Raw genomic sequence first — 57,671 nt, forward strand, 5'->3', positions numbered from 1 at the left:
AGTTTGCGTGATACGTTATTTATGTTTATCCCACATTCAGACAATAAGGGAACGAAATACACGATACAGCTTACGGATAAGAACGGCGTCAGCCATGGTCCGTTTACCCTTTCTCCTCCTTCAGCATTGCCTGCCAGCGATAAGGCAAATTCCGCTGATAGCACTCATCCCGATGTTGTGTATTCTGATAATGCATACAGTGTGAAGCTTCCGTGGGATTTGATCGAACCCGGTATGATTATTTCAATTTCGGATGAAAATGGTCTGAACGGTCAGCTCACTGAGATTGATGTGGGCGCAGAAAATGAAGTGATGATCCAGAATATTCGTCTGGGAATGTTGACTGAACCGGCGAAGCTCAATGAACTGGAAGGCAACAGCAAATTAGCAGCAGATTATTTCCAGAAAATCCCCGTGTCACGCATGATTGTTGGTAATTACTCTCCGCTTCATCTGACCAAGGTAGTGCTGTCAAGCGGTAAGGTTTATGACTATCAAAGCGATACTACCGGAGATGTGTATAGCGGAGATATGCGTGAGGACATTGCCAAGAACCTGATTTCTATGGGTATTGATAATGCTAACTTTGGCATTAATGACTCTGCGGGTTCAACACAATGGCAGCCTGCGTGGTTTAATATTTATGCTGTTCATAATGCCTGTGGTTTTTACAAGAATGGCGTAGTTCAGCATGGGATGAGCGGCGGTAACGGTATGGCCACATTGACCCAGACAACGGGCAATGAATTAAGCCATGAACTGGGGCATGCTTACGGTTTAGGTCATTATCCTGGCGGTGGCATGTGGTCGACACATAACCAAAATTCTGGCTGGGGCTGGGACAGCTTTAACAACCGTTTTATCGCCAACTTTTTCTGGAATAAAAATGGGAATGTGGTTTCTCAAGGGTATACCACACCGCCATTTGCAGGTATCTATCGCTTCAACAATGATGCGATGGCGGGTGGGGTAGCCAGTTCACCGTATTCTGCTTATACCCTGTACACCGGATATTCTCAAAAACGTATTCAGTCAGGAATGGAAAAGACTGGTATCATTTCTGAGGCTTCATCATCAGGTTATCTAATCTGGAATGAAGGTAAGAAAGAAATGGTTGAACGCAATGATTCTTCCCGCAGTAAGCCGGTGAAATTTGGCGTGCCTGTGACCACGTTGGTTGGCTATTATGACCCGGCAAAAGACGTAAAAGGTTATATTTATCCTCCAATGACCGGCAGCTATGGTTATGTTTATCAACCTCAGGATGTTAAAGGCGGCCAGTGCTGGGCGGAAGTGACATTTGCTGATAGCCACAAACAACGTTACCCGCTGGCAGGTTCAAGACATAACGCCTCGCGGATGAATAAATTCCATTTCAATGTTGAAACCGCCAGCAACCCGGTATCCGTTTCAGTTAACTGTCCGCAAGAAGATATCAATGCGCTCTATGAACCCTGGAGAAATGAATACTTCGGTGTGACTAAAATTAAGAACTGGAGTGCAGATAAAAATGGCGTTGCAGGAGATGTTTACCGCGACGTCGATGGTCGTTACTTTAAACTGAAACATGCTGGTTACTGGTATTATCCTTCCGGCACTCAAAGTAATGGTGACTGGCAATACCTGACCAATGAAAAGACATTGAAAGAGCTTTTCATGGCGCAAACTGGCGCTAAAAGTTATGACAGTATGGGGGGCGAATTACTGGATCAGCGTACTATCGAACCTGCGACTATTGAGCCTGCACCCGCTGTCGTCATCGGGAAAGCAGATGGCTTCACTCAGGTGTTGGAACAGACGTTGTTGTTTGAAAACAATGCTCAACTGAAACCTCACAGCTATGCCACCGTTGAAGCCTTCGAAAAGGATGTTCGCACCTCTTACGGCAAAAGCGACATTAAAATCTGGAGCTCAAAAGGTAAAGACAGTGGTGTGCCGGGAGATTTATATCTCTATGAAAACCCGCATACGAAAACCCGCGACTACTTTGTTCTCAAGCAAAATAATTACTGGTATTTCCCGACTAACCAGCAGTCTACCGAAGTTTGGGGATATATTGGTTCAGCGACGCAATACGTTCATAATGACGTTTCGCCGTTATTTGCACATACCAATAAAAAACTTTCAACAGAGGATTTGCTGAAGAAATATTTCTCTCGCTCAGCTATTTTGAGCTGGTCTCAGAGGAATAGCACCACGAAGGATCGGGAGATTTTCGTCTATCAGAATCCTTATAATAAAGATAAGGAGTATTTCCTTCAGCGTACCCATAATTCAGGGCATTATTTCCCAACCGATAAGCAATCCAATGAGGACTGGTATTATATTGGTGACGAAAAAACGCTCGTAGCAATGCAGCAGCTCTCGCAAGCGGGTCTGGAACAGCAGTTATTATCATGGTATGGCAAGACCCAATTCAAAAAATGGCAAAGTAATGCCACCAATAATACGGTCGGCGATTTATATAAAAACCCGAATAAGGGAACTCAGGATTACTTCATGCTGAAAACGCCAACTTATTGGTACTTCCCGACTAATGGCACGTCAAATGATCAGTGGGAATATTTAGGTAGTTATTAATATTATCCCCATAATGAAAAAACCCGCTCCGGCGGGTTTTTTTTCATATCAGGGAGTTTAATCCTGACGCAACACCTGATGACCGTGGGCGATCAGCGCGTCAGTGACTTTACGCATCATGCGGCTTTCCGGCGCAAAACGGTGCCAGTAAAGCATACGGCGCTGGAACAGACCCGGTGTCAGGTCGATCAGCTCGCCGCTTTCCAGTTCTTTTTCGATTTGCAGATGCGGGATCATACAGCAGGTGGTGCCCTGACGGGCCAGTTGCACAAAGGCTTCCGACGAGTTAACGATGTGGCACGGCACGCTGCCCGGCGACAAGTCGAAGTTCTGTTGAAGGAAGGCCTGATGCATATCGTCCAGATGGTCGAAAGCCACTGCAGGCGCTTTCAGCAAAGCGGAGCGGGTGACGCCGTTCGGGAAATAACGGTCAGCAAACGGTTTGGATCCGACGAACAGATAGTCCAGCGCACCCAGCTGATCCACCAGACAGCTCGGCAGCGGCTGTGGCTGAATACTCACCGCACCGACCACTTCACCGCGACGCAGACGTTCCTGAGTACGGGTTTCATCTTCGACCTGTAAATTAAGACGGATAGGCGAATCGACCAGCACCGATTTCAGCGCCGGTAACAGCCAGGTTGCCAGACTGTCGGCGTTGACCGCCAGAGACAGCAGCAGCGGCGTATCATTGCTTTCATTGTTGCTGTCACTTCCCAGCCACTCTTCTTCCAGCAATTCCACCTGATGCAGTAAAGCCAGTAATTTCTGGCCTTGCTCGGTCGGACGGGGCGGCACGGTACGCACCAGCAAAGGCTGGCCGAACAAATTTTCCAGTTGTTTAATGCGCTGAGAGACCGCCGATTGAGTGATGCAAAGCTTCTGTGCGGCGCGCTCAAAACCGCGCTCGCGGATCACCGCGTCCAGTGCCTGCAGCGTTCTATAGTCCGGGCGTTTCATCGGAATTCTGTCCCTTAGATTTAATTTTATCCGAACACTATGCCACAGATTGTCAGGATTTGTGGTGAGGAAAATCGTTGTGTTTAAAGCGTAATTGCACTTAATAAGTGTGATCTGGCTGCGGCGATGTTTATCCAAATTGTCGGCACATGCTTTATAATCACCGGCACTATTCGTTCCATCGAAGCATTCACGCCACTTTCGTGTTATCAGACAGAGAAGCCATTATGACGCAGGAAGAATTGAAAAAAGCAGTTGGCTGGGCCGCACTGGATTACGTTACGCCGGGCACCATTGTCGGTGTCGGCACCGGATCCACCGCCGCACATTTCATTGACGCACTGGGTTCCATCAAAGGCCAGATTGAAGGCGCTGTTTCCAGCTCCGACGCCTCCACCGCAAAATTAAAAAGCTTAGGCATCCACGTTTTCGACAGCAATGAAGTGGACTCTCTGGATGTGTATGTTGATGGTGCTGATGAAATCAATGGCGCAATGCAGATGATCAAAGGTGGCGGCGCAGCGCTGACCCGCGAAAAAATCATTGCGGCGATTGCCAAAAAATTCATCTGTATTGTGGATGCTTCCAAGCAGGTTGATGTGCTGGGTAAATTCCCGCTGCCGGTGGAAGTGATCCCCATGGCCCGCTCTTATGTTGCGCGCGAACTGGTGAAGCTCGGCGGTCTGCCGGAATACCGTCAGAATGTCCTGACCGACAACGGCAACGTGATCCTGGACGTGCATAACCTGAGCATTCTGGATGCCATCGCGCTGGAAAATAAGATCAACGGGATCGCCGGTGTTGTGACCGTAGGCCTGTTTGCTAACCGTGGCGCTGACGTGGCGCTGGTCGGTACTTCTGAAGGCGTTAAAACTGTTAAGCTGAAATAAGCCAGCGATAAGCAGAAGATCTGGCTGCTCAGAGAAAAGCAGCCAGACACACTCCTGTCATAACGCAATGTTATGAAGATGATAATTTTCTGGCTGAATCATCTTTTCTTCAAAAGCCTTAATTTGGTGACTTATGTCACATTCCTCACATTCTCCTCCTGAACGTCTGGCTCCGTAAAATCTAACCAGCATGAAATGCTGAAAACCCTCTGACGAGGTGAGCCTTCTGCTGCCTGTCAGGCAATCGTTTGTATTGATGATGGCGGATTTTTTGTTATGTTGACTGTGAGCAGTCACCTAGCAGTTCGATTTCAGCCAGAAAAATATAGGGTCGGGAAATGGCAAAAGTATCACTTGAGAAAGACAAGATTAAATTTTTGTTAGTGGAAGGCGTCCACCAAAGTGCGGTTGATACACTCCGTGCCGCGGGTTACACCAATATTGAATTTCACAAAGGTGCTTTAGATACGGAGTCGCTGAAAGAATCGATCCGTGATGCGCACTTTGTTGGACTCCGATCGCGTACTCAGCTGACTGAAGAAGTGTTCCAGGCAGCCGAAAAACTGGTGGCTGTTGGGTGTTTCTGTATCGGGACCAATCAGGTTGACCTGAAAGCGGCGACCCGTCGTGGTATTCCGGTCTTCAACGCACCGTTCTCGAATACCCGCTCGGTTGCCGAAATGGTGCTGGGCGAAATGCTGCTGATGATGCGTGGTATTCCTGAAGCCAATGCCAAAGCGCACCGCGGCATCTGGAACAAACTGGCTGTCGGTTCGTTCGAAGCGCGCGGTAAACGTCTGGGTATCATCGGTTATGGCCACATTGGTACACAACTGGGGATTCTGGCGGAAAGCCTGGGGATGCGCGTTTTCTATTATGACATCGAAAGCAAACTGCCTCTGGGCAATGCGCAGCCGATTGCCTCACTGGAAGAATTGCTTAATACCAGCGACGTCGTCACGCTGCATGTACCGGAAACAGCCGGTACCAAAGACATGATTTCTGAAGTGCAGCTGGCGCAGATGAAGCCGGGCGCACTGCTGATCAATGCCTCACGCGGAACGGTGATCGACATTCCAGCGCTGTGCAACGCGCTGCGCAACAAACATCTCTCCGGTGCGGCTATTGACGTCTTCCCGGAAGAACCGGCGACGAATAGCGACCCGTTCAATTCTCCGCTGTGTGAATTCGACAACGTACTGCTGACGCCACACATCGGCGGTTCGACGATGGAAGCGCAGGAAGGTATCGGTCTGGAAGTCGCAGGCAAACTGGCGAAGTACTCTGACAACGGTTCAACGCTGTCAGCGGTTAATTTCCCTGAAGCCTCTCTGCCGGCACATACCGAAAAAGCCAGCCGTCTGCTGCATATCCACGAAAATCGTCCTGGCGTGCTGACCAGCATCAACCAGATTTTCGCGGAACAAGGTATCAATATTGCTGCACAGTACCTGCAAACCAGCCCTGAAATTGGTTATGTGGTGATTGATGCAGAAACGGATATCAATACGCTGACGACTGCGCTGCAACTGATGAAAGCCATTCCGGGCACCATCCGCGCACGCCTGCTTTACTGATCAAATCAGTCGTAAATAACAAAGCCGCCGAAAGGCGGTTTTTTGCTTTCTGGTTTCAGAGAGATTTTATGGTTTCAGAGAAATAAAGAAGGGATGTCAGGTAAATAAAGAATGTCGGGAGGGGATATCACCGGGATGACTCAGGCATTCAGAAATAAAAAGCATTCAGAAGTAAAAGGAGAGGGCGACCAGACCACAAAGGATCAACGATGACAGGGTGATTTCAAACTGGTAGCGGCGCAGTATCATCTGTCAGTACCTCAGGATAAAAACCGGAGAAAAAAACACCCGGCGAACCGGGTGTTAACTTAACAGTCTTGATAAGAGTGGGCAGTGATGCTCACAAAGACTTCTTCGTTACGTCTTATGCTGCTGGCGTTGCTTTTGCAGCCGGAGCAGCTTTCTTAGCATGTTTTACGTGTTTTTTAGCAGCCTGGGCTTTCTGAGCAACCGGAGCGGCTTTCTTAGCGTGTTTCACGTGTTTTTTAGCAGCCTGGGCTTTCTGAGCAACCGGAGCGGCTTTCTTAGCGTGTTTTACGTGTTTTTTAGCAGCCTGGGCTTTCTGAGCTACCGGAGCAGCTTTCTTGGCATGTTTCACGTGTTTTTTAGCAGCCTGAGCTTTCTGAGCTACTGGTGCTTTTTTAGCTGCTTTTTTGTGTTTCTTGGCAGCCTGAGCTTTCTGCACAGGTTTTTTATGTGCTTTATGCTTAGTTGCATGAGCCGGAGCAGCGGTAGTTGCTGTTGCAGACGGTGCCGGAGTTGCAGTAGTTTCAGCAGCGAAAGCCACTGAAGACAGGCCCATTGCAGCGGCTACAACCAGAGCTAATACTTTTTTCATGTGTAATTCCTTTAGAATTTTTGGTTTATGTGTCCACCCCACTGCGGGGCCGGTGAGAGAATAATAGGCGTGACAAACCGCGCTGTCCGTGAGTGATTGGTATCGGCGTGTAACGGTATGTATAAAAGAAGGGATGCGTTTAATTTCAGCAGGTTAGGTTTATATCGACTTGCGGTGCTGCGTTAAATTAAGTGTCTTAGTTACAACATACTTATGGTTTCTTTACTGCTACTGGCGTATCTGCACGTTTTAGCGATGTATTACTGTCTGGCATTACCATGTCCATACTGTGCCGGGGGTAATCACTTCCGGTAACGGCACATCCCAGTGTTCTGCCGGCAAAGCATCAACGTGCTGGCAATCGTGCGCCAGACCTATCGGATACGGCACGCCTTCCTGCCAGTGTTTCAGGGTACGGTCATAAAAGCCGCCGCCCATCCCTAAACGTTGCCCGGTGCTGTCGAAGGCGACCAGCGGCGTCAGGATGATATCCAGTTGTGATAAAGGAATCACCTGCGTGACGTCCAGTTGTGGCTCAAGAATTTTCAGGCGATTGCGGATCAGCGCAGTCTCGGGCGTGTAACGCAGAAAAAGCAGATTACCTGCTGAGAAAGGGTGAAGCACCGGCAGGCAAAGTTGTTTGCCTTCGCGCCACAAACGGTCGATCAGGGGGGCCGTATTCAGCTCACCGTCAAATGAGAGAAAGACGGAAATGGTTTTTGAAGATTGGATTCTGGAATGGGTTGCGACGCGTTCTGCGGCCTGAAGGGCAAAATGTTTTTGCTGCTCAGTGGTCAGATTATTCCTGCGTAGACGTATTTCGGTGCGGAGGGTGTTACGTGCTGAAGCGTACAGAGGTGTATAGGACATAGATACAAACACCAGAAAGGGATGTACCGAAAAGAAAGGGGAATCTCCGAGATGCCGTCGCAGGCTGTAACCCTTGAACCCATGGTTCAAGGTGAACGTGCTGTCGCAATCTTTAGGCTTCTCGGACGGACCGAGCATGCGCACCGATTGCGGATCATCACATTCTGTTGGTACTAATTATCGGCTCAGGGGACTGGCCCGCTGGCGAACATCTCAGAGAAATTTTTTACCGTTTCTGACGACCTGTGACCAGTCAGTCAGCAACGTGTGTTATTCGAAAGGCGCCCCTTCACGTTCAGAGATCCGGCCTTGTTCGAGCAAAGCTTGCTCGATGGTTTGTTGTAGCATCCGAATGCGTTGTTCCATATTGGATGCATAGTCGCGCGTTTTCAACCTTTCCTGAGCAAGTTCGTGACATACGTTTAATGCCGCGATGAAAACCAGTTGCTCTGTATTGGTGACTCTAGTGCGAACTTTCAGATCTTGCAACCGCTGATTAAGATCATCAGCTGCCAGATTCAGTGCTTCCTGTTGTTCTGGCGGACAATTCACTCGTAATGAGCGACCAAAAATTTGAATATCTACCGGTTGTGCAGACATGCCACCTTCCTGCTGATTTATTCGTCCGCCCCAACGTGACCACTACGACCTGGCGCAGGATGTTGGAAGCGGGCGCCACTATAACTATCTCAATACCAGGTTACAACCCCATGACCGGCTGATTGCTGCCCGATTGTTCAGGGCGTGCCATTCATGCCTTATACCAACCGATCGCGGGCTGCTAATCTGGTACTACGACAGACCTTGGTGGTAGCATAACACGAACTTAACCTGCCAACGATGGCGAATGCGCATGTCTATTGAGAATACTTACCCTACTTACGATTCGTTGGATCAAAACCTGAAACAACAATCGGTTGCTTTGACCGCAGCAGAAATGCACGGTTTGATCAGTGGCTTGCTGTGCGGTGGTAATCGCGACGGCAGCTGGCTGACGATGGTGCATGATCTGACTAACGAAGGCATGGCCTTCCCGCATACGCTGGCAGATTTGCTGCAACAACTGCGCAAAGTGACGTCAGACACCCTCGAAGATGACAGCTTTGAATTCAAAATGCTGATGCCTGACGATGACAAACACGTGTTTGAACGTGCCGATGCGCTGGCCGGATGGGTTAACCATTTCCTGCTCGGTCTGGGCATGATGCAGCCAAAACTGGCTAAAGTGAAAGGCGAAGTGGGCGAAGCTATCGATGATTTGCGTAGCATCGCGCAACTTGGTTACGACGAAGATGAAGATCAGGAACAACTGGCGCAATCTTTAGAAGAAGTCGTCGAATACGTTCGCGTTGCGGCGATTCTTTGCTTTGGTGAATTTGGTCACAGCCGCCCGACGGCAGCGGAAAACCACCGTACGTTGCATTAACCGAACATTGCACACATTAAAACGATTTCAGGAGAAGGTGATGACTCAGCAAGAGTACGAGAATCGTCGTCAGGCGCTGTTAGCGAAGATGGCACCGGGAAGCGCTGCGATAATTTTTTCTGCGCCGGAAGCAACACGCAGTGCCGACAGTGAATATCCGTATCGTCAGAGCAGTGATTTCTGGTACTTCACGGGTTTCAATGAACCTGAAGCGGTGCTGATCCTGGTAAAAAGTGATGAAAATCATAACCACAGCGTACTGTTCAACCGTGTGCGTGATCTCACCGCTGAAATCTGGTTTGGCCGTCGTTTAGGTCAGGATGCCGCGCCTGCCAAACTTGGCGTGACCAAAGCGCTGCCTTTTGATGACATCAACGACCAGCTTCATTTGCTGCTCAACGGCCTGGATGTGTTGTATCACGCGCAAGGCGATTACGCCTATGCCGATGAAATCGTTAACCGTGCTATGGAAAAACTGCGCAAAGGCTTCCGCCAGAATTTCTCTGCGCCGGCGACGGTCATTGACTGGCGTCCCTGGGTTCATGACATGCGCCTGTTCAAATCGGCTGAAGAAATCGCCATCATGCGCCGCGCCGGCCAAATTACCGCGCTGGCTCATACCCGTGCGATGGAAAAATGCCGTCCGGGCATGTTTGAATACCAGCTTGAAGGCGAAATTCATCACGAATTTAATCGTCATGGCGCGCGTTATCCGTCCTATAACACCATTGTGGGCGGCGGCGAAAACGGCTGCATCCTGCATTACACCGAAAACGAATGTGAACTGCGTAACGGCGATTTAGTGCTGATCGACGCCGGTTGCGAATATCAGGGTTATGCCGGTGATATTACCCGTACGTTCCCGGTGAACGGCAAATTCAGCAAAGCACAGCGCGAAATCTACGACATTGTGCTGGCGTCAGAATACAAAGCGCTGGAAGTCTTCGGGCCGGGCAGCAGCATTCAGGTCGCGACCGAAGCCGCAGTCCGCGTGATGGTTGAAGGTCTGGTCAGACTGGGCGTGATGAAGGGCGACGTTGAAACCCTTTACGCTGAACAAGCGTACAAACAGTTCTTCATGCACGGTTTATCGCACTGGCTGGGGCTGGACGTTCATGACGTTGGCCATTATGGCTCGGCAGATCGCAGCCGTACGCTGGAACCGGGCATGGTACTGACCGTTGAACCAGGCCTGTATATCGCGCCTGACGCGGACGTTCCCGAAGCTTACCGCGGCATCGGTATCCGTATCGAAGACGACATTCTGATCACCGCCACCGGCATTGAAATTCTGACCGGGGATGTGGTGAAAGAAGCTGATGATATTGAAGCCTTAATGGCGGCGGCACAGAGATAATATGAGCATAGTTATTGTTGGTGGCGGAATGACCGGTGCCTCGCTGGCGCTGGCGATTTCCTCGCTGACGCAGGGCAGTTTGCCGGTGCATCTGGTGGAAGCCTCTGCGCCGGAACATCACGGACATCCGGGTTTTGATGCCCGCTCGATTGCGCTGGCGCAGGGAACCTGCCAGCAGTTAGCCCGCGTCGGCATCTGGCCGGCCCTGAAAGCTATCGCCACGCCAATTCGTGATATCCACGTCAGTGATCGCGGTCATGCGGCTTTTGTGAATCTCAATGCCGCACATTACGGCGTTGAAGCGCTCGGGCAGGTGGTTGAATTGCATGAAGTTGGCAAGCGGTTGTTTGCCATGCTGAAAAATGCCCCCGGCGTCACGCTGCATTGCCCGGCTAAAGTCACGGATGTCACGCGTTCGCAGGATTCTGCCTGCGTCACGCTCGATACCGGTGAAACACTGACCGCTCAGCTGCTTGTCGCCGCTGACGGTTCACATTCTTCGCTGGCGAAAGCCTGCAACATTGGCTGGCAGCGTGAAGACTATGCTCAGATCGCCGTCATTGCCAACGTGGCAACCAGCGAGCCGCACAACAATCGCGCTTTTGAGCGCTTCACAAAACACGGTCCGCTGGCACTGCTGCCCATGTCCGATGGCCGCAGTTCGCTGGTCTGGTGTCATCCGCGCGAAGCGAAAGAAGAGATTGATCACTGGACTGAGGCGCAGTTCCTCAGCGAGCTGCAAAAAGCTTTCGGCTGGCGACTGGGCACCATCCAGCAGGCGGGTAAACGGTTCAGTTATCCGCTGCAACTACAGCAAGCCAACAGCCATATCAGCCATCGTCTGGCGCTGGTCGGTAACGCGGCGCAAACGCTGCATCCGATTGCCGGACAAGGTTTTAACCTCGGGCTACGTGACGTCATGACGCTGGCTGAGACGCTGGCTAACGCGGCTGCGAAAGGCAGCGATGTCGGCAGTTACCCTGTACTGAGTGAATATCAGCAGCGTCGTCAGCCCGATCAGCAGGCCACCGTCGGCGTGACCGATGGCCTGATCCACCTTTTTGCCAACCGCTGGCTGCCGCTAATGGTCGGACGTAATCTCGGTTTACTGGCGATGGAAGGCATTACGCCATTACGCGATGCTTTTACTCGCAGAACGCTGGGCTGGGTCGATCGTTAATCCCTACAGGAAAAATTATGCAATCTTTTGATGTGGTTATCGCCGGTGGCGGAATGGTCGGTCTGGCGCTGGCATGTGGTTTACAAGGCAGCGGCCTGCGCGTGGCGGTGCTGGAAAACCAGCAGCCGGATCTCGATTCACCGTTACCGGAACAGCCGGGTTTGCGGGTTTCTGCAATTAATGCTGCCAGTGAACGTCTGCTGAAATATATCGGCGTCTGGGACAACATCATTGCTCAGCGCGCCAATGCCTATCAGGGGATGGAAGTCTGGGATCGCGACAGCTTCGGTAAAATCGCGTTCCGTGGCGAAGAATACGGTTTCAGCCATCTCGGTCACATCATTGAAAATCAGGTGATCCACCGCGCATTGTGGCAGCGTGCGGAAAAATCCTCCGACATCACTTTGCTCGCGCCGGCAACATTGAAAAATGTGGCGTGGGGCGAAAACGAGGCGTTTATCACCCTCAACGATGATCGCCAGCTCACCGCACGGTTAGTGGTCGGTGCGGACGGCGCACAGTCGTGGCTGCGTCAGCATGCCGACATTCCGCTGACATTCTGGGATTATCGGCACCATGCACTGGTGGCGACCATCCGCACTGAAGAGCCGCACCAGTCTGTTGCACGCCAGGTATTCCACGGCGAAGGCATTCTGGCATTTCTGCCGCTGGCCGATGCTCATTTATCTTCTATTGTCTGGTCAGTTTCGCCGGATGAAGCACAGCGCCTGAGCGCGCTGGAGCCTGAGGAGTTCAACAAAATCCTCGCCAGCACCTTTGACCTGCGCCTGGGTATTTGTACCGTTGAAAGCGAGCGCCTGACCTTCCCGCTGACCGGCCGTTATGCCCGCAGCTTTGCCGGACAACGTCTGGCGCTGGTGGGCGATGCGGCGCACACCGTGCATCCGCTGGCCGGTCAGGGCGTCAACTTAGGCTTCATGGATGCCGCTGAACTGGCATCTGAAATCAGGCGGTTGCAAAAAGAAGGCAAAGATTTCGGTCAGCATATGTATCTGCGTCGTTACGAGCGCCGTCGCAAACACAGCGCCGCGCTGATGCTGGCGGGTATGCAGGGCTTCCGCGAACTGTTTGCCGGTGACAATCCTGCCAAAAAACTGTTGCGCGATATTGGTCTTACGCTGGCGGATTCTCTGCCGGGCGTGAAACCTAAACTGGTGCGTCAGGCAATGGGGCTGAATGATTTACCGGCGTGGTTACAGGACGATTCACTTCGATTGAAATAATCTAATTTCAGCTCAGTTTTTCCATTACATTTTCTAATCCGGGGCCGGATTTCTCATTCTGCAAATGGTGAGAAATCCGGCCTTGTCGTTATATAACATCGATACTTTTGATGTTTATTTGTAGATTTTGCGTCACAAACCCCAGTTTACCAGTCAAAAACTCTGCACAATGCCCTTGTGAAATCACTGACATTTATCCCGCTCTGCATATTTTAACTTATGGTTAGCAGGGAGATTCAGTGGTAAGTTCGAGCGAGGGTATCGTTTGCGCGGTGTGCTGTTTATGCACTTAATTAAATGAGGAATAAGATGGTTAAGCAGACTCAGCTTTATGAACAACATGTTGCGTGCGGCGCGCGTATGGTCGATTTCCACGGCTGGATGATGCCTTTGCATTACGGCTCCCAGCTGGATGAACACCACATCGTGCGTCAGGATGCCGGTATGTTTGACGTCTCTCACATGACCATTGTCGATCTGCACGGTGCACGTACCCGTGAATTCCTCCGTTACCTTCTGGCGAACGATGTCGCCAAACTCACCGTTCCCGGCAAAGCGTTGTACACCGGCATGCTCAATGCTTCAGGCGGCGTGATCGACGACCTGATTGTTTACTTCCTCAACGAAAATTATTTCCGTCTGGTGGTTAACTCCGCAACCCGCGAGAAAGATCTGGCATGGATTTCGCAGCATGCAGAACCCTACGCTGTTGAACTGACGGTGCGTGATGATCTGGCGCTGGTTGCTGTGCAGGGCCCGCAGGCGAAAGAAAAAGCACAAACCCTGTTCACCGATGAACAAAAACAAGCGGTCGCGGGCATGAAGCCGTTCTTCGGTGTTCAGGCGGGTGACCTGTTTATCGCGACAACCGGCTACACCGGCGAAGCGGGTTATGAAATTGCGCTGCCGCAAGAGCAGGTCGCGGATTTCTGGCAGAAATTGCTGGCCGCAGGCGTGAAACCTGCCGGTCTGGGCGCGCGCGACACGCTGCGTCTGGAAGCAGGCATGAATCTCTACGGTCAGGAAATGGACGAGGGCGTTTCACCGCTGGCGGCCAACATGGGCTGGACCATCGCCTGGCTACCGGAAGACCGTAACTTTATTGGCCGTGACGCACTGGAAAGACAGCGCGAGCAGGGCACCGAACAGCTGGTCGGCCTGGTGATGACTGAGAAAGGCGTATTGCGTAACGAACTGCCGGTGCGATTCACCGACAGCGCGGGCAACACGCTGGAAGGCGTGATCACCAGCGGCTCATTCTCTCCGACGCTGGGCTACAGTATTGCTCTGGCACGCGTTCCGGCGGGCATTGGCGAAAACGCTATTGTGCAAATCCGAAACCGCGAAATGCCGGTAAAAGTCACTAAGCCAGGTTTTGTCCGTAATGGCAAACCGCTGGTGCAGTAAAGAATTCGTAATAAAAATTATCCAGTTAACGCTGAATTAAGCACTTTTTTGGAGAAAGTAACATGAGCAATGTTCCAGCAGATTTGAAATACGCCTCTTCCCACGAGTGGGTACGTTCAGAAGGCAACGGCGTTTACACCGTAGGCATCACCGAACACGCGCAGGAATTACTGGGCGACATGGTCTTCGTTGATCTGCCAGAAGTTGGCCGCGAAGTGGCTGCCGGTGAAGACTGCGCCGTGGCTGAATCCGTCAAAGCGGCGTCAGATATTTATTCTCCTATCAGCGGCGAAATCGTTGCAGTTAACGGCGAACTGGAAGGTTCTCCGGAGCTGGTCAACAGCGAGCCCTACGGCACCGGTTTCCTGTTCCAGATTAAAGCGTCAGACGAAAGCGAACTGGCTAAGCTGCTTGATGCAGAAGCCTATTCAGCTTCCATCGACGAATAATTACACATAGCTTGACCCGCCCCGCAACCCGTTTGCGGGGCAGATCCCGACCCGTAGCTTTTGTCAGTATCCCAAGACACCTCCAGCAGATTTCAGGAATGCGTAGCAAATGACTCAGACTCTCAGCCAACTCGAACACAGCGAAGCCTTTATTGGCCGCCATATCGGTCCGTCTTCTCAGCAGCAGCAGCAAATGCTGGAAACGGTCGGTGCGGACTCCTTAAACGCGCTGATCCAGCAGATCGTTCCGGTCGATATCCAGTTGCCGGGGCCACCGGCTGTCGGCGATGCCGTGACTGAACATCAGGCGCTGGCTGAGCTGAAAGCCATTGCCAGCCAGAACCAGCGCTATAAATCCTACATCGGTATGGGTTACAGCGCGGTGCTGACGCCGCCGGTTATCCTGCGCAATATGCTGGAAAATCCGGGCTGGTACACCGCGTATACACCGTATCAGCCGGAAGTCTCACAAGGTCGTCTTGAAGCATTGCTGAACTTCCAGCAACTGACGTTAGATCTGACCGGTCTGGATCTGGCTTCTGCTTCTTTGCTCGACGAAGCGACTGCCGCCGCCGAAGCGATGGCGCTGGCAAAACGCGCCAGTAAACTGAAAGACGCTAACCGTTTCTTCGTGGCTGATGATGTGCACCCGCAAACGCTGGACGTGGTTCGCACCCGTGCGGAAACTTTCGGTTTTGACATCATCGTTGATAAAGCCGAGAAAGTGCTCGAGCTGGAAGGCGTGTTCGGCGTGCTGTTGCAGCAGGTTGGCACCACCGGTGAAGTTCACGATTACACCGCACTGCTGGGCGAACTGAAATCCCGCAAAATTATTACCAGCGTAGCCGCTGATATCATGGCGCTGGTGTTGCTGGCCGCACCGGGCAAGCAGGGCGCAGACGTAGTCTTCGGTTCTGCACAACGCTTTGGTGTGCCGATGGGCTACGGCGGTCCGCACGCGGCATTTTTCGCCTGCGTAGATGAATTCAAACGTTCCATGCCCGGCCGTATCATCGGGGTTTCCCGGGATGCCGCAGGCAAAACTGCACTGCGTATGGCGATGCAGACACGCGAGCAACATATCCGCCGCGAAAAAGCCAACTCCAATATTTGTACCTCGCAGGTTTTACTGGCGAATATTGCCAGCCTGTATGCGGTATTCCACGGCCCTGAAGGCCTGAAACGCATTGCGTCACGTATTCATCGTCTTACCGATATTCTGGCCGCTGGCCTGAAACAGGGCGGTCTGACGCTGCGTCATAACACCTGGTTCGATACACTGACTGTTGAAGTCAAAGACAAAGCCGCCGTGCTGGAACGCGCGCTGAGCTTCGGCCTGAACCTGCGTACTGACATTCACGGCGCAGTCGGTATCACCCTTGATGAAGCTACGTCCCGCGAAGACGTTCAGATTCTGTTTGCAGCCCTGCTGGGTGACGATAACGGTCTGGATATCGACAAACTGGACAAAGCCGCATCGACCGACAGCAACTCCATTCCTGCGGCGATGCTGCGTGTGGATCCGATCCTGACCCATCCGGTATTTAACCAGTACCACAGCGAAACCGAGATGATGCGTTACATGCACCGTCTGGAGAAAAAGGATCTGGCGCTGAATCAGGCGATGATCCCGCTGGGTTCCTGCACCATGAAACTGAATGCTGCGGCAGAAATGATCCCGATTACCTGGCCGGAATTCGCTGAACTTCATCCGTTCTGCCCGACAGAACAGGCTGGCGGTTATCAGCAAATGATTGGTCAGCTGTCACAATGGCTGGTTCAGCTCACCGGTTACGACGCAGTTTGTATGCAGCCGAACTCCGGCGCGCAGGGTGAATATGCGGGTCTGCTGGCCATCCGTCGTTACCATGAAAGCCGTAACGAGAGCGGTCGTCATATCTGCCTGATCCCAAGTTCAGCGCACGGTACTAACCCGGCTTCCGCGCAAATGGCGAGCATGACCGTGGTAGTGGTGGCGTGTGACAAACAGGGCAACATCGATCTGAGTGACCTGCGTGAGAAAGCAGCGAAAGCGGGTGATGAGCTGTCTTGTATCATGGTGACGTATCCGTCAACGCACGGTGTTTACGAAGAAACCATCCGTGAGGTGTGCCAGATTGTGCATCAGTACGGCGGTCAGGTTTACCTCGACGGCGCGAACATGAACGCACAGGTCGGCATTACGACGCCGGGTTACATCGGCGCGGACGTCTCGCACCTTAACCTGCATAAAACCTTCTGTATTCCGCACGGCGGCGGCGGTCCTGGCATGGGGCCGATTGGCGTGAAATCACATCTGGCTCCGTTCGTTCCGGGTCACAGTGTGGTACAGATTGACGGCGTACTGACGCAAAACGGCGCGGTTTCTGCGGCTCCGTTTGGCAGTGCTTCCATTCTGCCAATCAGCTGGATGTACATCCGCATGATGGGCGCGGAAGGCCTGAAACAAGCCAGCCAGGTCGCTATCCTGAATGCCAACTACATCGCCACCCGTCTGAAAGACGCCTATCCGGTGCTCTATACCGGCCGTGATGGTCGTGTTGCGCACGAATGTATTCTGGATATTCGTCCGCTGAAAGACACCACCGGTATCAGCGAAATGGATATCGCCAAACGTCTGATCGACTATGGATTCCACGCCCCGACCATGTCCTTCCCGGTTGCCGGTACGCTGATGGTTGAGCCAACCGAATCCGAAAGCAAAGTGGAACTGGATCGCTTTATCGATGCGCTGCTGGCCATCCGCAGTGAAATCGACCGCGTGGAAAAAGGCGAATGGCCGCTGGAAGATAACCCGCTGGTGAATGCACCGCACGTGCAGAACGAGCTGGTCAGCGACTGGAACCACCCGTATACCCGTGAAGTCGCGGTATTCCCGGCCGGTTACGACAACAAATACTGGCCGACCGTGAAACGTCTGGATGACGTGTACGGGGACAGGAATTTGTTCTGTTCATGTGTGCCGATGTCAGATTACGAGTAAGACTCTTTTTAGCTGAAGCCGCAGCTAGTGGCGGCTTTTTGCTAACGTCAAAATCAAGGTCGTGGGCGCCGGCCCACACCGGGTTAAGGGGCGTAAACGCGCCCCTTAACAATCCTGCGTTTTTTCACTCCGCGCTGTCGCATTCACGATGGACATGCACCGCTAAAATAGTGAGTGGCGTAAATTCAGGTGCTTCGCACTGCCTTCTCTCGGTGTTACTCGGCCTAGGGCCTCGCCCTTCGGGCCGTCACTTCGTGACGTTGTCTTGCAGAGCTCGACCCAAGCCATAGGTCTTGAAGCCGCTCCGTTCAGCTGAATTTTGAGCACGCCAATTACCTTCTCTAAAAGATAAACCCCTTGTGTTTTTGAATTTAAGATCCCGCGGGCGATTCAGAAAGCTTGCTGACTGAGAGGTTGCAGACCCCAGGCTGCAATCCCGAAAGGAAGGGACCGCGCAGCGGCAAGATTTCCAGCCTGTCACCATGATTTCTGAAACATAGTGTCTAGCGGCAGCGCGCAGTGAAAAAACGGGGGAGTCCAGAGGGCGCGCGTTTACGCGTCCTTTGGGCCAGTGTGGGTGGCAACCCACGAACTTGACCTTGCAGTTGAATATTCCTCTTCTACACTTTCCTCACTTTCCCCCACTGGAGTATTCAATGAAAATCGCTCTCGTCACCGGCGCCAGCCGTGGCATCGGCCGTGCAACGGCTCTTCTTCTTGCGCAGCAGGGGTACGCCGTCGGTGTGAATTATGTGAATAATGAAACCGCAGCGCACTCCGTCATCGATGAAATCCATCAGGCCGGAGGCAAAGCTATTGCACTCAAAGCTGATATCGCTGATGAAGCGCAGGTTGTCGCGATGTTCAAACAGCTGAGCGCCGAACTCGGCCCGATCACCGCGCTGGTGAATAATGCCGGGATTTTGTTCCAGCAGACCACCATTGAAAATATCTCCGCTGAACGCATCAATAAAGTGCTGTCTACCAACGTGACCGGATATTTCCTGTGCTGCCGCGAGGCGGTGAAAATCATGTCGCATCGTCATGGCGGAAAGGGCGGGGCGATTGTGAATGTGTCCTCGGCGGCGTCCCGTCTGGGCGCGCCGGGTGAGTATGTGGATTACGCGGCATCGAAAGGTGCGGTGGATACCCTGACTACCGGTCTGGCGCTGGAAGTGGCCCCGTACGGTATCCGCGTAAACTGTGTGCGTCCCGGCCTGATCTATACCGAAATGCATGCCAGCGGTGGTGAGCCGGGGCGTGTCGATCGCGTGAAAGCTAATCTGCCGATGCAGCGCGGCGGTCAGCCGGAAGAAGTGGCACAGGCAATCTCCTGGCTGCTGTCGAATTCCGCCTCTTACACCACCGGCAGTTTTCTCGAACTGGCTGGCGGCAGGTAATCAGAGTAAATCATTAATAACGGGGAACGCTCCCCGTTCACTCCCCCAAACGGTCAAATCCACACAACCGGTCACTAACGGTCATTAAATTGCACGAGGAATTGTGACCGTTTGCAAATCTGTTGCTGTCTTGTTGCAACGCAAATAACGATTTAATGCCGCTCCCGCCACAGATCCAAACTTTAACATTTCAACTTTTCTCACCTTTTCGTGACAACTATCACAGGACGATTGTGGCAAAAAATGCGCACAGTCGCCTTTGAGGCACTGCGCATTCCATGAACATCCGGCTGCGTATCCTATTTGACATCGGGAAAGAGGAATCACCACATGCTGCCAGTAGAGCGACATCGTTATATCACCGAAATTCTCAGCCAGCGCGGACGCATTCTGGTACAGGAAGTGGCGCAGTTATGCCGTATCTCGCTGGAAACGGCGCGGAGGGATCTGGCGCTGCTGGAAAAGCGCGGCGTGCTGTTACGCAGCCATGGCGGCGCGGTGTTTCTGGAGCATTCGGCGGGCGAAAAAACCTATGTGCCTTCGCAGATTGAACAGGGTGAGTCCTTTCGTGACCGCAGTAATCAGTCGCCGGACAGCAAAACGCGCATCGCCAAACGGGCATTGCAGCTGATTAATCCCGGTGATTGCCTGCTGCTCGACAGCAGTTCCAGCAGCTGGTTTCTGGCGCGTCAGTTGCCCGATATTCAGCTGGTGGTGCTGACTAACTCCGTACACATCATCCAGACGCTGGCGGTGAAAGCTAACGTGCGGGTGATCGGACTGGGCGGCGAATACTCGGCGAAATACGAAGATTTCGTCGGCGTGCTGGCCGAGCAGATGCTGAAAGAGTTCGTCATCAACAAACTGTTTTTCTCCTGTCACGGCATCAGCCACGAAGGCGGCATCCGTGAGAGTAACGAGCATCATGCGCGGCTGAAACAGCAAATGCTGCTTTCCTCCGAGCATAAAATTTTGCTGGCTGACTCCAGCAAATTCGGCCGCCGCTCCTTTGCGCGGATCTGCCACTACCGGGAAATCGACACACTGATAACAGACCATCTGGAGGATGAAGAATTCCGCCAGGAACTGGCCTGGAGCAACGTTAACGTGATTGAAGTTTCTCCGTCACCCCTACAGAAAAAAACTAAAAACAGCCGCAACGGCCCGTTAGCTGCGGCACATAACTGACCTCCCAGGAGAGTAAACATGATCAAGAAATCCGTTCTTGCCTGCCTGTTCGCCACAGCCATGTTGTCCCTGTCTGCGCATGCCGCTGACAAAATTCGCATGGGCGTGGTGGTGAAAGTGGGCGGTAACGCCTGGTTCAACGCGATGGAAGCCGGGATCAAAAGCGAAGCGGCCAAACGCGGGATCGACGCGTGGCAGGTCGGGCCGACCAGTGCGGATCCGGCGTTGCAGGTGCGTGCGATTGAAGATCTGATCGCCCAGAAAGTGGATGTGATCGGCGTGGTGCCGAACGATGCCCGCGTGCTGGAGCCGGTGCTGAAACGCGCTCACGACGCCGGGATCAAAGTCATCGTGCATGAATCGCCGGATCAGAAATATGCCGACTGGGATTTCGAAATGGTCGATGCCACGCAGCACGGCATTAATCACATGATCGCGCTGGCGCAGTGCATGAAGGAAAAGGGGGATTACGCGGTGTACGTCGGCAGTCTGACCGTCCCGTTGCATCAGAAATGGGCCGATGCCGCCATCAATTATCAGAAAGAACACTATCCGGATATGCATCTGGTCGGCGACAAATTCGGTGTCGGCGAATCGCTGGATGACAGCATCCGTACCACTAACGACCTGATGTCCAAAGACGGCAACCTGAAAGGCATTCTGGCGATCGGTTCACAAGGTCCGATAGGTGCAGGCCGCGCGGTGCTTAACCGTGGCAAAACTGACGACATCTGCGTGTTCGGGCCGTTCAGTCCGGGTCAGGGCGCCAGTCTGGTGAAAGCCGGCGCCATCAAAGGCGGCTTTATCTGGAACCCGATGGTTGCCGGTGAAGTCTTTGTGCGCATCGCCGAGAAGCTGGAAAAAGGCGAAAAAATCACTGACGGCATGACCATTGAAGGCATGGGCAAAGTGAAAGTCGACGAGGCAACGCGCACCATTTTGGGCAACGAAACTGAAAGCCTGGATAAAGCGAACCTGCCGAAACTGGTCAAAATGGGACTGTAATCATGGCAATCTCCGAGATCATTCAAACAGATAACGCGCCGCTGATTGATGTGCAAAACCTGTCAGTGACGTTTGGCGGGCAGCGTGCGCTCAACGACATTTCCCTGCGGCTGATGCAGGGCGAAGTTCACTGCCTGGCGGGCACCAACGGCTGCGGAAAAAGTACGTTGATCAAAGTGATCTCGGGGGTTTATCAGCCGGACAACGGTTGCCAGATCACGCTCAGCTCGCCGTCGCAGGGCAGCCAGACCTTCAGCAAACTGTCACCGGATCAGGCGCGGCAGTTTGGCGTACAGGTGATTTATCAGGACTTATCGCTGTTCCCGAACCTCAGCGTGTTCGAGAACATCGCCTTCGACCACAACTTACAGGGGCTGATGGGCTGGTATCGTCCGTCGCGCCTGCGGGAAACCGCGCAGCGCATTCTGACTGAACTGAATTACACGCTGGATCTCGACAGCAAAGTCTCGGCGCTGCCGATTGCCCAGCGCCAGCAGGTGGCGATTTGTCGGGCGCTGGTGGCCGATGCGCGTTTGGTAATTATGGATGAACCGACCGCCTCACTGACCCGCACCGAAGTGAATCAGTTGCTGCGCACCGTGCATTACCTGAAAAGTAAAGGCATCAGCGTGGTGTTCGTCAGTCATCGCCTCGATGAAGTGCTGGAGATTTCCGACAGCGTCACGGTGATCCGCGACGGTAAAAAAGTGGGTACCTTTCCGGCCTCTGAAGTCAGCAGCGAACGTCTGACCGAACTGATGACCGGCCTTAAACTCGATTACCGCCTGAAAGCCGCCAACATGAATGACCAACGCATCATGCTGGAAACCGACAAACTCAGCCGCGCTGGCCAGTATCACGACGTCAGTTTCAAACTGCATGCCGGAGAGGTGCTCGGTTTATGCGGTCTGCTCGGCAGTGGCCGTACCGAACTGGCACTCAGCCTGTTCGGCATGACCAAACCTGACAGCGGCAAAATTTATCTCGACAGCAAACCGGTGCGTTTTCGCAGCCACGAAGACGCGATCAAATCCGGCGTCGGTTATGTCTCGGAAGATCGCCTGACGCTCGGGCTGATCCAGCAGCAGTCGGTTGGCGACAATACCGTGCTGGCAATCATGGATCAGCTTCGCAGCCGTTTTCACCTGATCGATGAATATCGCAAAAACAAGATAATCCAGCAGTGGATCGAAAAACTCGGCGTCAAAGTCGCCAGTCCTGATCAGGCGATCTCCACACTTTCCGGCGGCAATCAGCAAAAGATCGTCCTCGCGAAATGGGTACTGACGCAGCCGAAAATCCTGATCCTCGATTCCCCCACGGTTGGCGTCGATGTTGGCGCGAAAGCCAGCATTTATCAGTTGATCCACCAGCTGGCGGAAGAGGGGATTTCCATCCTGCTGATTTCCGACGAAGTGCCTGAAGTCTATTTCAACTGCGACCGCGTGCTGCATTTCAGTGAAGGCACGGTGGTTGGCGAATATCTGCCGGGCGCGATCACCCAGCAACAACTTGCGGAGGCGGTCAATGCTTAAGCTCAGCCGGTTACGCCCGTCCAGTAACGAAGGCTATTTAGCCTGGGTATTGCTGGTGGTGATCGTCACCTTTTCCTTGCTCACCAACCAGTTTCTGACTTTACAGAACCTGCTGGATCTGACCGAAAGCTATGCCGTCAGCGGCATCTTTGCCCTCGGCCTGTTCGTGGTGCTGGTCACCGGCGGAATCGATATTTCGTTCGCTGCCGTGGCTTCTGTCGTGCAGTACATCATCGCGACACTGGCGATCCACTACGGTCTGAGCAGTCCGGCCGGCAGCATTATACTGGCGGTCGCCATCGGTACCGTGCTCGGGATGATCAATGCCCTTCTGATCTACTGCCTGCGTATTGTGTCGATCATCGTCACCATCAGTATGCAGTCACTGCTGTTTGGAATGCTGATGTGGCTGACCAACGGCACCAGTCTGTACGACCTGCCGGACTGGCTGACGACGCCGATCCGCGTGCTGCCGTTCAGCGTCGGCGAACAGCATTATCAGATTGGTTTGCCGGTGGTGGTGATGCTGGCAGTCGCCGGACTGAGCTGGATCCTGCTCAACAAAACCCATCTCGGACGCCAGTTGTTCGCCGTCGGCGGCGATCAGGAATCTGCGCGTCGTATCGGGATCCGCGTCGGTTTACTGCATCTCTTTGCTTACGGTTATCTCGGTGCGATGGCGGCGATTGGCGGACTGGTGCAGGTGTATCGCGTGGGTGAAGTGGTACCGAATGCGCTGGTCGGCGGCGAGCTGGATGTGCTGGCGGCAGCGGTACTCGGCGGTGCCAGCCTCAACGGCGGTAAAGGCAGCGTGGTCGGCACACTGATGGGCGTGTTCCTGATTGGCGTGCTGAAAAACGGCCTCAATCTGATCGGCGTATCCAGCTACTTCATGAACATCGTCATCGGCGTGGTGATCGTCGCGGCCATCACCGTCACCCATTATAAGAAACGCAAAGAAACCGAAGTCGGCTTCGCCTGAGGAAAACCGCTATGTTCGCAAAAAGCAGAAATGTGAGTCTTAAAGCGAAGCCCGATGCGGGGCCTCGCCTGAAAATCGGCAACCTGAAGATCGCTTCCCTGAAGATAGACAACACGACACTCGGATTATCGCTGTTATTGCTGGTGGTGATCATCGGCTTCAGCCTGGCGATGCCGGGGCGCTTCTTCAGTGACGCCACCTTTATGAGCGTCGCCTTCCAGCTGCCGGAGCTGGGTTTACTGACGCTGGCGATGTTTATCCCAATCCTCAGCGGCGGCCTGAACCTGTGCATTATCGCCACCGCTAACCTGACCAGTTTACTGATGGCGTGGGTGTTTCTCACCTGGTTGCCGCCGGATGCCAGCATGGCGATGCAGGCGGTGTGGCTGACGCTGGCGCTGGTCGGCGCAATGATTCTGGCGCTGGTGATTGGCATGCTGACCGGCGCGCTGGTGGCGTACGTCGGCGCGCATCCGATTCTGGTGACGCTGGCGACCATGACCATGGTGAACGGCGTCGGCATCTACCTTTCACGTGGAGCGGCGATCAGCGGTATGCCCGATATCGTGCGCTTTATCGGCGCGGAAACCCTGCTCGGCGTGCCGGTTCCCTTAATCATCTTTCTGCTGACCGCCGCCTTAATCGCGGTGTTTTTAGAACGCACCCGCCTCGGTAAATACATCTACATGAGCGGCAGCAATATCAACGCCACCCATTTCAGCGGCGTGAATACCCACCGCGTGCTGATCGCCATCTACGTGATTTCCAGCATGTTATGCGTGATAGCCGGACTCATCATGATGGCGCGTTTTAATTCGGCGCGCATGGGCTACGGCGACTCGTATCTGCTGCTGACGGTGCTGGCCATCATTCTCGGCGGCACCGATCCCAACGGTGGCTTCGGCAAAGTTGCAGGCGTCGTGCTCTCGCTGATTGTTCTGCAGGTGATTTCCACCGGCCTGAATCTGATGAACGTCAGCCCGCATTTCAGCCTGGCGATGTGGGGCGCGGTACTGATTGTGGTGCTGGCGCTGAAATTCTTCCGCAGCCGTTATCTGCAAAAAAGGGCGGGGCGAATGAGTGCTGCCAAAGCGCGGGCGGCTCAACCTTAAACACTCTTTTTAACATTGCCTCTGACTTAGGAAAACATCATGGATTACAAAATTTCTCCGTCGCTGATGTGCATGAGCCTGATCGACATTAAACAGCAACTCGAGGTGCTGAACCGCCGCGCCGACATGCTGCACATCGACATCATGGACGGCCATTACGTTAAAAACATCACGCTGTCACCGTTCTTTATCGAGCAGATCCGACCGCATACGCCCCTGGTTCTGGACGTGCATATGATGGTGGAAAACCCGGCTGACTTTATCGAGCCGATAGCCCTTGCCGGTGCCGATTTTATCTGCCCGCATGCCGAAACCATCAACCGCGACGCGTTCCGCATCATCAGTCAGATCCGCTCGCTGGGTAAAAAAGTCGGTGTGGTGCTCAACCCTGCGACGCCGGTGGAGTACATCCAGCATTACATTCATCTGCTGGATAAAATCACCGTGATGACTGTGGATCCGGGCTATGCCGGACAGCCGTTCATCCCTGAAATGCTGGAGAAAATCGCCCAGCTGCGCGATCTCAAACAGCAAAAGGGTTACCGCTACCTGATCGAAATCGACGGTTCCTGCAACCTGCGGACTTATCAGGATCTGATGGGCGCGGGCGCGGAAGTGCTGATCGTCGGCAGTTCCGGCCTGTTCACGCTGGACAACGATCTGGATGTTGCCTGGGACAAAATGCTCGATCAGATGCGTCAGGCGCGTCACGCAGCCTGAGGGCAGGAGAGCCGTATGCCGCACTTTCTTGGAGTGGATGTCGGGGGCACCAATACCCGTTTAATGCTGATGGACAGCCAGCAAAATTTTCGCGGCTACCACAAAACCCCGACCCAAAGCTGGGCGGGGCAGACTGACCCGTTACAGGGGCTGGAAAACCTGATCATGGCGTATTTGCAGGAACAGGATCCGCATCATCAGGTGGCGCAGGTGATGCTCGGGCTGCCGGGCGTACTGTCCCGCGACCGGCAAACCGTGTTATCGCTGCCGTTCATTCCCGCGCTGGATAATCAGCCGGTGGCGACGCTGCTTTCGCAACGTTTACACCTGCCGGTGGCGATGGATAAAGACGTTAACCATCTGATGTGGTGGGATTTAATGCAGCACGGCGCGCAGCCGGATGTTGCCGTCGGGCTGTATCTCGGCACCGGGCTGGGCAACAGTTTATGGATCAACGGTGATTTTTATCACGGCGCGCACGGCGGTGCGGGGGAACTCGGTCACATTCCGCTGGCAGGCAATCCGCTGCTCTGTCCGTGCGGCAAAACTGGCTGCGTCGAGACGCTGACTTCCGGTAACTGGCTGACCGGCTGGGCGCGGCAGCACGCGCCGCATACGCCGTTCGCCGAACTGTTTGTGCGTCATGCCGGACATGTGGATTTAACCGAATTTGTGGCACGACTGGCGCGAACTGTCGCCAGCGAAATGAACATTCTGGATCCCGGATATTTAGTGCTGGGCGGTGGCGTGCTGGCGATGGAAAACTTCCCGCTGGCCGAACTGGAACAGCAGCTACGCAGCCATCTGCGCAGCCCTTATCCGGCGAACGGACTGACGATTCATTTCAGCGCCGTCACCGATGAGACCGGTTGCCGTGGCGCATGTTTAGCCGCACAGCGCGTTTTTCCGTCGCAGCCAGCCCTGGCCGCCGGAACATTTTCCTTCAGGAGAGAGGCATGAACAAAGGCAAGGTATGCGTATTTGGTTCTTTCAACCTCGATATCGTCGCGGGCATGGCGCGTTTTCCCAAACCGGGAGAATCCCTGATTGCCCGCAACAGCATGATGGGCGCGGGCGGTAAGGGCGCCAACCAGGCGGTCGCCGCGCTGCGAGCCGGTGCACGGGTTCATTACATCGGTAAAGTTGGCCGCGATGATTTCGGCATGTTTGCCCGCCGCCATCTCGACAGCGCCGGTTTCGATGCCGTCACCCTGTTTTCCACCAGCGAATGCCCGACCGGCAACGCGCTGATTTATGTCGCCGGAGCCGATGCCGAAAACATGATCGCCGTTGATCCGGGCGCAAACCTGACGGTCACCGACGAAGAAGTCGAACAGTGCCGTCCGGCCGTCGCTGCCGCTGATATCCTGCTGACGCAGCTGGAAAACAATCTGCCAGCGATTGAAAAATTGATCGGCATCGCGAAGGACAACGGCACCTATATCATCCTCAACCCCGCGCCGTTCCAGCCGGTGTCCGATCATCTGCTGGCGCAGGTGGATTTACTGACGCCGAACGCCACAGAATGCACGCTGCTGACCGGCATTGAAGTTCGCGATATTCCCTCTGCCGGACGCGCTGCCCACGCGCTGCACGCCAAAGGAATACAGGCGCTGATCATCACGTTAGGCACGCAGGGCGCGCTGCTTTCAGTGAACGGCGAAACGCAGATTATCCAGGCCTGTCCGGCCACTCCTGTCGACACCACCGGCGCAGGTGATGCCTTCAATGGCGCGCTGGCCTCCCAACTCGCCGCCGGTGCCACACTTCCCGAAGCCGCACAATTCGCATCCGCTTATGCTTCTGTATGTGTGGAACGCGCAGGCGCAGCGGCATCCATGCCGACGTATGAAGAAGCGCGGGAAAGAATGGGAGTTGTGGTGGTCTGAAGCGGGTTTGCCTTTTGCTCCTGCAAAAGCTGCGGGTTTTCTTTACTCCTCCCCCTTGCGAAGGGGGAGGTTGGGAGGGGGCCGACCGGCGTTATTCCTGCGAGACATCTTCCAGATTCCAAAGTAACTCCCTGTAAATCCATACAGCCCATTTCATTCGAAAAATGGCAGGAATATAGTCGCTTCGCTGCGGAAGAACCGTAGTCAGAATTAGCGTTCTGGATCAGATTTACTCGATTGCACTGTGGCATAATGCCGCAGGTTTTGAGTCACCTGTAAATTATGGTGGTTCAGGCAGGGGCTTCTCAGAAGCGCCGGTTTTCGAGTCCGGTAACGCTAACTCTGTCTGAGCCACCACCCGAGGTTAGCGTCTCGTGTGGGGCAAAACTTACTTTACTCGAGACTTTAAAATGACCGATTCAATTACCGAAACCACTCATTCTGAAAATTCCCTCACCGTTTTCCGCGCCCTGATTGCCGATTTGGAACTGAGCCATTTCACCGATCCCCAGCTTTACGATCTGGGTGCTGTCGCGTCTGAATCCGCCGAAGGGCTTTGCCAGGGTTTGCTGTGCCTGAGTGAAGGGCTGGAAAATAGCGAACTGTTGCCGCCGGAAGGTATTTCGCAGGTGAGTGCCTATCTGAAAGCCTCCGCGCATCTGCTTCCGGCGCTGTTTGAATTGTCAGAGAAGGCGGGGATTGCACTGGTGAGAGCGAAAATACGGGTTTAATCTTTTGCACCTTGCCCTGCGAAGGCTGCGGATTTGTCTTTTGCTCCTTCCCCTCTCACGAGGGGAAGGCTGGGAGGCCGGGTGTTGGTTTAGTGCAAACTTTAAAATAAATATAAAATATACTCCACGTGTTTTTATATGTTTTTTGTATGATTGAAGCTAATTCGTTTGTATTTATAAGATTCATTTTAATGTAAAAATGATTAATGTTTGCGTGGTTTTTATTTTAATATGTGGTAATGAGGGACCAAACTCCCATTGGGATGATCCTAAAGATCAGACATGGACAAGATCAGGGATTGATTATGCCAAAAGAACGGGTTTTTAGGAAAATATATATTTTCATCGTGTTGGTTGTAGCTTTCCTGGGATATTTAATTAAGGTGGTATTAGATTTTTCACCTTATGAAAAAACGATTATACGAAAGGAAAGTATAGGCGATTTTAATACCCTGTATGTGACTGAAGGTAGTGCGGGAGCAACGACCAAAAATACGTATAAATATTATCTTTATCCATCTGTAAAAACGGAGAAAGAGTTTCTGGCGGATGTCAGAGATTATCCTTCTGTTCTTTTTACTTCAGATTCAAATGTCCAAATGCAATTGAAGGGCAGATATCTCTATTTTACAGTTAAAGGAACTATTTATAGTTTTACCAACCAATCTGATTCTGTCTTTATACCTCAACTCAACCCCATTTTAGTGGGGTTGTATCCGCATGTTACCGTTCAATCTGACACCCGACCTTTATTTTGTTCAGTAACATTGCTCATATTTCATTCAAATAACCATCACATTCCCGCCATGTGGCTGACATAAATGCAGGACAGGATAGGCACCTTATTTCGCTGACCGGTACCCTGTAATGCGCCGCACGTTGTTCCCTTATCTGATTTTGCTGCCGACGCTGATTTTTCTGCTTTTATTCACCTATTACCCCTTATTTCAGTCAGCGTCTGATAGCCTGTTTGACAGTCGTCTGTCGTCGGATGCGCCGCCGTTTGTTGGTCTGCAAAACTATCTGCGCCTGATCCAGGATTCGGTTTTCTGGCGCGCACTGCTCAATAATCTGGCGTACATCCTGATGACCGTGGTGCCTGGCATTGTGCTGGCGCTGTTGCTGGCGGTGGCGCTGTGGGAAAACACCTCGCTGAACCGCTGGCTGCGTACCGCGTTTTTCTTCCCGATGATTATCCCGCTGGTCAGTGCTGCCACCTTGTGGTTGTTCATTTTCATGCCCGGTATGGGGCTGCTGGATTACTACCTCGCGAAAGTGTTCGGACCGATGAATAACAATTACCTCGGCATGAGCAACAGCGCGCTGATCGCGCTGAGCGTGATCGGTGTGTGGAAATTCGCCGGTTATTACATGCTGTTTTTCCTCGCCGGATTGCAGTCGATCCCCGCCTCGGCACGAGAAGCGGCGCTGATGGAAGGGGCATCGCGCCCGCAGGTTTTCTTCTATATCACGTTGCCGCTGCTGCGCCCGACCATCAGTTTTGTGGTCACTATTGCGCTGATTTATTCGATTACCCAGATCGACCACGTCGCTGTGATGACGCAGGGCGGGCCGAATAATGCCACCACCGTGTTGCTGTATTACATCCAGAGTCTGGCGAATGACACTCACGATTTAGGCAAGGCGTCGGCGGCGACCTTCCTGACGCTGGTACTGCTGTTTGGTTTTTCGATACTGAATTTACGCGTGCTGGAAAGAGGGGCTCACTATGAGCGTTGAAACGTCTGAAACGCCGGTGATGACCGGTAAAAAAATGCGGGCGGGCCTGCGTTCGCCCTCAATGCTGTTGCGTGGTGCGCGCCATTCGACACTGCCGGTTTTACTGCTGTGCGCAGCGTTTTTGTGGATGGCGCCTTTTCTGTGGATGCTGTCGTCTGCGTTCAGTGAAAGCAGTTTTTCTCCGGATATGGCCTCGCTGTTACCGCGTTTTCCGCTGACGTTGCAAAACTTTCGTGATGCGTGGGACAGCGCCGACTGGCTGCGGCTATATGCCAACACGCTCTTCTTCTCCTTCGGCACCTTTATGGTTCAGCTGGTGACGATCACCACTGCCGGTTACGTGTTCGCTTATCACGAATTTCGCGGCAAACAGACGCTGTTCTACCTGCTGCTGATCCAGCTGATGATCATGCCGGTGATTATGATGGTGCCGAACATGATGATCCTCAAACAGTTCGGGCTGCTCAATACATTGACCGGCGTGATGATGCCGTATTTCGCCTCAGCATTTGGCGTGTTCCTGATGCGCCAGGCATTCCTCAGTATTCCCCGTGAAATCGAAGAAGCCGCGCTGATGGAAGGTTGCCGCTGGTGGCAGGTGGTGTTCCGCGTGCTGATCCCGATGTCGTGGCCCGCCATTCTTGCCTTTGCCACCGTCAGCATTACCTATCACTGGAATGAATATCTGTGGCCGCTGATGGTGCTCAATGATCCGGACAAACAGGTGCTGACCGTCGGGCTGGTGTCCTTCGCGATGGGCGCGGAATCGGGTGGACAGTGGGGCTTAATTACTGCTGGCACGCTGATGGTGTGCCTGCCGCTGATGCTGGCGTTCATTATTTTTCAGAAACAGTTCCTGAAAAGCTTCGGCTTCTCGGGCATTAAATAAAGGGATCATCTATGTTTTTAGCTCAGATTTCTGACATGCACTTTCGCAGCCACGGCCGCAAACTGTATGACTTTATCGATGTGAACGGCTGTAACGCCGAAGTCGTCAGCCAGCTGAATGCGCTGGAAGAACAACCGGATGCGGTGGTGATCACCGGTGATATCGTCAACTGCGGTCTGCCGCAGGAATACGACGTGGCGCGCCGCACGCTGGGCAACCTGCGCTATCCGCTGTTTATCATTCCCGGCAACCACGACGACAAAGCGCAGTTTCTGGAAGCGCTGCATCCGCTTTGTCCGCAGCTTGGTACCGACCCGCAAAATATGCGTTACGCCATAGACGATTTCCCGATGCGTTTGCTGTTTGTCGATTCAAGCCTGGCCGGTGAGTCGAAAGGGTTCCTGACGCTGGAAACGCTGGCGTGGCTCGAAGGTCAGCTGGAGCAGGGCGGCGATAAACCGACGGCGGTGTTTATGCACCATCCGCCAGTGAAAGTCGGTTCGGCGCAGATGGACGCGATTTCCTGCGAAAACGGCGACCAGTTGCTGGCGCTGATCGACCGATTCCCGTCGCTGGTTCGCGTGTTCTGCGGTCACACGCACCGCCTGATTTTCACCCAGTACAAACAGGCGATCATCACCACCATCCCCGGCACGGTGCATCAGGTGCCGTATTACCATCATAATCCTGCGCCATTTTATAACCTCGAACCGGCGGCCTGCGTCATGCACCGTCTGGTGGATAACACCGGACTGGTCAGCTATCTGCATCCGCTATCGCAGTATCCGGGGCCGTATCTGTATGACGCGCAAATCAGTTGCCCGGTGGATGAGCAATGATGTCTGGCATTCGTCTGGAAAATATTACCAAACAGTTTGAAGGCAGCACGGCGGTGAATCAGCTGTCGCTGGATATCGCCGACGGTGAGTTTTTGGTGCTGGTCGGGCCGTCGGGTTGCGGCAAAAGTACCTTGCTGCGTTTACTGGCCGGGCTGGAAGAAGTCAGTGACGGTCGCATTATGCTCGACGGCAATGACATTTCCGGATTGTCGCCGCGTGAACGTAATTTCTCGATGATCTTCCAGAACTACGCGCTGTTCCCGCACATGACCGTCGAGCAAAACATTACATTCGGTATGCGCATGCGCAATGAACCGAAAGATCAGCACAAGGCGCGCGTAGATCGCGTGGCCGGATTATTGCAGCTGGAACACTTGCTCAAACGCAAACCGGGCAACTTATCCGGCGGGCAGCGTCAGCGTGTGGCGATGGCGCGTGCGATTGTGCGGGATCCGAGGCTGTTTCTGATGGATGAACCGCTGTCGAATCTCGATGCACGGCTGCGCACGGAAGTGCGTGACGGCATCATGCAACTGCATCAGCAGCTGAAAACCAGCACCGTTTACGTCACCCACGATCAGATGGAAGCCATGACGATGGCCGACAGGATCGCGGTACTCGATAAAGGCCATCTGCAACAAATCGGCGCACCGGAAACGCTTTACGCGCATCCGGCAAACCTGTTTGTTGCCGGGTTTATCGGCACACCGTCGATGAATCTTTTTCTGCTGCCGTGCACCGCTGGCGTACTAACAGTCGAAAACCAGCCAGTGCGCCTGCCCCAGACTGAACATGCGCAGGCGCAGAATGAGGTGTATCTGGGCATCAGACCCGAGCACATCAGCGACCGGCCGGTGGAGGGCGAGAGCCTGCAATTGCAGGCGACGCTGACCTGTCGCGAGTTGCTCGGCGCGGAATATCTTTGCCATGCCGACACCCCGCTCGGGAAAATTCGTTACGTTCGTAAAAACCAGCTGCGGGAAAACAGCGGGGACATTCCACAACCCGGCGACCGCATCACGTTGTATTTCTCTTTGCACGACCTTCATCTTTTTTCAGGCCAAAACCAGCAGAATCTGCACCGGGAGAATCACCATCATGCGTAAAGTTCATGCGCTGGCGCTCGCCATCGGCTTCATGGCCGCAGGCACAGCGTCCGCCAAAGAAAATATTGATTTTATGTTCCCTGCGCCGGTTGACGGCAAGCTGACCATGGAAATGACCCGCGTTATCAAAGAGTTTAACCAGTCACAAAATGATGTCGAAGTGCGCGGCATTTTTACCGGCAGCTACGACACCACCAAAGTCAAAGCCGAAGCGGCGGCGAAATCTGGTCAGCCACCGGCGCTGGTGATTATGTCAGCTAACTTCACGGCGGATCTGGCGATCAAAAATGAAATTCTGCCGATGGATGAACTGTTCAAATTTGGCGACCAGAAAGCCACGCCATTCCTGACGCAAAACTTCTGGCCTGCCATGCGCCAGAACGCGCAGGTGAATGGTGTGACGTACGCCATTCCATTCCATAACTCGACGCCAATTCTGTATTACAACAAGACGATGTTCGCCAAAGCGGGCATTACCGCGCCGCCGAAAGACTGGGATGAATTGCTGGAAGATTCGAAAAAGCTGACAGATTCGGCAAAAGGGCAGTGGGGCATCATGTTGCCATCAACTAACGATGACTACGGCGGCTGGATTTTATCAGCGCTGGTGCGCGCTAACGGCGGTCAGTATTACAACGCCGATTATCCGGGAGAAGTGTATTACGACAAACCTTCCACCCTGGGCGCGCTGCACTTCTGGCAAAATCTGGTGTACCGCGACAAAGTAATGCCGCCGGGTGTGCTGAACTCCAAACAGATCAGCGCCGCGTTTTTCTCCGGTAAACTCGGCATGGCGATGCTCAGCACCGGCGCGCTGGGCTTTATGCGTGAAAACACCAAAGATTTCGAGCTGGGCGTGGCGATGATGCCCGCCAAAATGCGTAACGCAGTAACCATCGGCGGGGCGAGTCTGGTGAGCTTCAAAGGCATTTCCGACGAGCAGAAAAAAGCGGCTTATACCTTCCTGCAATATCTGGTCAGCCCGAAAGTGAACGGCGCATGGAGCCGCTTTACCGGTTATTTCTCACCGCGTATGGCGTCTTATGACACACCGGAAATGAAAGAGTATCTGGAGAAAGATCCGCGAGCGGCAATTGCGCTGGAACAGCTGAAATACGCCTATCCGTGGTATGCGACGTATGAAACCGTGGCCGTACGTCAGGCGATGGAAAACCAGCTGGCAGCGCTGGTCAATGATGAAAAGGTCACGCCGGAAGCGGCGGCGGCACAGGCACAGAAAGACGCTGACACCCTTCTGAAACCTTATGTGGAATCAACGGCACTGACTGTTCCGAAGTAGGTGTTTTGTAGCGCCTCCCCTTCGCAGGGGGAGACGCTACAACCAGCCGGTTTTCTTCCTTTTCACAGGAAGGAGCAAAAAAATTACTTCAGCCAGCCCTGCTGATGCGCGTTATCCAGATGACTGCGGATGTGCAGCCACAGTTCAGGATGGATATCGGCGATAAAGGCATTACGTGCCAGAACCTGCTCCAGACGGATATTGTTTTCCACCCAGCTCTGACCCTGATTATTCAGGTTCATGACCATCGGCATCACGCGGTCGATCACCAGCGCAAAGCGCGCTTCCGGGGTTTCGCCCGTTTCGTATTCATTCCACAAATCCAGGAATTGTGTGCTTAGCGGGGCAGGCAGCAGGCCAAACAGGCGTTTTGCTGCAATGATTTCCTGATCGTGAACCGCCGCGCGGGCAGCGAGATCGTAAACCAGCACATCACCGGCATCGATTTCGACGATGTCGTGGATCAGTGCCATACGGATGACTTTATTAATATCAACGCCTTCCGGCGCAAAAGGAGCCAGAGACATTGCCGCCACGGCGAAATGCCAGCTGTGTTCCGCAGAGTTTTCCTGACGCTCAGTGCCTAACACTTTGGTGCGACGTTGCACGCTTTTCAGCTTGTCGATTTCCATCAGAAACTGAAAAACTTCGGTCATTGCCCCAAAATTCAGCGGGGTAGTTGCTGCAGACATACTAAAACCTTAGTCATATTGACGGCATGGTAAACGGCGTTATTTTCATTTTTCCGCTACACCTTAGTCGCTTGATATAAAAAAATCATGTTTTTGGGTGCGGAAAATCCCGCTGCAGTCTGAATGTAACATTGGTAAATTATAAACAAAGCGAATGAATTGAAGAGGTTCACAGTCGCGGATGCGTGAAATGATGATCCGGCTAAGAGACTGTTACATCAGATAATACTCATTTTAAGCTTACAGATGTACACTGGAATTGTTCTCAGTTAAGCTAATTCCGTCGGAACGTTTTATAAACAATGATTTTTACTTTTTTGTCTTGAGGATCCTCAACGTATGGGTAAGTCGTCTCCATCACCACAGGGATATCCGTGGGCTGAAGAAATTGCCAACAGTCTGAGTCACGGCGTTGGTCTGGTTTTTGGAATTGTCGCGCTGGTGCTGTTGCTGGTTCAGGCAGTTGGCGATAACGCCAGCGCCATGGCGATCACCAGTTACAGTTTGTACGGCGGCAGCATGATTTTGCTGTATCTGGCTTCCACGCTATATCACGCGATACCGCATCAGAAAGCCAAATACTGGCTGAAAAAATTTGACCACTGCGCGATTTATTTGCTGATCGCCGGGACCTACACGCCGTTTCTGCTGGTCGGGCTTAACTCCCCGCTGGCAAAAGGATTAATGGCAGTGATCTGGGGGCTGGCGCTGTTCGGCGTGATTTTTAAACTGGCGTTTGCGCACCGGTTTGAGGTGCTTTCGCTGGTCACCTATCTGACCATGGGCTGGCTGTCGTTAATTGTCATCTACCAGCTGGCGACTAAACTTTCGCTGGGTGGCGTGGCATTACTGGCGCTGGGCGGCGTGGTTTACACGCTGGGCGTTATTTTCTACGCTTCGAAACGCTTTCGCTTCGGTCATGCCATCTGGCACGGGTTTGTACTCGGCGGCAGCGCCTGCCACTTTTTAGCCATCTATTTTTACGTCTGATTTGTTCAGTGAAAGTCAGAAAAAGAAAAGCGGAGCCTGATGCTCCGCTTTTTTGTGCCTGCTATTTGCCCGTATTGTCTGACCACCATTGCACCAGCGAAGGCACAGGCCGCAAGTCGTAATGCGCTTCGCCCAGCAGATGGTTGAGGATTTTCGCTGAGCGCCACGCGGTCAGCGTCAGTTGCCCTTCGGCGCTGCCGTGGCTGTGAATACCGGCATTCACCGCGTAAATGCGGTTCTGCTCAGGGCCGTCCCAGCGCAGGTTGAAATTAGGCTGAAGTGGCAGATGTTGTTCGCGATCGTAAGGAATGCGGTCAAGCAACGGCTCGAGATAATCCGGTAAACCGGGGCGATAGCCGGTCGCCAGAATCACGATATCGGCACTGAAATGCTCCTCGCATTTTTCCAGTCCGTGTTTTGCCTGCAAACTGAAATCGCCCGCAGCGTTACGTACGATATGATCGAGCGCGCGGTGTGGCAGTAAACGCACGTTACGCGGCTGATGCAGCACATCGAAACGGTGGTAAAGCTGCTTATAAATATCTTCCAGCGTGTGATAACTGATGCCATCGGAAGGTAGTTTTTGCGTGGCGATTTCCTGCTCACGTACATCTTCCGGCAGCGTATAAAAGTAATTCACATACTCCGGCGTGAAATATTCATTGGTGAAAATAGATTCATCCAGCGGCTGAAAATTCGGACGTCGTGATATCCAGCTCAGTTCTGCAAATTCGCCCCAGTGGCCGCTTAATGCGTTGAGAATAATGTCCGCGCCGCTTTGTCCGCCACCGACCACCGCCACGCGTTTCCCGGTGAAATCCGGTTCGCGCAGTTCAACCTCAGCCGCATGAAAACAATTTTCTCCCAGCGCCGAACGCGCCGGTTTGGGGATCCACGGCGCATGGCCGGTACCGAGGCAAATATTGCGCGCACGGTGCTCGCCTTTTTTACTCTGCACGACAAATTCCTGCCGCTTGTCATCGAAATTAATGCGCTCAACCGGCTCGGAAAAATGCAGGTCAGGAATGCGGTCGCACGCCCAGCGCAGATAATCGGAAAACTCGTCGCGGCTGATGATCAGCTGTTCCGTTGCCAGAAAGCGGTAAATTTTCTTTTGTTCCACCAGATAATTGATGAAAGAAAACTCGCTGCGCGGGGCAACGGTGGTCACCAGATCCTGCAATACATAGGTTTGCATGGTGGCTGTCGGCAGTAACATGCCGGGGTGCCAGCTGAATTCCGGACTGGCGTCAAAGAAAGCGGCGTCGAGTTTTCCGGTATCTTTTGCCATGGCGGCGAGGCTTAAATTAAAGGGGCCAATACCAACACCTATCAAATCCTTCGCGGGCATCTTTCTGTTCCTTGTGTTTTTAGGATATTTTGGAAACTCTGTTAAGCATAGATCAGCCTCCCGTGACTGACATTGTTCTCGATAACTTATCGAAATATTCCTAAACTCAGAGACTTCGCCGTTCCTTACTCAATGATTAAAAAGGATTTGCTATGACCCGCCTGCGCCGTTTTAAACAAGTTGATGTGTTCACCGCCCAGCCGCTAAAGGGCAACGCACTGGCCGTGATACTTGATGCTGAAGGACTGACCGACGCCGAAATGTTTGCGATGGCCCGCTGGACAAATCTGGCGGAAACGGCGTTTGTGCTCAAACCCGCCTCACCGGAAGCCGATTATCGCGTGCGGATTTTTACTACCGATAAAGAACTGCCGTTCGCCGGACATCCGACGCTTGGCACAGCGTACGCGCTGTTGCAAAGCGGACTGAAGCCGAAAAATCCGGGATATCTGGTGCAGGAATGCGGAGTCGGGCTGGTGCAGGTGAAACAGCTGTCAGAAGGCGGACAGGCATTTTCCGCCCCCTCTGCGGCGCAGACACCGCTAGATGTTCAGCATCTGGAACTGCTGTCCACGGCATTACGTGGCGGAAAGATTCAGGCGGATGTTGCGCCGGTCAAAGTCGATATGGGGATTATCTGGCTGGTAGTACGGATGGAAAGCGCGCAGGACTGCCTGAATATTACCGCTGATGCGGCGGCAGTCAGCCAGCTGCAAACGCAACTTGGGATTAACGGGATCGCGGTCTACGGCCTGCACGATAAAAACGGCCCGGCGGATTATGAAGTGCGCGCACTGATCGACGAAGACGGCGTGTTGAAAGAAGATCCGGTCACCGGCAGCGCCAATGCCTGTCTGGCGCGCGTGCTCAAAGCAGCTAATTTTCCCGACGGAGAACATATGGCACAAACTTATCGCGTGCGGCAGGGGACTAAACTCCAGCGCGATGGCCGCGTGACGGTAACGTTTGTCGATGGCGAACCCTGGATCGGTGGCGATACATGTACGCTGATCGACGGCACGTTAGATCTCTGATCCGCGTGATCGCGCACGGTCGCTGCCGGAACGTATCGAGACTATTTGTCGCTCATGACGAGTAAATACCGGCACGGCTCAGTGCCGGGATTACTGAATGTGACAGGCAGGTCGACGCCAAAAGTCAGCACATCGCCTGCCGATAACGCATATTTTTCCGCACCGTAATCGATCGTCAGCGACCCTTCCACCATCCATAAACGCTGTTTATAAGCCTGATGGCTCCAGCCCGGATAACTGACGCGCGCGCCAGCCGGCAGCGTGATTTCCACCAGTTCCGGCCCACCGTTTTCCTCATGCGACGTCACCTGACGCCGCAGATATCCGATATCCGGATCCTGCCAGACCTCCTGCTGTGCCAGCGGTCGTAATGGCGCGGGCTGTTCGTTATCCTCTGACAGCAATTGCGCCAGCGAAACGCCCAGACTGGCGGCCAGACGGCCTAAAAGGCTGGCGCTCGGGCTGCTGTCCTGCCGCTCAATTTTGGAGATCATCGCTTTACTGACACCCGAACTGCTGGCCAGTTGTTCCAGGCTCAAACCCTGTGTTTTACGCAAAGACTGCAAACGCGTGGCGATCAGTTGGTCGATTGACATGGGATCTGTTCCGTTGTTTACTTTTGTAGAATTAATTCTACTATAGTGGAATTAAACCTCAAACGGAAGCCACCGGGGAAAACTGATGAAACTGATCACCTGCACCGAACGCCAGCACGCTGTCGCTATTCTGGATATTTTTAATGATGCGATCCTGACATCCACCGCGCTGTATGACTATAAACCGCGTCATATCGATACCATGACATCCTGGTTTGCCACTAAACTCACCAATAACTTTCCGGTGATCGGACTGGAAGATCAGCAGGGCGCGCTGCTGGGTTTTGCCAGTTACGGCACGTTTCGGGCCTGGCCTGCATATAAATATTCGGTCGAACATTCCATTTATATTCATAAAGATCACCGCGGTAAAGGGCTGGGCAAAGTCCTGCTTAATGCGCTGGTGGATGCCGCCCGTGAACATGGCGTACATACGCTGATTGGCGCGATTGATGCGGCCAACAGCGGCAGTATTGCTCTGCATGAAAAAAACGGATTCAGTCATACCGGGACCATTAAACAGGCGGCATTTAAATTTGACCGCTGGCTGGATCTGGCCTTTTATCAGATGATCCTCGACACGCCCTTAAAACCGGTGGCAGGCTAAAAATCCGGCACAGAATGAGAAAGCAAGAGCCGGAGGGTGCAAGGGATAATGGCGGCTTATGCTGACAGTTATCCAGTCGGGAAACGCGAGGCAAATATGTCAGGTAAAACACGAGTCATCAACAATACGGTAGCGGAAAACTCAGCCTCTGCGCATTTGCAGGATCCGCGCTGGCAGGCGGTTGTCAGCTGTGATGCAAATGCGGATGGCAAATTTGTTTATGCGGTAAAAACCACCGGAATTTACTGCGCTCCTTCATGCCCGTCGCGGCAGCCAAATCCGGAAAATATTCTCTATTTTGATGATGCCGAAGCCGCAGAACAGGCAGGATTTCGTCCGTGCAAACGCTGCCGTCAGGGACTGATTTCACTCGCCCAGTTTCACGCTCAGCGGGTAGCTCAGGCCTGCCGCTTGCTGGAGAGATCTGCCGACATGCTGACGCTCAATCAGCTGGCCGCCGAAGTAGGCATCAGTGCTTATCACTTTCATCGCCTGTTTAAGGCGCAAACCGGCGTGACGCCTAAAGAATATCAGCAGGCGCAGCGCGCCCGGCGCGTACGTGAAAAACTGACTGATTCTGCAACGATAACCGAAGCGATCCACGCGGCAGGATATCCTTCTGATGGCCGGTTTTACGAAACGTCCGCAGCCACGCTGGGCATGACGCCGCAAAATTTCCGTTCCGGCGGCCGCGATGTGCGCGTCTGGTTTGCTGTCGGAAAATCTTCACTTGGCGATATTCTGGTTGCCGAAAGTCAGCGGGGGATCTGCGCTATTTTACTGGGGGACGACCCTGAACAGCTGATCAATGAGCTACAAAACAGTTTTCCACAAGCGGAATTACTGGGCGGCGATGCGGATTTCGAACAGCGAATTACTTTGGTTGTTGGCTTTGTTGAAGCACCCCAGATTGGGCTTGATTTGCCGCTGGATATTCGCGGGACGGCGTTCCAGCAGCGCGTGTGGCAGGCATTACGTGATATTCCGCCGGGAAACACCGCCAGTTATGCCGAGATTGCCACTAAAATTGGTTCGCCTAAATCAGTCCGCGCAGTGGCCGGAGCCTGCGCCGCAAACCTGCTGGCGGTCGCCATTCCCTGTCATCGGGTGGTTAAAACGGGCGGTAATATTTCCGGTTACCGCTGGGGCGTGGAACGAAAACGCAGTTTGCTGGCGCGGGAAGAGAAAGGCTGACTATACTCAGCTGACTTCATGATTTCCGAAACTTTTACTAACGAGGAATGCCGTGCCAGCCTGCATTTTACGGATTGCTGAACCGAAAGATATCGACTCACTTGCCCGATTACACGTTGCTATCTGGCGGGATACTTATCGTGAACTGGCTCCACCGGAAGCGTTTACGGCGCTTGATGTGCCGCGCCGTAAATCCTTCTGGCAGGATAAATTCGATCATCCTGCTGCCGGCCAGGGCATTTTTATCGCCGAGGTTGAGGGCGAATTAGCCGGATTCAGTCTGGCTTCAGCTTCCTCAAACCCTGAATTTGACGATATGGCCGAAATTAAATTCCTGTACGTTTCACCGGAATTTAAGCGTCAGGGGATCGGCAGGTTGCTGATTGCCAAAGCCGCAACACATCTGGCTGATGAAGGTTTCAAAAGTGCAGGGCTGGGGGTGGTAGAAGGCAACGAGCCTGCAATTGAGTTCTATCGCGCTTTAGGGGGGCGGGAATCCGGGCGCTATACCGATGCCGGTCCGCTGTGGCGTTCGCCTAATATTATCTATGCGTGGCCTGATGTCAGGGTACTGTCTGCGCTGAATTCCTGAGTTGTTTTATCTGAATAAACAGTTCTGCCTGCGTCAGTAAACAACGCAGGCAATGCCTGTCAGCGCAGCTCTTCCAGACGCTGCTTCTGCTGACCTTGCGCATTGAAATTATCTGCACTTAACCAGCGATCAAACGCTGCCTTAGAAGCCGGCCATTCGTGGTCAAGAACCGAATACCAGCAGGTATCGCGATTGTGGCTTTTATTGATGATCGCCTGACGGAACATACCTTCATACTCAAACCCGAAGCGTTTTGCTGCCAGTTTCGACGGCTCATTCAGGCTGTGGCATTTCCATTCGCAGCGGCGATATTTCAAGGTATCGAACAGATAACGTTGCAGCAGGTAAATGGCTTCAGTGCCAAAACGTGTGCGTTTCATCAGCGGTGACCAGTTCACCCAGCCAATTTCGGCAACACCATTCACGGCATCAATACGCATCAGAGAAACGCTGCCCACGGCGCGCTGTGTTTCGTTATCCACCACTGCGAAAAACAGCGGGTCTTCACTTTTTTCCTGCTGGGAAATAAACAGATCGCAATCTGACTGAGTGGCAGGGCGGTCGACGGCGAGATAGGTCCAGTCCCGATTGTCATCAATGCTATGCCAGGCGTTAAATAAATCCTTACTGTGGCGTTCGCAAGTCAGAGGCTCAAGATGACACCAGAGGCCATCGAGCTGTACATGTGCAGGGCGCTCGCGGGGCTGCCAGTCGGGAAGGGCGTCACCGATGGGTTGGCCAAAGTGGTTCAGGGTGGTCATAGCAGTTCCCATTTTACTATTAATGAACTTCCATAAAATCAGAATGGAATGACAGCTGCAACCTGCACTTCAATAAAAATCCGGAAAGCGGGCGGCGGCCCGCTTCGTTAAGACTGGCGCACTATAAGCGCCCGCCACTGCCACAAATCCTGATTTTTTCTTCCACGACTTTTTGCATCGCGAGTTTCCCCGGCACGATATATTTTCGCGGATCGTTAGCGTCCGGATGTTCTGCAAAATATCCTTTCACAGCATCGGCAAAGGCAATTTTCAGTTCGGTCGCGACATTGACTTTGCAGATCCCTAAACCGATTGCCTGGTGGATCATCTCCTCCGGAATACCCGATGCGCCATGCAGAACCAGCGGAATATCAACCTGCTGGCGGATTTGTCCAAGACGGATGAAATCCAGTTGAGGTTCTCCCTGATACAAGCCGTGAGCAGAACCAATAGCGACGGCCAGCGAATCAATACGAGTCGCTTCAACAAAGTGTTTCGCCACTATCGGATCAGTAAAGAAGCTGTCGCCTTCCTCCACTACAAGGTCGTCTTCCTGACCGCCCAGACGACCTAATTCCGCTTCGACACTGGCATCAAAGACATGACACAGCCTGACAGCTTCGCACACCTGTTTGATATTGTCTGCCAGCGGGAAGTGCGAGGCGTCTATCATGACAGAGCGGATCCCTGCCCGGACTTTGCTTTCAATGTCACCATGATCTTCATGATGATCCAGATGCAGTGCCAGTGGAATGCGGTATTTTCGTGCCGCTTCCTGACATATCGAGATCAGATAATCTGTTCCTGCATAACTGAATGTGCCTGGTGTTCCTGCAAGGATCACCGGAGAACTCATGGCCGCTGCGGTTTCGGCTACCACCTGCACCGTTTCCAGATTGTGGACGTTGAACGCAGGCACGGCATAACCGTCGCGCTGAGCGGCAAGCAGCATTTCCCTGTTTGAAATCAGATACATTGTTTCAGCTCCCTGTCATATCCAGTAAAATTTTCCCTGTCATCGGCTTACCTGCGAGTGCCGTAACTTCCCTGACAAATTGTTCCGGTGCTCCAATGCTTGCGATCAGCGTTTCAAGATTTATCTTTTTCTCTGCAAAAAGTTGTGTCGCCTGCTGCCATTCGCTGCCGGGCCATGGGTTTGAATAATTCATCCAACTGCCCAGCAATGTCAGTTCTTTACGCAGGATATGGCTGAAGGTAGAAACGTTCAGGGTTAGGTCCTTGTGTAACGTCCCGACCAGCGCAACCTGCGCTTTAGGGCCGGCGATATCGAGGGAAAGCGCAACAGTTTGCGGTGTGCCCGCTGTTTCTATGATCAACTGGTTAAAACGTCTTTCTTGTGTTTTCTGCCGGATGTCGTCTGCACTCAGCGTTGCGCTGTTAAAGGCATGACTGGCACCGGTTTCCAGCGCAAGAGCCAGACGCTGAGGATTAATATCAATAGCCGTCACCGATTTTGCGCCCAGTGCGCTGGCCGCCTGAATGATGAGTTGTCCGATGGTACCTGCGCCAATCACAATGACCTCTTTGTCCTGACAGCCACCAGCCAGTTTGAGGGCATGTAAACCTACCGTAATGGGCTCAAGGAATGCGCCCTGCAAAAGGGAGGCATTCTCTGGCAATTTGAGTAAGTTTTTGCGGGAAACCACCGCATATTCAGCGTGTCCTCCCTCGCGGCGGGAGCCAACAAAGTTATAGTGTTTGCACTGCGCATAAGCGGCTTTCTTGCACTCGTCACATTCAAAGCATGGGAGTAAAGGAACGCAGGCCACGGCATCACCTTCCTGTAGGTCGTAAATATCTTCCCCGATACTGACGACATGACCGCTAAATTCATGTCCGAGGGTAATGGGATAAAAATGCGAGCTGTTTGCGAAGATACGTGGGATATCTGACCCGCAAAGTCCTGAATAGGCGATGCGAACCAGCACATCATCTGAGCTGTTGAGTTCCGGAATCGGGCGCTCTTCAACTGTCATCTTCCCGCCGGTGTGTACCACAACAGATTTCATAGTCGGTTTCCTTAAGCGGGGGGGATCCCCCCGCTGAGATGAAGTTAAGAATTGGCCTGTGCAATAACTGCCTGTTTTTTAGCCTGAGTAAACTGGCGGGCACGACGCCATGTCAGGAAGACCCCGATGGCATAGAAGACGCCGATCACGCTCAGTCCAGCGATGTTCTTCAGTGTGCAGAGCTGAATCAGCAGATAGGTGACAGGTGAACCGCCCTGATCCATAGAGGCTACTCTTCCGCCTGCGGTAAGCGCGCCAGCATTGGCAGCCAGTTGCGTATGCAGTTCAATCGTCTGAGTAGCAATCCACAATGTGATGCTCATGATGATGCAGCCGGAGATAAGCGTGCGGAACAAGTTACCCTGATGCACGGCTACGGCGATGGCAACGAAGAAACCGATAGTGGCGAGATCCCCGAACGGCAGAACCTGATTGCCTGGTACCAACACTGCAATCAGGATGGTCAACGGAATGAAGATCAGGCTGGCAGATACCACTGCAGTGTGGCCGAGCAGCAGTGCGGGATCCAAACCAATCAGGAATTCCTGTCCGCCAAAGCGTGCTTGCAATCGAGTACGGGCATGGCGGGCAATTGGGGTTAAGCCGTCCATGATGGGTTTGATCACTCGTGGCATCAGGAGCATCACTGCCGCTGTTTTCACAGCCAGCTGCAGTACGCCCTTAACATCGTAACCGGCGAGGAAACCAATAATCAGCCCCATCACAAAGCCGACGGTGACCGGTTCCCCAAAGGGACCGAAACGTTTTTGAACATCGTCAGCGCTGAAGTGGATTTTGTTCAGCCCCGGGATTTTCTCAATGATGGTATCAACCAGTACGGCAATCGGGCCGAGATAGGCTGAAGAACCATGCGGAATCGCAATGCCTTCGAGGTTAAAGAAATCCCGGGTATCTTTCGCAAACCAGTCACCCAGTTTGTAGATAAACGCTGCATGTACAACGACACCCATAATCCCCAGCCAGTAAGAGCCGGTGGCCAGATGCAGCATGGCGCCAGTGAACGTCATGTGCCAGATGTTCCAGATATCCACATTGACTACACGCGTCATGCGGGTCAGCAACATCACAATATTCACACCTATGGCAATCGGAATGGCAACCAGTGCAATTTGTGAAGCCCAGGTCATTGGAGACGAACCTGGCCAGCCAATATCAACCACCTGCAGGTTGATTTCGAAGTGCTCTGCCATGGCTTTTGCCGCAGGCCCGATGGAGTCGAGCATCAGGCCGATGACTAATCCAATCCCGACAAAACCTATACCGATATGAATTGCCGATTTAAATGAATCCCCCAGTTTCATTCCTAATATCAGAGAGAAAACAATAATCACGCCGGGCAACATGACTGTTGGACCCAGATCGAGGATGTAGCGCATTATTTCAGTAAACATGGCTTACTCCTGTAACAGGGTCAGTATTTGCTGGCGCAATGTATCCATGCCCACACCCGAGATGAACGGCATCCCATGAACCACCGGAATGGTGCCGAATGTACGGTCGACTCTGGCAGTGGTACAAATCAGATGAGCACCGTCCATGTAGGTTTCGATCTCCGTTACGCGACACTGTACGAGATCCACTTGTATGCCGTGTGCCTCACACAGTTCTTTGATTTCTTCCGCTGCCAGCGTAGATGTGGCAACGGCTCCGCCACAGGCGACAATAATTTTTCGCTTCACGTTAAGGCTCCTTAATAGGTTGTTTTTGATATTATTTTTTTAGGTAAGACGTCGGGTTCAATGCTGAGAATGCAATCAGGTGCAAGCGGCGGATTGCTTCTCCGGTGATGAGATAAAAATGTGTTTTTTAAACAGCGTGGAAAGCTGTTCTTCAGGCACCGTCAGCAAACTTTCGCAAAAAGCGGAGTCTTGCAACTGGCTGAATAACTGGCGTAATAACTTCAGCTGTTCGGCCGGATGGGTGACTATCAGGGCAATAATCAGTGACGCAGGAATGGTTCCGTCATCATCTGCCTGAAAAAATTCCACTGCTGTATCGGGCCTGATGAGATAAATGGCCGGACTGCGGGCATGTGTCGCTTCACAGTGGGGAATGGCGACTGCATGATGTTCCAGCTGGATCCCTGTTGGAAATTCAGCTTCGCGGTTTAGCAGCGCTAGCGGATACGTTGTTTCCACTACGTCTTCCTGCACCATACGTTCACCGATATGCGTGAGCGCCTCGTGATAATCCGCAAAACTGATGCCGGTTTTAACGAAAACCTCGCAGTTACGCATGGCAGGCTCCTTCCTGAAGGGTTTGCGCAGGCGTGCAGCCGAAATGGTAAGCGCGTAAAACATCCTGAATTTTATCGAGAATAAGTTCGTGCGGATCGCTGGCGAGTTCCCCGGTCATTACCCTTTCAAACTGAGCGGGGAGGTACTGGCTCAGTAATCCCAGAGGGATTTCCACTGATTGCAGGTTGGCGATTAAGACTTCCATCGCACGGTTAATGCGGGCGTGAGGCCAGTAGTAGCGTATGCGATCTGACAGGCTGAAATGCAGGTCGATGAGCGAAAGGCTAAATGTCGAATGGTAATATTTTTTCCAGTAACCTGGCTCATCCAGCATAACGCTATCTATAACCGTCAGGATCTGGCTGCGGGACTCAGCTGCGATCAGTACCTGTTCAATGTTTGCCAGTGCGAAGACGGCTTCCCGTAAGGCAAAAGTCAAAGCTGGACCCACTTTCAGGATGGCAAAGTGGTCATTCACCAGGCTGCGGTAGGAATCACGGGTCTGGTAATCAGTAGAATGTGCTTCGTAAATTAGCGGGGTAGTCGCAATGTACGCAGACAGATCCCGGGCGAGTTCGGGCTGGTAGTGGATTACACGGCTATGATCGAATTCCACCCCAGGCTGGACTACGACGGCGATAATCCTGTTTATTGCATCATTCAGCCCGAGTTCAGCAAATGCCTGATGGTGCATATCGAGTGTGGCTTTGGCGTCTGCGGCTTTTGTGACATGAACATGCTCGATGGAGGAGGATTCACCGCCGGGCACAGGAACTTCTGTACCAATGACATAGGTCAGCAGCTTTTTCTGTTCTGGAGTAGCTACCCTTTCTGCGACCTGACATAAACGCGCAGCGCGTTGAGCCACAACAAGTGGATCCAGAGGGACAGGATCGTCCAGGCAGGACATGGACGCATCCAGATGAATTTTGCTGAACCCCGCTTCGACATAGCGGGCAATCAGCACCTCGGCTTTTGCCATTGCACTTTCAGCGGTTTCGTTCTGCCAGCAGTTTGGCCCCAGATGATCCCCACCTAAAATCAGACGATGCATCGGGAACCCCATATTTTCAGCAATCGCGAGAACGAAATCTCGAAAATCCATCGGCAGCATCCCGGTGTAACCGCCAAACTGATTGACCTGATTTGAGGTCGCTTCGATCAGCACTTTGCGCTCTGTATGCAGGTCTTCACGTAATGCCGCTTCAATCACAAGAGGATGCGCAGAGCACACTGAGCAGATACCCATTCTTTCGCTTGTCTTGTGTTTAGCAATAATGTCTTTCATTTTGTGCCTCCGTTTGTTTCCGAAGAGGATCGTACCTTTACAAAAGCCAAACAATAGCGTTTTCTGCATTATGTGATGGCGATCGAAATGTTTCGTAAGTTTATTGCATTCGTTTTCTTTCGTTTCAGGAGGCGTCTCGGGAAATGATAAGATAAAGTTTGAGAATGCAGCCCAGGCACATCGGGAGTTGCTATGATTCACAGCGCAGGGAATTTTTACTCCTCATTAAGGTGCCTTTTGTTTACACTGTGAGGAAGATGACCTTTCGGATTACTCATGATGAATACTTATGAACGTCGCAATAAAATCATTGATTTAGTGAATGAAAATGGCAGTGTCCTGGTGGCTGACCTTTCGAGTGCTTTCGAAGTTTCAGAGGTGACCATTCGTTCGGATTTGAGTTTGCTGGAGCAAAAGGGCGCACTTAGCCGTTTTCATGGTGGTGCGGCAAAATGGACTGCGAAGGAAGCTTCCGGTCACGAAAAACAGCCGGGAGAGTTGGTACTGGAAGAACGCTACCTTCAGGCCAGCGACCCGAAAAAACGTATCGCACAGGCGGCAGCTGGCATGGTTAAGCCCGGCGATACCGTGATCCTCGACAGTGGGAGCACAACGATGCTACTGGCTGAGGAGTTAGTAAAATCAGGGGACATCACGGTTATCACCAATAATCTTCCTGCTGCTTTTGTTCTCTCTGAAAACCCCGACATCACGCTGGTGGTCTGCGGGGGTACGCTTCGCCATAAAACCCGATCCTTACATGGCAATATCACGGAATATGCGTTGCAGGGTATCGTCGCTAACCTGATGTTTGTCGGCGCTGACGGCCTTGATGCGGCGACCGGGATTACTACCTTTAATGAAGGTTACAGCATCAGCGGAATTATGGCCGAGGCCGCTCAGCATGTCGTGGTTGTTACCGATTCCACCAAATTTGGACGACGCGGTTATAACCTCGTGCTGCCTATGGAAAAAATTGACACCATCATTACTGACGCAGGTATCGGCAATGATGTGCTGCAGGCGCTTCAGCAAACGTCGACAGAGATTTTTGTTGTTTAATCTTATCCGGTTTCTGACTTCAACCCGTGCTGACTTTATGGCCGCTGATGATAAAAAGATACTGGCACAACTGAGGGTTGCGCAGACGCGCGAGAAAAATTTTAACTGTTTCAGTAACAGCTATTGATAAGTGGAAGCGGTATTAATAAAGAAGGCCGCAGAGTAAGATCTCTGCGGTGACGGGAAGGCAATCAGGATTTTTTGTTATAAACTTCAAAAGTGAAGTATTTCTTTTCCAGCGTCTGATAAGTGCCGTTTTTGTGGATTTCTGCCAGCGCATGATTAATCAGTGTGAGATGCGCCATATCGTCCTTGCGCAGGCCTATTGCCGTGCCTTCACCCAGGTAATGGGTGTCCGTCAATGGCTCACCGGCAAAAGCATACCCCGCGCCTTCAGGCGTTTTTAGAAAGCCCGTTTCTGCTGCAGCTGCATTAGTCAGGGTGACATCAATGCGTCCAGACGCAAGATCCTGATTAACAAAATCCTGATTCTGATATGAGATGACATCTACACCTTTCTTCTGCCACTCACCCTGCGCGTAGGCTTCCTGCGTGGTGCCCTGTGCCACACCGACGGTTTTTCCTTTCAATGAATCCGCTGTGGGTTGCAAACCGCTGCCTTTCTTTGCAATTAACACACTGGGTACGTGATAAAGCATGTCTGAGAAATTGACCTGCGTTTTACGTTTTGGCGTCATGGACATTGCAGAGAGTACCGCATCAAACTTTTTAGCGTTCAGCGCCGGGATAATGCCGTCATAGGCGGTTTCGACCCATTCACATTTCACTTGTGCCTGCGCGCAAATGGCATTGCCTAAGTCGATATCAAAACCGACCAACTGACCATCTGGTGCTTTGGATTCAAAAGGTGGGAAAGAGGGATCGACGCCAAAGCGCAACGTAGTTTCTGCCTGTGCCAGGCCGCTGGTGGCCGATAATGTCGCGATGATAAGAAGGGTGATTTTTTTCACAAGTTTTCTCCGGTGATGCTCAATAAAAACAATCCCCCGCCTGGCTGTGGCGAGGGTAAAGGAGGGGGATATATTTTGAATATGACGACTGGACTTATTGTGGTCAAGCGGCAAACTTATGTTCAAAACGGGCAATAGTGTGACATAGGGGGGATTGGTTTTTGGGCAGAATAAGTGAGGGGATTAGGGTGGGGATTGCAGGGTAAGTTCTGAATAACATTTTAAAAACAACAGGATAAATCTGCTGAAGCTAACAGCCAAAAAAATCGCCTTTACCCGCAGGGATAAAGGCGATTTAACGTTTACAGATGGCCTAACATGACAGGGTCAATGGCCGTTCACGGAAGATTATTCGTCATTATCGATTAAGATTTTTAATGAAGAGGCCTTGTTATCAAATGACAATTTTCTAAGGTCGGTAATTTTTTGACCTGACTTCACATCAATATAAGACCCTTTATAGTTATTTTCAGAATACAGGCGGACGGTATAGCCTTCAGCAACCTGTATTGAGGACATGAGATTATCGAAAGACGTTTTATATTCGAGCCATTTAATATCCCCTCTGAGCGATGGAACATCCGCCATAACTATTACGGACTGGCCACGATAAGCGGAGGCGTCCCATGCAATCGCTTTAATAACCTGAACAGAGGAGACTGTATTGTCCATGTCGCTGCTTAAATCATATTGATCACCATTAGACATGATTCCGAATCGGTGCCAAGTTCCTTTGAACTGACAGTCTGTGTATAGACTTAACCCCAACGAACCTTTTGCCAGCCTTAAGGACGACATTTGATCATTGGCGTCAGTACCATTTTTCATCTTCACGCCGTCTAAGCAATCGATGTCCCTGGCAATTTCCAGGCTATCACCACTTTTACCCGGGTTCTGGAACAGCGTAGCTTTAAGACCGGTCACAGGCTTTGGTTCCGGTTGCGGGTCTGGCTCAACATTGGCGATAAATTTTAATGAAGAGACTTTGTTATCAAATGTCAGTGAATTAAGATCGGTAATATTTTGACCTGACGTCACATCAACATAATCCCCTCCAAAGTTTCTTCCAACATAAAGTCGTACGGTATAGCCTTGAGCAACCTTTATCGATGACATTACATCATTGAAATCAAGGTCATCGCCGAGCCATTCCATATCACCGACAATGTTTAAGAAGGAATTGCGATAGCCGGTATCTTTATAAGCAACCGCTTTAATCAGCTCAACAGAGGAAACTTTATCGTTGAAGCCGCTGACAAGTGACATTGCATTCGAAGTATAAGTCACCTTATCTCCGCTAAAATGACAGTCCTTGTATAAATTTGCCCCCAAAGAACCTTTTCCCAGTGATATGGAAGACGTTTCATCATTGGCGTCCTTGCCGTTTTTCATCTTCTTACCGACTAAGCAATTGATGTCCTCGTTGACTTCCAGACTATCGCCACCCAGAGAATTGTTCTGGAACAGCGTTACATTAGCAGAGGAAACAGGTGTCGGATCGGGCTCTGGTTGCGGATCGGGCTCTGGTTGCGGATCTGGCTCAGGCTGTGGATCTGGCTCTGGAATTGAGGTTGTCAGAATATCATCGACGATATGGCCCAGTTGATAGTCAGGTGTATCGCCACTGATGTCCCAAATAATCGCACCACCAAAGCCTTGCTCGTTGATATAGTCAACTTTGTCCTGAACAGACTCTGGATCGTCATAGGTCAGGAATTCTCGCGTAGTTTCGCTGTAGAGATACGGAACGTGTGACTCTGAGTCCCAGTAGCGCGTATATTCACCGCTAGCCAGTTTCTGCTTCAGCACATACCACGGGTTGGTGCCGGTATACTGATCCGCATCGTCCCATGCACCTTTAACCGACGCTGAACCGGTGTTAAACATTCCCGGCAAACCAGGAATCAGCTCGGTTCCCGGAACATGTCCCCAACCACGACCGTAGTATGGGATCCCCATCATCAGCTTAGCTTTTGGCACTTTCCAGGTGTCAACGTAGGCACTCATTGTGTCGGCCACGTTCAGGTCTTTATCTTCATCATGGCTATTTTCATACAGCGGAGCGTTATGACCGGTTAATGGATCAAAAGCACCATGGATGTCATACGCCATCACATTGACGCTATCCAGCAACGGCGCGGTAACAGAGGGGTTGATGTACTGAATGTTATTATGATTAGTGGTGACTGCCGCAGAAAGTTGATAGTACTTATCATCTTTCAGGCCCTGTGCATCCAACTTGCTACGCAGGGACTGGATAAGCTTGGTGAACTGGGCTTTCTCAGCATCGGTATCCGGGTATTCCCAGTCAATGTCGAGGCCGTCGAAATTCCACTGCACCATATAGCTGACCATGCTGTTGGCAAGTTTCTCAATGCCTGCATCGGTCGCAGTTGCCGCTTCGAAGACGCCTTCCTGAGAGTTATTCCACCCGCCTACTGAAATCATATGCACCACGTTGGCCGCTTCAGTCCGCTTATTCAGGTCTTTGATCAGGCCCGGAGCTTGGTCGGTGTCATGCATAGTCACCACACCGTCTTTGACCACCGCAAAACCGTAGTTCAGGTGGGTCAGGCCAGAGTAGTCAACTTTATCTGGGGTAAAGAAGTTATGTGCTTCATACACACCCCATTCCGGGAAGTAGCCAATCACTTTACGCTCAGCAGCTACGCGAGCCTTTTCACGGTTCTGCAGGTCGATAGCATCCTGGCCGGTATATGGCGTGAACTGGAAAGTTGCATAAGGTGTGATATTAATCGCATCGCCGGATTTCCAAACCGGATTGGTGCCCGGGCTGGTGCCCTGCTCAACCCACCATTGCGCAGTCCAGTAGTATCCCAGGAAGCGAACAGTATCGCCGCCTTTATAGGTGCGGTTCGGATCGTAGTCTTCGGAGATAATCGCCAGTTCTTGTTTCGGCGCGACCTCTGCTAAAACAGTGCCCGGGAAGTTGTTTTGCGATGCGTTGGTATACGCAGTCCAGGTGTGACCACCATCTTTGGTGATCATCATCGAGTAATCGAGGCCGGAGAAGGTATTTGTCTGGTCGTTTGCCGTTACAGTGGCTGCAGACGAAATTATTGGGAATCCAATAGCAGAAAACAGGATTGCTGCAGTTAATTTATTTAAGCGCATAAGTAGCTTCCAAATTTGTCCATAAACTCGTTTGTTTTCGAGGGATACATTAAATGCGCACCTTTATATCATTTTTGTTGTTTATATAGTATTTAATATATAATTAAGCATAAGTGTATTAAACTTACCCATATGTATTTAAACAATAAAAAAACACATCATTTAAATAAATTATGGTGGGGTTAATTATACATAAATGTAATTGTTGGGATTAGGGATAGGAACTGATCTGACATTCAACCAAACTATGAAAATGGAATTGCCTGACTGTTGTAAATTACAGGTGCTATCAAAGGTGGTATTGCGAAGGTCGCGTTAAATATTCCAGTGAAATAACAGGCAGTATTGTTGTATTAAGTTGAAAGCCCGATGTTTTCTGTCTGCATTGTTGGGGCAATTGGTCGGGGCGGTTAACCGGCATCTTCTTATTTATGAGGTTTTCAAAAGCTCTATCGATATTAACGCACGGAACAGCGTCAATGGGCAGGGTATTTTAGGTAAACACCCTAGCGGTATTAACCTGCTGTAATAAACGTCTGACTGTTTCTGGCATTCACCTGGCTTAAACAGGCTATAAGCTTTGATAGGCGGATATGGTTTAATGTCGGTAATGCATATTTCCCCAATCACAGAAAAAACATCTCTTTCCAATGTTTACCAGATATCTTCAGCATAATTTGCGTTTCGCTGGTTTTTTTCACATTCAAACAATGTTCGGCAATGCATTTGAAATTATCGGTCAACGGTTTGGTTTATCCTGTCATGATTAATCTCCGCTCTTGTCAACCTTAAAGGATTTAATCAGGTGACTTCAGACTTCGCAGAACAAAATACAGACACAAAAAAGCCCGCAGGGCTTACGCCATGCGGGCTTCTAGGACTTCGTTGAATGGCTCTGGTAACCATCAACCAAGAATTTGGTGGGCTGGGGGAGGTTGAATTTAAGTTATATCTTGTTGTTTTTATTGTGTATTTATAATTAAATGATTGCGGTGTATACCTAAGCGTATACCAATGCAGGTTTCACTATGACAAGCTTCGCTAAACTCTTAATATTTACCCCATCGAAAGTCGAGTATTTATTGTACGAATGTATATACTAAGAAAGAGAGGCTCATAAATCTCAATTTAACGACTTTTTTGTTTTTAACCATCAATGCAGTGACCTACTCCCTGCGTTTTACACGGCTCCCGATCACGCATTAACTATTATCTGACGTTACAGCAAGCCTGCTGTTGCAAGTTTACCAAACAGTAATTAGTCCAAAATGGGCGGTAGACTACGTCCAAGTGAAAAACAGAATATATGAGATGTATAACACCCTGAGAATTAATTTGTGGTGGTCGACACTCTGAAAGCTTTCATGACTTTAGCCCTAAGCTGAGCGTCACAAAAATCCTCCATATCTAACATCTTTATTAATGCATCTACTTGTTTCTCACTGCGGTTCTCATATGACAAAATTAATTCTATCTGATTATGGGAAAGGTATTTTGTCAAGTATTTATAAGGGTTCATATCAGGGTTGAAGTGTGAAAAAATCATATTCCACATCAGCTTGTTTTGTAGTCCATTATGTATTTTTTTGTATTCAAAGAAAGGTTGCAGAATTGAAGAGTATGTGTCAATCAATGCTCCTTTATGCCAACTGTAAAATTGCTGGATCTGTTTTTTATACTGTGTGATAACCTCATAAATATCAATATCACCATCAGTTTCTTCGATATATTTCTTGCCATTACTTCCCCAATCTCCCCACTCCAGTAAGTCTTCCTTACTAACTACAAATTTTGCGATTCTCGTGCCGTTTCTAAAATCAGCTTTAATTATCCAATTTGCTTGAGCTATGCGCCAATGAGAGCTGAAATTTCGCATTTTTTGTAAAAAATCGTGCAAACCTGGTGTTGAGAAAAATTTATTACGTTGATCAAGGAAATCTTCGAGAGGCCATTTTTTATTGAATGCACGAGATATGTCAACAATCGTCATCAAAGAAGATGTGCAATAGTAAAGTTTACGTTTGACTTCACGCACATATTCCTCAGAGTTTTTTTCATTTGTTTTGTGCCAAAATTCTATATCCTTACTTTTTTCACTAAAGATGCTTATTTCATCTAACAGTTCAGCAGTGCTTTTAGTGAATACCCAAATAGCGTCGTCAAGTTCTTTGATACCACTCCATAACAGTCCGCCTTCTGTCTGATCAATCGATTTTTGTACTGTCCTAAAATCAGACATTATCGCTGCTTGAATGTGTTGGCGTGTCCAAGGCTGCGTAATCTTATCAAGGTATCCGGCCATCTCTGCTCCTAAAAAACCAAAATGAATTCATAGATAATAGCTCACAAGAATATCAAAACAACTGAATGACTAGTGCTGATAAAGAACTCTAACTAAATAGAAAGTTCCTGGCACATACGCTATTTTACAAATTGGATCTCCTCCACTAATAAAAGATTTATGGACAAAACTGGTCACACTGTTCACTTTCGGTGTTTTTATATTAAATTTCAATTGATTAGGTGGTGATGGGTTGTCCTAAACTATCCATAACTCATCACTTGAAAGTGACCAGTTGCTATTTTGCTCATAAAAAAACCAGCCGAAGCCGGTTTTAGTTGAACTGCTAAGGTGTTCCGCACTTTGGCAACCAATCTACTTCGCAGTCTTCACTTAAGATCAGATTGGTTTGCACACCCTGATTGGTCTTTTTCTTCAAGAATTCAATTTCATACTCTTTCAACGTTTGCGGTACAGCCCGACCAAAGGCAGTCAGATTCATTGTACGTTGATGTCCCCGAGCCTCCATAAATGATAAATAGGCATGATAAAGATACCTACGCGGATTCGACGGATGAATATTCGCATTACCGATATAGAGGCCGTTAGGTGAAGTTACTGCAAGCAGGTAACCACAGAAATCTACCAACGGATCTGCACTGCGTTTTATCTCCAGTGCTTCATCGGAATTCTGCTGTGCCTGTAACAGCTCGCGTGCATCACTGGGAACGGCAAAACGTTGCATCAGATGGCGGACAATGACGGCGAGCTCCTGACCTATTTTCTCTATTAGCTGCGGATCCCGTTCATTGGCGGGTATCACCTCAGGGAAAGTGATAATTACCCGCCGGCGCGATACGCCGCCGCTGCGGTCACTGAACTGCATAGGGTTGTTGTTCACCGCCAGGATCACCGCCGGAATATGTGTTGAGTAAGCATCACGATATTTCGGATCAATCGCCACAGCATCGCCGCCAGTGATGGCTTTAATTCCTGCGCCGTCGCCGCTCCATTTCTCCTGGTCTGGTAACACAATCAGTGAGTATCCCACCACAGAAGCACGCTCGCGCGCGGATTCCAAAGTCTCGATGCTGGCGGAGGTGGTATTATCCTCCCCCGCAAGCATGCGGGCAATGGATGCCATTACGCTTTTACCGCTGCCCCCTGGTCCTGTCACTTCAAGGAACAGTTGCCAGTCATAACGGTTTGCCAGAACCATGAAAAGCGCGGCGAGTATGCGCTCTTGTTTTTCACTTTGCTGATTTGCAGCCCGTGTTAACCATTGCCAGAAGTTAGGGGCATGCTCTGCAAGGTTTTCACCGGCTTTAGGTTGTGTGTAATCAACACTGTTTACGGTTCGCAGCCAGTTGTTTGGACTATGAGGATTAAAATGTCCTGTGACGGTATCAAATACCCCATTGCGGAACCCTATCAATCTTCTCGCCGGTTTCCCTGTTTGAGGCACCATCAGCTTCAAGGTATCAATAATCCCGCTAATACCAGGTGCAGAGAAGGGGGCGCGGATCTTTTGAAATAAAGCGGCGATCTCTCGGCTGAGAATGCCGTGGGGCAATACCTGCCACGCGCCATTCTCATAGCGGCAGAGATCCTCTCCCACCTGCGGCACAGCTAATCGTTGTTCATAATGGGTTATTAATAGTTCCGCTTTCTCGCTTGCGCTCATGGATTTAAGGTCTGCGTCACTGACCGTATCGAAAGGACTCTGTGGAGATTTCTGAGTAAAAGCACGGAGCTGTTCCAGCGCTTTGTCACGACCTTCCTGCATGAATACATCGTTCCAGTCACCAGCGACCAAGGGGATCGCAACCTTTCCGCTTGCCAGATTTGCGGCTTCTTTCGCTTTCTTCTGCCCTGTGCCGTTCTCATCATTATCTGCCGCCATAAGCAGCACTGCGTCAGGGTATTTCTCCCGAAGGCACTCAGCCAGATGAGGGAAGTTATTGGCACTCAGTGCCACATACACGGTTTCACCCGTCAGCGCATGTATTGTCAGACCGGTTGCATAGCCTTCTGCCATCCAGATAACGGTGTTGTCGTTCCCTTCAAAATGATGAGCGGCGCTGGTAACCTGTCCACCCGCAAGCATGCGTTTAGCTCCTGATCCGTTAATGAGCTGGGCGTTGACCAGGTTACCTGACAAATCATAAAGCGGAATGATCAGGTCACCCGCCGCGAAATCTAAGCCGCCTACGCGCAGGCCGTTGCCCTGTAACGTCAGCACTTCCTTATCCTGCCAGCCTTTATTCTTCATATAGGCATTGCCTGCCGCTTTGCTGGCGGAGTTCACCAGTGCTTTCGCCTTTACTGCTGCCCTTTGGCGGGCATGGTCTTTTTGTTTTTGTGCAGCGGCCTCGTCGTGATGAACTGCAAGAGGCTGAGCCTCTCCCAGAATCTCAGCCACTTTCACGGCGGCTTCTTTCGTGGTGATATCCAGTGTTTTAGCAACCAGATTTAATCCATCACCGGCACCGCAGTGGTTACATATCCAGGTGCCTCTTCCTGCCTGATTATCGAAGCGAAAGCGGTCTTTGCCCCCGCAAACAGGGCAGGCGCAATGATGCCCGTGAGGGGCAACGTTTATACCCAGCGCGGGCAGAAGCTGAGGCCAGCG

Annotated in this window: 51 protein-coding genes and 1 other RNA gene (2 of these 52 cut by a window edge); 32 read left to right on the forward strand and 20 right to left on the reverse strand. The window is 51.7% G+C overall.

Annotated elements, in window-relative coordinates:
* Window positions 1–2,580: the 3' portion of a M66 family metalloprotease gene (locus J1778_RS08100; protein WP_217172736.1), read on the forward strand. 204 nt of this gene lie to the left of the window's left edge; the window shows 2,580 of its 2,784 coding nt (coding positions 205–2,784); its start codon lies off the left edge, out of view; its stop codon occupies window positions 2,578–2,580.
* Between the two features lie 57 nt (window positions 2,581–2,637).
* Here the strand turns inward: J1778_RS08100 and J1778_RS08105 are convergent, their stop codons facing one another.
* The gene (locus tag J1778_RS08105) at window positions 2,638–3,540 is read right to left on the reverse strand and encodes a LysR family transcriptional regulator ArgP (RefSeq protein ID WP_013576793.1); all 903 of its coding nucleotides are present in this window, start codon (window positions 3,538–3,540) and stop codon (window positions 2,638–2,640) included.
* Between the two features lie 227 nt (window positions 3,541–3,767).
* Between J1778_RS08105 and rpiA the strand changes: the two genes are divergently transcribed.
* Both rpiA and serA read left to right on the forward strand, forming a co-directional pair.
* Window positions 3,768–4,430, forward strand: coding sequence for a ribose-5-phosphate isomerase RpiA (gene rpiA, locus J1778_RS08110; RefSeq protein ID WP_217172737.1), 663 nt, complete (start codon window positions 3,768–3,770; stop codon window positions 4,428–4,430).
* A 338-nt stretch (window positions 4,431–4,768) separates the two neighbouring features.
* Window positions 4,769–6,007: a phosphoglycerate dehydrogenase gene (gene serA, locus J1778_RS08115; RefSeq protein WP_217172738.1), complete on the forward strand. Its 1,239-nt coding sequence runs from the start codon at window positions 4,769–4,771 to the stop codon at window positions 6,005–6,007.
* Between the two features lie 165 nt (window positions 6,008–6,172).
* On the opposite strand, the gene ydgU is transcribed toward serA, so the two are convergent.
* The 5 genes from ydgU to zapA all read right to left on the reverse strand — a co-directional run bounded on the left by ydgU (window position 6,173) and on the right by zapA (window position 8,315).
* Window positions 6,173–6,256, reverse strand: coding sequence for a small membrane protein YdgU (gene ydgU, locus J1778_RS24940; protein ID WP_476655307.1), 84 nt, complete (start codon window positions 6,254–6,256; stop codon window positions 6,173–6,175).
* 115 nt (window positions 6,257–6,371) lie between these two features.
* Window positions 6,372–6,845, reverse strand: coding sequence for an acid resistance repetitive basic protein Asr (gene asr, locus J1778_RS08120; RefSeq protein WP_217172739.1), 474 nt, complete (start codon window positions 6,843–6,845; stop codon window positions 6,372–6,374).
* Window positions 6,846–7,118: 273 nt separating this feature from the next.
* On the reverse strand, window positions 7,119–7,715 hold the full coding sequence (locus J1778_RS08125) for a 5-formyltetrahydrofolate cyclo-ligase (protein WP_217172740.1): 597 nt from the start codon (window positions 7,713–7,715) through the stop codon (window positions 7,119–7,121).
* 39 nt (window positions 7,716–7,754) lie between these two features.
* Window positions 7,755–7,938: non-coding RNA, 6S RNA (ssrS, locus tag J1778_RS08130), on the reverse strand.
* Between the two features lie 47 nt (window positions 7,939–7,985).
* Window positions 7,986–8,315, reverse strand: a complete 330-nt coding sequence (zapA, locus tag J1778_RS08135) for a cell division protein ZapA (protein WP_112290630.1) — start codon at window positions 8,313–8,315, stop codon at window positions 7,986–7,988.
* Between the two features lie 253 nt (window positions 8,316–8,568).
* On the opposite strand from zapA, the gene J1778_RS08140 reads away from it, so the two are divergent.
* From J1778_RS08140 to J1778_RS08250, 23 genes are all read left to right on the forward strand, one after another.
* Window positions 8,569–9,141 (forward strand): YecA/YgfB family protein, encoded by a 573-nt coding sequence (locus J1778_RS08140; RefSeq protein ID WP_112290632.1) that lies wholly within the window; start codon window positions 8,569–8,571, stop codon window positions 9,139–9,141.
* A gap of 40 nt (window positions 9,142–9,181) precedes the next feature.
* Complete coding sequence (gene pepP / locus J1778_RS08145; RefSeq protein WP_217172741.1) at window positions 9,182–10,498, forward strand: Xaa-Pro aminopeptidase; 1,317 nt, start codon at window positions 9,182–9,184, stop codon at window positions 10,496–10,498.
* 1 nt (window position 10,499) lies between these two features.
* On the forward strand, window positions 10,500–11,678 hold the full coding sequence (gene ubiH, locus J1778_RS08150) for a 2-octaprenyl-6-methoxyphenyl hydroxylase (protein ID WP_217172742.1): 1,179 nt from the start codon (window positions 10,500–10,502) through the stop codon (window positions 11,676–11,678).
* 17 nt (window positions 11,679–11,695) lie between these two features.
* Complete coding sequence (ubiI, locus tag J1778_RS08155) at window positions 11,696–12,922, forward strand: FAD-dependent 2-octaprenylphenol hydroxylase (RefSeq protein WP_217172743.1); 1,227 nt, start codon at window positions 11,696–11,698, stop codon at window positions 12,920–12,922.
* Between the two features lie 309 nt (window positions 12,923–13,231).
* Window positions 13,232–14,329, forward strand: a complete 1,098-nt coding sequence (gcvT, locus tag J1778_RS08160; RefSeq protein WP_217172744.1) for a glycine cleavage system aminomethyltransferase GcvT — start codon at window positions 13,232–13,234, stop codon at window positions 14,327–14,329.
* Window positions 14,330–14,391: 62 nt separating this feature from the next.
* The gene (gene gcvH, locus J1778_RS08165; RefSeq protein WP_113878253.1) at window positions 14,392–14,778 is read left to right on the forward strand and encodes a glycine cleavage system protein GcvH; all 387 of its coding nucleotides are present in this window, start codon (window positions 14,392–14,394) and stop codon (window positions 14,776–14,778) included.
* Window positions 14,779–14,887: 109 nt separating this feature from the next.
* Window positions 14,888–17,761: an aminomethyl-transferring glycine dehydrogenase gene (gene gcvP / locus J1778_RS08170; protein WP_217172745.1), complete on the forward strand. Its 2,874-nt coding sequence runs from the start codon at window positions 14,888–14,890 to the stop codon at window positions 17,759–17,761.
* A gap of 656 nt (window positions 17,762–18,417) precedes the next feature.
* Window positions 18,418–19,161 (forward strand): SDR family oxidoreductase, encoded by a 744-nt coding sequence (locus tag J1778_RS08175; RefSeq protein WP_217172746.1) that lies wholly within the window; start codon window positions 18,418–18,420, stop codon window positions 19,159–19,161.
* 330 nt (window positions 19,162–19,491) lie between these two features.
* Window positions 19,492–20,349, forward strand: coding sequence for a DeoR/GlpR family DNA-binding transcription regulator (locus J1778_RS08180; protein WP_217172747.1), 858 nt, complete (start codon window positions 19,492–19,494; stop codon window positions 20,347–20,349).
* Window positions 20,350–20,367: 18 nt separating this feature from the next.
* Window positions 20,368–21,354 (forward strand): substrate-binding domain-containing protein, encoded by a 987-nt coding sequence (locus J1778_RS08185; RefSeq protein ID WP_238484625.1) that lies wholly within the window; start codon window positions 20,368–20,370, stop codon window positions 21,352–21,354.
* A 2-nt stretch (window positions 21,355–21,356) separates the two neighbouring features.
* Complete coding sequence (locus tag J1778_RS08190) at window positions 21,357–22,889, forward strand: sugar ABC transporter ATP-binding protein (RefSeq protein ID WP_217172748.1); 1,533 nt, start codon at window positions 21,357–21,359, stop codon at window positions 22,887–22,889.
* Window positions 22,882–23,871: an ABC transporter permease gene (locus J1778_RS08195; RefSeq protein ID WP_217172749.1), complete on the forward strand. Its 990-nt coding sequence runs from the start codon at window positions 22,882–22,884 to the stop codon at window positions 23,869–23,871. The genes J1778_RS08190 and J1778_RS08195 overlap by 8 nt, the downstream gene beginning before the upstream one ends.
* Window positions 23,872–23,882: 11 nt before the next feature.
* On the forward strand, window positions 23,883–24,983 hold the full coding sequence (locus J1778_RS08200; protein WP_217172750.1) for an ABC transporter permease: 1,101 nt from the start codon (window positions 23,883–23,885) through the stop codon (window positions 24,981–24,983).
* Window positions 24,984–25,022: 39 nt separating this feature from the next.
* Entirely contained in the window at window positions 25,023–25,703 is a 681-nt protein-coding gene (alsE, locus tag J1778_RS08205; RefSeq protein ID WP_217172751.1) for a D-allulose 6-phosphate 3-epimerase, read from the forward strand.
* Window positions 25,704–25,718: 15 nt separating this feature from the next.
* Complete coding sequence (gene alsK / locus J1778_RS08210) at window positions 25,719–26,663, forward strand: allose kinase (protein WP_217172752.1); 945 nt, start codon at window positions 25,719–25,721, stop codon at window positions 26,661–26,663.
* Window positions 26,660–27,592 (forward strand): ribokinase, encoded by a 933-nt coding sequence (gene rbsK / locus J1778_RS08215; protein WP_217172753.1) that lies wholly within the window; start codon window positions 26,660–26,662, stop codon window positions 27,590–27,592. Before alsK ends, rbsK begins: the two co-directional genes overlap by 4 nt.
* Before the next feature lie 410 nt (window positions 27,593–28,002).
* A complete protein-coding gene (locus J1778_RS08220) occupies window positions 28,003–28,323 on the forward strand; it encodes a hypothetical protein (protein WP_217172754.1) in 321 nt (106 codons plus the stop codon).
* 305 nt (window positions 28,324–28,628) lie between these two features.
* Window positions 28,629–29,144: a hypothetical protein gene (locus J1778_RS08225; protein ID WP_238484626.1), complete on the forward strand. Its 516-nt coding sequence runs from the start codon at window positions 28,629–28,631 to the stop codon at window positions 29,142–29,144.
* 46 nt (window positions 29,145–29,190) lie between these two features.
* The gene (locus J1778_RS08230; RefSeq protein WP_217172755.1) at window positions 29,191–30,063 is read left to right on the forward strand and encodes a carbohydrate ABC transporter permease; all 873 of its coding nucleotides are present in this window, start codon (window positions 29,191–29,193) and stop codon (window positions 30,061–30,063) included.
* Window positions 30,053–30,952, forward strand: a complete 900-nt coding sequence (locus tag J1778_RS08235) for a carbohydrate ABC transporter permease (RefSeq protein ID WP_217172756.1) — start codon at window positions 30,053–30,055, stop codon at window positions 30,950–30,952. The genes J1778_RS08230 and J1778_RS08235 overlap by 11 nt, the downstream gene beginning before the upstream one ends.
* A gap of 11 nt (window positions 30,953–30,963) precedes the next feature.
* Window positions 30,964–31,791 carry a phosphodiesterase gene (locus J1778_RS08240; protein ID WP_217172757.1) on the forward strand — a complete coding sequence of 276 codons (828 nt, stop codon included), beginning with the start codon at window positions 30,964–30,966 and terminating at the stop codon, window positions 31,789–31,791.
* Complete coding sequence (locus J1778_RS08245) at window positions 31,791–32,897, forward strand: ABC transporter ATP-binding protein (protein WP_217172834.1); 1,107 nt, start codon at window positions 31,791–31,793, stop codon at window positions 32,895–32,897. The genes J1778_RS08240 and J1778_RS08245 overlap by 1 nt, the downstream gene beginning before the upstream one ends.
* Complete coding sequence (locus J1778_RS08250) at window positions 32,890–34,197, forward strand: ABC transporter substrate-binding protein (protein WP_217172758.1); 1,308 nt, start codon at window positions 32,890–32,892, stop codon at window positions 34,195–34,197. Before J1778_RS08245 ends, J1778_RS08250 begins: the two co-directional genes overlap by 8 nt.
* 83 nt (window positions 34,198–34,280) lie before the next feature.
* On the opposite strand, the gene J1778_RS08255 is transcribed toward J1778_RS08250, so the two are convergent.
* Entirely contained in the window at window positions 34,281–34,889 is a 609-nt protein-coding gene (locus tag J1778_RS08255) for an HD domain-containing protein (RefSeq protein WP_217172759.1), read from the reverse strand.
* Window positions 34,890–35,228: 339 nt separating this feature from the next.
* On the opposite strand from J1778_RS08255, the gene trhA reads away from it, so the two are divergent.
* Window positions 35,229–35,879, forward strand: coding sequence for a PAQR family membrane homeostasis protein TrhA (gene trhA / locus J1778_RS08260; protein WP_217172760.1), 651 nt, complete (start codon window positions 35,229–35,231; stop codon window positions 35,877–35,879).
* A gap of 61 nt (window positions 35,880–35,940) precedes the next feature.
* Here the strand turns inward: trhA and J1778_RS08265 are convergent, their stop codons facing one another.
* Entirely contained in the window at window positions 35,941–37,230 is a 1,290-nt protein-coding gene (locus J1778_RS08265; protein WP_217172761.1) for a lysine N(6)-hydroxylase/L-ornithine N(5)-oxygenase family protein, read from the reverse strand.
* Between the two features lie 152 nt (window positions 37,231–37,382).
* Here J1778_RS08265 and J1778_RS08270 point away from each other — a divergent pair, with 152 nt between their 5' ends.
* On the forward strand, window positions 37,383–38,264 hold the full coding sequence (locus J1778_RS08270; protein WP_217172762.1) for a PhzF family phenazine biosynthesis protein: 882 nt from the start codon (window positions 37,383–37,385) through the stop codon (window positions 38,262–38,264).
* Window positions 38,265–38,305: 41 nt separating this feature from the next.
* Here J1778_RS08270 and J1778_RS08275 read toward each other — a convergent pair whose 3' ends face one another.
* Window positions 38,306–38,860, reverse strand: a complete 555-nt coding sequence (locus J1778_RS08275; protein ID WP_217172763.1) for a helix-turn-helix domain-containing protein — start codon at window positions 38,858–38,860, stop codon at window positions 38,306–38,308.
* An 85-nt stretch (window positions 38,861–38,945) separates the two neighbouring features.
* Here J1778_RS08275 and J1778_RS08280 point away from each other — a divergent pair, with 85 nt between their 5' ends.
* From J1778_RS08280 to J1778_RS08290, 3 genes are all read left to right on the forward strand, one after another.
* A complete protein-coding gene (locus J1778_RS08280; protein ID WP_217172764.1) occupies window positions 38,946–39,467 on the forward strand; it encodes a GNAT family N-acetyltransferase in 522 nt (173 codons plus the stop codon).
* A 96-nt stretch (window positions 39,468–39,563) separates the two neighbouring features.
* The gene (ada, locus tag J1778_RS08285) at window positions 39,564–40,661 is read left to right on the forward strand and encodes a bifunctional DNA-binding transcriptional regulator/O6-methylguanine-DNA methyltransferase Ada (RefSeq protein ID WP_217172835.1); all 1,098 of its coding nucleotides are present in this window, start codon (window positions 39,564–39,566) and stop codon (window positions 40,659–40,661) included.
* A 52-nt stretch (window positions 40,662–40,713) separates the two neighbouring features.
* Window positions 40,714–41,253, forward strand: coding sequence for a GNAT family N-acetyltransferase (locus J1778_RS08290; RefSeq protein ID WP_217172765.1), 540 nt, complete (start codon window positions 40,714–40,716; stop codon window positions 41,251–41,253).
* Window positions 41,254–41,312: 59 nt separating this feature from the next.
* Here J1778_RS08290 and J1778_RS08295 read toward each other — a convergent pair whose 3' ends face one another.
* From J1778_RS08295 to gatZ, 7 genes are all read right to left on the reverse strand, one after another.
* Window positions 41,313–42,014 carry a GNAT family N-acetyltransferase gene (locus J1778_RS08295; RefSeq protein ID WP_217172766.1) on the reverse strand — a complete coding sequence of 234 codons (702 nt, stop codon included), beginning with the start codon at window positions 42,012–42,014 and terminating at the stop codon, window positions 41,313–41,315.
* A gap of 121 nt (window positions 42,015–42,135) precedes the next feature.
* Window positions 42,136–42,990 carry a tagatose bisphosphate family class II aldolase gene (locus tag J1778_RS08300; protein ID WP_217172767.1) on the reverse strand — a complete coding sequence of 285 codons (855 nt, stop codon included), beginning with the start codon at window positions 42,988–42,990 and terminating at the stop codon, window positions 42,136–42,138.
* 4 nt (window positions 42,991–42,994) lie between these two features.
* The gene (gene gatD / locus J1778_RS08305) at window positions 42,995–44,044 is read right to left on the reverse strand and encodes a galactitol-1-phosphate 5-dehydrogenase (RefSeq protein ID WP_217172768.1); all 1,050 of its coding nucleotides are present in this window, start codon (window positions 44,042–44,044) and stop codon (window positions 42,995–42,997) included.
* 44 nt (window positions 44,045–44,088) lie between these two features.
* Complete coding sequence (locus J1778_RS08310; protein WP_217172769.1) at window positions 44,089–45,456, reverse strand: galactitol-specific PTS transporter subunit IIC; 1,368 nt, start codon at window positions 45,454–45,456, stop codon at window positions 44,089–44,091.
* 3 nt (window positions 45,457–45,459) lie between these two features.
* Complete coding sequence (gene gatB, locus J1778_RS08315) at window positions 45,460–45,744, reverse strand: PTS galactitol transporter subunit IIB (RefSeq protein WP_217172770.1); 285 nt, start codon at window positions 45,742–45,744, stop codon at window positions 45,460–45,462.
* A 75-nt stretch (window positions 45,745–45,819) separates the two neighbouring features.
* Window positions 45,820–46,302, reverse strand: a complete 483-nt coding sequence (gatA, locus tag J1778_RS08320; RefSeq protein ID WP_217172771.1) for a PTS galactitol transporter subunit IIA — start codon at window positions 46,300–46,302, stop codon at window positions 45,820–45,822.
* Entirely contained in the window at window positions 46,295–47,590 is a 1,296-nt protein-coding gene (gene gatZ, locus J1778_RS08325; RefSeq protein WP_217172772.1) for a tagatose-bisphosphate aldolase subunit GatZ, read from the reverse strand. The genes gatA and gatZ overlap by 8 nt, the downstream gene beginning before the upstream one ends.
* Window positions 47,591–47,869: 279 nt before the next feature.
* Between gatZ and J1778_RS08330 the strand changes: the two genes are divergently transcribed.
* Window positions 47,870–48,652 carry a DeoR/GlpR family DNA-binding transcription regulator gene (locus J1778_RS08330; RefSeq protein WP_217172836.1) on the forward strand — a complete coding sequence of 261 codons (783 nt, stop codon included), beginning with the start codon at window positions 47,870–47,872 and terminating at the stop codon, window positions 48,650–48,652.
* Between the two features lie 191 nt (window positions 48,653–48,843).
* Here the strand turns inward: J1778_RS08330 and J1778_RS08335 are convergent, their stop codons facing one another.
* The 4 genes from J1778_RS08335 to J1778_RS08350 form a co-directional block, all read right to left on the reverse strand.
* On the reverse strand, window positions 48,844–49,623 hold the full coding sequence (locus J1778_RS08335; protein ID WP_217172773.1) for an ABC transporter substrate-binding protein: 780 nt from the start codon (window positions 49,621–49,623) through the stop codon (window positions 48,844–48,846).
* Window positions 49,624–49,971: 348 nt separating this feature from the next.
* Complete coding sequence (locus J1778_RS08340) at window positions 49,972–52,758, reverse strand: glycosyl hydrolase family 18 protein (RefSeq protein WP_217172774.1); 2,787 nt, start codon at window positions 52,756–52,758, stop codon at window positions 49,972–49,974.
* 1,330 nt (window positions 52,759–54,088) lie between these two features.
* Window positions 54,089–55,060 carry a hypothetical protein gene (locus J1778_RS08345; protein ID WP_217172775.1) on the reverse strand — a complete coding sequence of 324 codons (972 nt, stop codon included), beginning with the start codon at window positions 55,058–55,060 and terminating at the stop codon, window positions 54,089–54,091.
* 325 nt (window positions 55,061–55,385) lie between these two features.
* A protein-coding gene (locus J1778_RS08350; RefSeq protein ID WP_217172776.1) for a primase-helicase zinc-binding domain-containing protein crosses the window boundary here: on the reverse strand, window positions 55,386–57,671 show its 3' portion. 45 nt of this gene lie beyond the right edge of the window; only the last 2,286 of its 2,331 coding nucleotides appear in the window; its start codon lies off the right edge, out of view; its stop codon occupies window positions 55,386–55,388.

The sequence above is a fragment of the Rahnella bonaserana genome (genome assembly GCF_019049675.1).
Taxonomy (GTDB): domain Bacteria; phylum Pseudomonadota; class Gammaproteobacteria; order Enterobacterales; family Enterobacteriaceae; genus Rahnella; species Rahnella bonaserana.

Coding starts and splice junctions, on each gene's coding strand:
- J1778_RS08105 (WP_013576793.1), bottom strand. CDS start 3,540: ATGAAACGCCCGGACTATAGAACGCTGCAGGCACTGGACGCGGTGATC.
- rpiA (WP_217172737.1), top strand. CDS start 3,768: ATGACGCAGGAAGAATTGAAAAAAGCAGTTGGCTGGGCCGCACTGGAT.
- serA (WP_217172738.1), top strand. CDS start 4,769: ATGGCAAAAGTATCACTTGAGAAAGACAAGATTAAATTTTTGTTAGTG.
- ydgU (WP_476655307.1), bottom strand. CDS start 6,256: ATGATACTGCGCCGCTACCAGTTTGAAATCACCCTGTCATCGTTGATC.
- asr (WP_217172739.1), bottom strand. CDS start 6,845: ATGAAAAAAGTATTAGCTCTGGTTGTAGCCGCTGCAATGGGCCTGTCT.
- J1778_RS08125 (WP_217172740.1), bottom strand. CDS start 7,715: ATGTCCTATACACCTCTGTACGCTTCAGCACGTAACACCCTCCGCACC.
- zapA (WP_112290630.1), bottom strand. CDS start 8,315: ATGTCTGCACAACCGGTAGATATTCAAATTTTTGGTCGCTCATTACGA.
- J1778_RS08140 (WP_112290632.1), top strand. CDS start 8,569: ATGTCTATTGAGAATACTTACCCTACTTACGATTCGTTGGATCAAAAC.
- pepP (WP_217172741.1), top strand. CDS start 9,182: ATGACTCAGCAAGAGTACGAGAATCGTCGTCAGGCGCTGTTAGCGAAG.
- ubiH (WP_217172742.1), top strand. CDS start 10,500: ATGAGCATAGTTATTGTTGGTGGCGGAATGACCGGTGCCTCGCTGGCG.
- ubiI (WP_217172743.1), top strand. CDS start 11,696: ATGCAATCTTTTGATGTGGTTATCGCCGGTGGCGGAATGGTCGGTCTG.
- gcvT (WP_217172744.1), top strand. CDS start 13,232: ATGGTTAAGCAGACTCAGCTTTATGAACAACATGTTGCGTGCGGCGCG.
- gcvH (WP_113878253.1), top strand. CDS start 14,392: ATGAGCAATGTTCCAGCAGATTTGAAATACGCCTCTTCCCACGAGTGG.
- gcvP (WP_217172745.1), top strand. CDS start 14,888: ATGACTCAGACTCTCAGCCAACTCGAACACAGCGAAGCCTTTATTGGC.
- J1778_RS08175 (WP_217172746.1), top strand. CDS start 18,418: ATGAAAATCGCTCTCGTCACCGGCGCCAGCCGTGGCATCGGCCGTGCA.
- J1778_RS08180 (WP_217172747.1), top strand. CDS start 19,492: ATGCTGCCAGTAGAGCGACATCGTTATATCACCGAAATTCTCAGCCAG.
- J1778_RS08185 (WP_238484625.1), top strand. CDS start 20,368: ATGATCAAGAAATCCGTTCTTGCCTGCCTGTTCGCCACAGCCATGTTG.
- J1778_RS08190 (WP_217172748.1), top strand. CDS start 21,357: ATGGCAATCTCCGAGATCATTCAAACAGATAACGCGCCGCTGATTGAT.
- J1778_RS08195 (WP_217172749.1), top strand. CDS start 22,882: ATGCTTAAGCTCAGCCGGTTACGCCCGTCCAGTAACGAAGGCTATTTA.
- J1778_RS08200 (WP_217172750.1), top strand. CDS start 23,883: ATGTTCGCAAAAAGCAGAAATGTGAGTCTTAAAGCGAAGCCCGATGCG.
- alsE (WP_217172751.1), top strand. CDS start 25,023: ATGGATTACAAAATTTCTCCGTCGCTGATGTGCATGAGCCTGATCGAC.
- alsK (WP_217172752.1), top strand. CDS start 25,719: ATGCCGCACTTTCTTGGAGTGGATGTCGGGGGCACCAATACCCGTTTA.
- rbsK (WP_217172753.1), top strand. CDS start 26,660: ATGAACAAAGGCAAGGTATGCGTATTTGGTTCTTTCAACCTCGATATC.
- J1778_RS08220 (WP_217172754.1), top strand. CDS start 28,003: ATGACCGATTCAATTACCGAAACCACTCATTCTGAAAATTCCCTCACC.
- J1778_RS08225 (WP_238484626.1), top strand. CDS start 28,629: ATGCCAAAAGAACGGGTTTTTAGGAAAATATATATTTTCATCGTGTTG.
- J1778_RS08230 (WP_217172755.1), top strand. CDS start 29,191: ATGCGCCGCACGTTGTTCCCTTATCTGATTTTGCTGCCGACGCTGATT.
- J1778_RS08235 (WP_217172756.1), top strand. CDS start 30,053: ATGAGCGTTGAAACGTCTGAAACGCCGGTGATGACCGGTAAAAAAATG.
- J1778_RS08240 (WP_217172757.1), top strand. CDS start 30,964: ATGTTTTTAGCTCAGATTTCTGACATGCACTTTCGCAGCCACGGCCGC.
- J1778_RS08245 (WP_217172834.1), top strand. CDS start 31,791: ATGTCTGGCATTCGTCTGGAAAATATTACCAAACAGTTTGAAGGCAGC.
- J1778_RS08250 (WP_217172758.1), top strand. CDS start 32,890: ATGCGTAAAGTTCATGCGCTGGCGCTCGCCATCGGCTTCATGGCCGCA.
- J1778_RS08255 (WP_217172759.1), bottom strand. CDS start 34,889: ATGTCTGCAGCAACTACCCCGCTGAATTTTGGGGCAATGACCGAAGTT.
- trhA (WP_217172760.1), top strand. CDS start 35,229: ATGGGTAAGTCGTCTCCATCACCACAGGGATATCCGTGGGCTGAAGAA.
- J1778_RS08265 (WP_217172761.1), bottom strand. CDS start 37,230: ATGCCCGCGAAGGATTTGATAGGTGTTGGTATTGGCCCCTTTAATTTA.
- J1778_RS08270 (WP_217172762.1), top strand. CDS start 37,383: ATGACCCGCCTGCGCCGTTTTAAACAAGTTGATGTGTTCACCGCCCAG.
- J1778_RS08275 (WP_217172763.1), bottom strand. CDS start 38,860: ATGTCAATCGACCAACTGATCGCCACGCGTTTGCAGTCTTTGCGTAAA.
- J1778_RS08280 (WP_217172764.1), top strand. CDS start 38,946: ATGAAACTGATCACCTGCACCGAACGCCAGCACGCTGTCGCTATTCTG.
- ada (WP_217172835.1), top strand. CDS start 39,564: ATGTCAGGTAAAACACGAGTCATCAACAATACGGTAGCGGAAAACTCA.
- J1778_RS08295 (WP_217172766.1), bottom strand. CDS start 42,014: ATGACCACCCTGAACCACTTTGGCCAACCCATCGGTGACGCCCTTCCC.
- J1778_RS08300 (WP_217172767.1), bottom strand. CDS start 42,990: ATGTATCTGATTTCAAACAGGGAAATGCTGCTTGCCGCTCAGCGCGAC.
- gatD (WP_217172768.1), bottom strand. CDS start 44,044: ATGAAATCTGTTGTGGTACACACCGGCGGGAAGATGACAGTTGAAGAG.
- J1778_RS08310 (WP_217172769.1), bottom strand. CDS start 45,456: ATGTTTACTGAAATAATGCGCTACATCCTCGATCTGGGTCCAACAGTC.
- gatA (WP_217172771.1), bottom strand. CDS start 46,302: ATGCGTAACTGCGAGGTTTTCGTTAAAACCGGCATCAGTTTTGCGGAT.
- gatZ (WP_217172772.1), bottom strand. CDS start 47,590: ATGAAAGACATTATTGCTAAACACAAGACAAGCGAAAGAATGGGTATC.
- J1778_RS08330 (WP_217172836.1), top strand. CDS start 47,870: ATGAATACTTATGAACGTCGCAATAAAATCATTGATTTAGTGAATGAA.
- J1778_RS08340 (WP_217172774.1), bottom strand. CDS start 52,758: ATGCGCTTAAATAAATTAACTGCAGCAATCCTGTTTTCTGCTATTGGA.
- J1778_RS08345 (WP_217172775.1), bottom strand. CDS start 55,060: ATGGCCGGATACCTTGATAAGATTACGCAGCCTTGGACACGCCAACAC.